This window comes from Methylohalomonas lacus, from assembly GCF_024808875.1.
In the GTDB taxonomy this organism is placed as follows: Bacteria; Pseudomonadota; Gammaproteobacteria; order Methylohalomonadales; family Methylohalomonadaceae; genus Methylohalomonas; species Methylohalomonas lacus.
In genome coordinates this window covers 115,343-172,829 of record NZ_JANUCT010000002.1, presented here as the reverse complement: position 1 = coordinate 172,829, position 57,487 = coordinate 115,343, and the positions used below count along the sequence as shown (strand labels likewise).

Genomic DNA, 57,487 nt, shown 5'->3' with positions numbered 1-57,487 from the left:
GGCCGGCGATCAGGAGGGTTCCGGCACGCAGGAGATTGGCGGACCGAAAGGGCTCGAACCAACGCGCTATGGTGACTGGGAGAAAGCCGGTCGCTGTATCGACTTCTAGTCTATTGGCTGCATGCTTTCTGAGCTGACACCGGTATTGTTCTGCCACCGGTATTTCTAACTTTAAATCAATAAAACAGGTAGCCCGAAGATGTCTGCAAGACAACGGCCACTGTCGCCGCATCTGCAAGTCTACAAACCCCAGCTCACTTCGGTATTGTCGATCACCCATCGTGGTACCGGCCTGTTCCTGAGTCTTGGTGCGCTCGTGCTGTGTTACTGGCTGCTCGCGCTGGCGGCGGGCCCGGACAGCTACGCCAACGCCCAGGCCGTTATCGGCAGCTGGCCGGGTCAGCTGCTGTTATTCGGCTGGGTCGCCGCGCTGTACTATCACCTGGCCAACGGTATCCGGCACCTGTTCTGGGATGCCGGCTATGGGCTGGAACTGAAGACCACTTATGCCTCCGGCTTCGCCGTCGTCGCCGTCAGTATCGTGCTGACCGTGGCGACCTGGATCATCGCGGCATTACGCATGGGAGGTGGAGCATGAGTCTGCGCAGTCCGCTCGGTCGCGCACGCGGCCTGGGGTCGGCGAAGTCCGGCCTGCACCACTGGATCGCCCAGCGCCTGACCGCCATCGCCCTGGTGCCGCTGTCGCTGTGGTTCATCGTCACGCTGGTCTGCCTGATCGGCAGCGATCACGCCACTGCGGTCGAGCGACTGCAGTCACCGCTGACCGCCACCCTGCTGATCCTGTTCATCGCGGCACTGTTTCATCATGCCCAGCTGGGCGTACAGGTCGTGATCGAGGATTACGTGCACGGCCACTGGCAGAAACTCACCTCGCTGGTGGTCGTCAAGTTCATCGCCGTTTTCGCGGCACTGGCGTCGATCATCGCCGTGCTCAAAGTTTCCCTGGGTTTATAACGTTATGTCGAAGGCTTACGAAGTTACCGAACATCAGTACGACGTGGTTGTCGTCGGTGCCGGCGGTGCCGGCCTGCGCGCCACGTTCGGCATGGCCGCCGAAGGCCTGACCACCGCCTGCGTCACCAAGGTGTTTCCGACCCGCAGTCACACCGTTGCCGCCCAGGGCGGCATGTCGGCGGCACTGGCCAACATGGGTGAGGACGACTGGCGCTGGCACATGTACGACACCATCAAGGGTTCCGACTGGCTCGGCGACCAGGATGCGATCGAGTACATGTGCAAGAATGCCATGCAGGCGGTCATCGAGCTGGAACACTACGGCGTGCCGTTCTCACGCACCGACGAGGGCAAGATCTACCAGCGACCGTTCGGTGGCATGACCACCAACTTCGGCGAAGGCACTGCACAACGCACCTGCGCTGCGGCCGATCGCACCGGTCACGCGATCCTGCACACGCTCTATCAGCAGTCATTGAAGAATAATGCCGAATTCTACATCGAGTACCTGGCCCTGGACCTGATCATCGACGATGAAGGCGTCTGTCGCGGCCTCTGGGCCTGGTGCCTGGAAGATGGCAGCCTGCACCGCTTCCGTGCCCATGAAGTCGTGCTCGCAACCGGCGGTTACGGCCGCTCGTACTTTTCCTGCACGTCGGCGCATACCTGCACCGGCGACGGCACCGGCATGGTGCTGCGTGCCGGTCTGCCACTGCAGGACATGGAGTTCATCCAGTTCCACCCGACCGGCATCTACGGCTCCGGCTGTCTCATTACCGAAGGCGTGCGTGGCGAAGGTGGTTACCTGACCAACAGCAACGGCGAACGCTTCATGGAACGCTACGCGCCGACCGCCAAGGATCTCGCCTCGCGCGACGTCGTCAGCCGTTCCATGACCATTGAAATTCGCGAGGGTCGCGGCGTCGGCGCCAACGGCGATCACATCCACCTGCACCTGGAACACTTGGGACCGGGAGTGATCAACGAACGCCTGCCGGGCATCGCCGAGTCAGCCCGAATTTTTGCCGGCGTCGATGTTACCAAGGAACCGATCCCGGTGCTGCCGACGGTGCACTACAACATGGGCGGCGTGCAGACCAACTACCTGGGCCAGGTCGTCACCCTGAAAAACGGCGATCCGGACGCGGTCGTGCCGGGCCTGATGGCGATCGGCGAGGCCGCCTGCGTATCGGTACACGGCGCCAACCGCCTGGGTTCGAACTCGCTGCTGGATCTCATCGTCTTCGGCCGCGCCGCCGCTCAGCACTGCGCCGCCACCATCAAACCGGGGCAGACGCACAAGGCGTTGCCGGACAGCATTGACGACTTCTGCCTGTCGCGCTTCGATCGCATTCTTCACAATGACGGCAGCACGCCGGTGGCGAAGATTCGCGACAACATGCAGCGCACCATGCAGAACGACGCGGCCGTGTTCCGCACCGGCGAAACGCTCGCCGAGGGCATCGAGAAGATGAAGGATGTCCACGCCTCATTCGGCGACGTCAAGGTGAGCGACAAATCGCTCATCTGGAATACCGACCTGGTCGAGGCGCTGGAACTGGACAACCTGCTCGGCAATGCCGTGGTCAGCATTCATTCAGCTGCCAATCGGCTGGAAAGTCGCGGCGCCCACGCCCGCGAGGACTATCCAGATCGCGACGACGAAAACTGGATGAAACACACGCTGGTGTGGCTGAACGAACAGGGCGAGGTCCGTTTCGACTACCGGCCGGTGCATATGTACACGCTGACCGATGAAGCCGAGGTCATACCGCCGAAGAAACGAGTTTATTGACGCGTTCCTCGTGAAGCGTATCTCGTATCTCGCAGTCAGAGCGGGAACCGGATACGCCATCGAGATACGAGATACGAACGACGAGATACGAAACCATGGCTGAATTTACTTTACCGAAAAATTCCAAGATCAAGGCTGGCAAGACGTTCAATGCCGCTGCCGGCGCCAAGCGCATCAAGCGCATCCGGGTCTATCGCTGGAGCCCGGAAGACGACGACAATCCGCGCATCGATACCTACGAGATCGATCTGGATAAATGCGGGCCGATGGTTCTGGACGCGATCATTCACATCAAGAATGAGATCGACTCGACACTGACGTTCCGCCGTTCCTGCCGCGAAGGCATCTGTGGTTCCTGCGCCATGAACATTGGCGGCACCAACACGCTGGCCTGCACCAAGGCAATCGATGATTATGAGGGCGACATCAATATCTACCCGTTGCCGCATATGGATGTCGTCAAGGATCTGGTGCCGGACATGACGCACTTCTATGCCCAGTACGCCTCGGTAAAACCGTGGCTGCAGACACAGACGACACCGCCGCCGGATCGCGAACGACTGCAGTCCAAGGAAGAACGCGCCGAACTCGACGGCCTGTACGAGTGCATCCTCTGCGCCTGCTGCTCGACCTCGTGCCCGAGCTACTGGTGGAACCAGGAGCGCTATCTCGGCCCGGCCATCCTCTTGCAGGCATACCGATTTATCGCCGATTCGCGCGACGAGAATACCGGCGAACGCCTGGATGAACTGGAAGATCCGTTCAAGCTGTACCGCTGTCACACCATCATGAACTGCACCAATAGCTGCCCCAAGGGCCTGAACCCGGCCAAGGCGATCGCCGAGATCAAGAAGAAGATGGTGGAGCGAAGCGTATAGACGTATCTCGTCGCCCGTATCTCGTATCTCGATGGCATATCCCGCCTCGCTCAACGTACGAGATACGAGATACGCTTCACGAAATACAGCCAACGCGGGCATTGAGCTTCCAATCCATCAGGAGTTTGCATGTCCTCGATTTCCGACATAAACCGCCTGCGCTGGCGCTGCCGCCGTGGCATGCGGGAGATGGATATCGTGCTCGGCGGTTTCCTCGAACAGCAGTACGAAACCGCCGATGCCGACGTGCAACAGGCATTCGTGCGCATTCTCGATGAACTCGACCAGGACATCCTCGACTGGATCATGGCGCGGCGGCCGTGTCCGGCCGAGTACCAAACACTTATAGAGCGGCTGCGGATCGTGACTGGTGACTGGTGACTGGTGACTGGTGACTAAAATAGCGTGCTCCAGCGCCATAGTTGTCAAGGCCGGAGCTTGCCATTCACCAATAACCAACCACCTGCAGGAGCCGAGTTCAGTCGGCGAAACAGGCACCGATAGGTTCGCGGATTATAATCCGTTCCCTCGAAGGCGGGTCTTGCCAATCACTAATCACCAATTACCAGTTACCCGCCACCAGAGTGTTACCATTCGTACTCACCAATCAAACCACCACTGCTTCCATTCATGAGTGAAAACCGCGTCTACGAACTGTCATCCCTGCGCCTGCTGCGGCTGACCGGCGCCGATCGACAGGCGTTTCTGCACGGCCAGTTGACCCGTGACATGAACCGGCTCGACCCCGGTCAGGCCGGTCTGGCGGCCTGGTGCAATCCCAAGGGCCGGGTCATCGCCACGTTCGTCGTTGTCTGTGCCGACGACCATATCGATTTACTGGTCGCCGCCGATCTGAAAGACGCGGTCATCAAGCGCCTGCGTATGTTCGTGCTGCGCGCCCAGGTCGACATCGAGGACGTCGAGGCCGCCGCTTTCATGGGCCTGGCCGGTACCCAGGCGCTGGCCGCCGCCGCGTTGTCGGACGCCGACTGGTCTGTGCGGCTGGACGACGCGCGTACCTGTATCCGTCTACCCGGCGACCGTACGCTGGTCTACGGCGATGCGCAGGACCTGCATGCTCTGCGCCCGGAAGACGCCGCAGTGGCCAGGGACGACGACTGGACGCTGCGAAACATCGAAACACGGCAACCGTGGATCGACGCCGCGGTATCGGAACAGTTTCTGCCGCAGATGCTGAACCTGGATTTAAACGGTGGCCTCGACTTCAACAAGGGCTGCTACCCGGGCCAGGAGGTCGTCGCCCGGCTGCACTACCGCGGCGAGGTCAAGCAACGCCTGCACCATGGTAGCAGCGACACGGCCCTGACCGCCGGCGAGGCACTCTACAGCGCCACCGGCGAACGGGCCGGGCATGTCGTCAATGCCGCCGCGAACGGCGACGGCGGTTATCGTTGCCTGGCCGTCACGAATATCGACTCCGGCCGACTACACATCGGCGGCAACGACGGACCGGCCGTGGATATCATGCCATGAGCAGCCAGCGCCGCTTCCCGGCCGAGTGGGAACCGCAGGCCGCCCTGCTTGTTGCCTGGCCGCACGAAACCACCGACTGGCGTGACACACTGACGGCCATCGAACCGGTCTACGTCGATTTCGTGGCCGCCGTGGCCGCCGTGCAACCGGTCTGGATCCTGTGTCAGGACGCCGTGCATCTCATCCATGTCAGCGACCGGCTCGAACAGGCCGGCGTCGACGCGAACAACATCAAGCCGATCATCTGCAGCTTCAATGACACCTGGATCCGCGACTACGGCCCGATTACGATCATCGACGCCGACACGCCACGCCTGCTGGATTTCCGCTTCAACGGCTGGGGCGGCAAGTTCGAGGCCGGCCTCGATGACACGGTCAACGCCCGGCTCGCCGGTACCTGTCAGTTCGGTGGCGCCGTGCCGGTCGCGCTGCCACAGATCCTCGAAGGCGGCAGCCTGGAGACCGACGGTGCCGGCACGCTGCTGACCACCAGCGGCTGCCTGCTCGGCGCCTCGCGCAACGCCGGCATGGATCGCGCCGCCTGGGAAGCACTCTTTGCCGAACAGCTCGGTTGCGATCGCACGCTATGGCTGGAGCACGGCTACCTCGCCGGCGACGATACCGATGGCCACATCGACACACTGGCACGCTTTGCCGACCCGGAGACGATCGTCTACGCTGGCTGCGATAACCCGGACGATCCGAACCACAACAGCCTGCTGTCCATGGCCGCGGAACTGCAGGCCCTGTGCCGGCGTGACGGCAAGCCCTACCGCCTGATCACCCTGCCCGCACCGGCACCACAGCTCGTTGACGGCGCGCCGGTACCGGCGTCGTATGCCAACTTCGTCATCATCAATGAACGCGTGCTGGTCCCGACCTATAATGACCCGGCCGACGAACATGCGCTGGAACAGCTGCAGAAGGCGTTCCCGGAACGCGATATCATCGGCATCGACGCCCGCGCCATGGTCCGCCAGGGCGGCGTCCTGCACTGTGCCAGCATGCAGATACCGCAGGTGGTGACGACCGACAAAACGTCATAATCAAGGGAAGGTTAATATGACGTCCGCAAATGCACGCGAATGAACACAAATATGTCGCGTTAATTGACGGACCGCAGTTCATCAGCATCCAGATTCGCCAAGCAAGAATGCGAGAGAAACGATAAACGTACGCCGTCCAATAGCGTCGCTGAACATCTGTCCGGGTGACGCCTGATGCCGCTAACAAAGCCCAAATACCCACTTCCTATTCTACTTTGCGTTCATTTGCGTTAATTTGCGGACCGCAGTTCTTTCAAACCAATCCCCGATAGGTCTGAATTCTCATGTCCCGCGAACTCACAGTAGCCATTGCCCAGCACGCCGCCGGTGATGACGACAAGCAGAAAAACCTGGCGCGTTCGCTCGCCGGCATCGAACAGGCCGCCGCGGCCGGCGCGCAGCTGGTGCTGTTGCCGGAACTGCACGCCACACCGTATTTCTGCAAGACCGCGGAGACGCGGCTGTTCGATCTGGCCGAACCGATCCCCGGGCCGACAACGGACGCCCTGTGCGCGGCGGCCCGGCAGCACGGCATTGCGATCGTCGGTTCGATCTTCGAACGCCGCAACGCCGGGCTCTATCACAATACCGCGGTCGTGATCGAAAACGACGGCCGGCTGGCCGGCCGTTACCGCAAGATGCACATACCCGATGATCCGGGCTACTACGAGAAATTCTATTTCACCCCCGGCGATCTCGGCTTCGTGCCGATAGCGATCGGTGCGGCGAATCTCGGCGTGCTGGTATGCTGGGACCAGTGGTTCCCGGAAGCCGCCCGGCTTATGGCGCTGGCCGGCGCCGAGCTGTTGATCTATCCCAGCGCCATCGGCTGGGATCCGGACGACGACGCGGCCGAACAGACGCGCCAGCGCGAGGCCTGGCTGACCGTACAACGCGGCCATGCGGTCGCCAACAACCTGCCGGTGATCAGCAGCAACCGGGTCGGCTTCGAGAGTGACCCGAGTAACCAGACCAGCGGCGCGCAATTCTGGGGTTCGAGTTTCATCTGTGGCCCGCAGGGCGAATGGCTGGCGCAGGCCGATACGGCTTCCGAGACCGTGATCACGGCAACGCTGGACCTGCAGCGCACCGAGGACGTGCGCCGCCTGTGGCCGTACCTGCGCGACCGGCGCATCGACGCCTATGGCGATATAACAAAACGCAACATCGACTGAGCCGGTAAACGCCGGCGGGGAAGACAATCATGCAGACTCTGGCCGGACAGTGTTTATGTGGTGAGGTGCAGTTTCAGGCAACGGCGGACAGTCCGGATATCTGGGTCTGCCACTGCCGCATGTGCCGCCAGTGGGTATCCACCGGCTTTATGGCCGTGCATGTCGAGCGCCTCGATATCGACCGTGGTGATCGGCTGCAGTGGTACCCGTCATCCGACTGGGGCGAACGCGGCTTTTGCAGCCACTGCGGCAGCAGCCTGTTCTGGCGAGGCCGCGGCCCGGCCACGGGACACCTGGCGGTCAGTGCCGGTGCCCTGTCCGAGCCGTCGGCACTGCTGCTCAAGGGCCACATCTTCGTCGACGAGAAGCCGGCCTATTACGATTACAGTGACGCCGGCGAGCGTCTTACCGGCGCCGAGGTGATGGCTGATTTTGACTGATCCGCAGCACCCGACGGCCGCTGGCCAGGCGCCTGATTCTGATGCAGAAGCCTTTTGCCCCGCCTGGTGGCTGCCGGGGCCGCATCTGCAGACCCTGTGGCCATTCTTCTTTCACCGGGTATCAGTCGCGGTGGACTGGCAACGCCTGGAACTGCCCGATGGCGATTTTCTCGACCTGGCGTGGCACGGCCCGGCCGACAGTCAACGCCTGTGTCTCTTATTGCACGGGCTGGAGGGCTGCTACCGCTCACATTACCTGCCCGGCCTGATGCAGCGGCTGGCGGCCGCTGGCTGGCGTGTGGTGGTCATGCACTTTCGCGGCTGCAGCGGCCCCGCCAATCGCCTGACACGCAGCTACCACTCGGGTGAAACCGGTGACCTGGCACAGGTCATCAACCACCTGCATGAGCACGAGCAACCCGGGATACTGACGGCTGTCGGCTTTTCACTGGGTGGCAACGTGCTGCTCAAGTACCTCGGCGAACGCGGCGCCGCCAATCGCGCCAGTGGACTCGCCGGCGCCTGCGCGGTGTCGGTGCCGTTCGATCTGGCCGTCGGTGCGGCGCGGCTGAACCGTGGCCTGTCGCGCCTTTACCAGTGGTGGCTGGTAGCTACGCTGCGGCGCAAGATGCGGCAGAAATTTGCCCACCGCGCGGCGCCGTTCGACCTCGGCCAGCTGCATCGCCAACGCAGTTTCCGTGCTTTCGACGGCTACGTCACGGCACCATTGCATGGCTTTCGCGATGCCGACGACTACTACCGGCGCAGCAGCTCGAAAGCCTTTCTGCATAACATACAGACGCCGACGCTGCTGCTGCAGGCCGCCGACGATCCGTTCCTGGGACGTGACGGCCTGCCCGCTGCCGGAGAACTGTCCGCACAGGTACGCTTCGAGCTCAGTAGCCACGGCGGCCATGTCGGCTTCATCGGTGGCCGCTTGCCGTGGCGTCCCGACTACTGGCTGGAGCGGCGCATCCCGCGTTTCCTGGCAACGGTACAGCCACCGGCGACTGTGGCCGTAACCGCCGGATCGATGAGTCACGAGCCGGTGTGACTGGCGTACGGGCGAGACTGTTACCCCGCAGCGGAACATGGGAAAATAGTTCGGTCAGATAATTATTGGCACTGTTCGCGCACGTTCGCGAACAATTATAAAAACCATAGGGGCGCGACGTGATCTCTGCTCGTTCAATCTTCGTACTGTTGCTGCTGGCCTGCACCGGCCTGCTCGGCTTCGGCTACTACCTGCAGTACGTTACCGGGCTGGAACCCTGTCCGCTGTGCATCCTGCAGCGTCTGGCATTCTTTGCGCTACTCGCCGTCAGCCTCGTTGCCGCCATCCATGCGCCGGGCAAGCTGGGTATCCGCATCTATGCCGGTCTCGGTCTGCTGGCAACAGCAATTGGCGGGACGCTGGCCGGACGCCAGATCTGGCTGCAGCATCTGCCGGCCGATCAGGTGCCCGAGTGCGGGCCCGGACTGGAATACATGCTGGACGTGTTTCCAGTGTTCGAGGCACTGCGCATGATCCTGGCCGGATCGGGCGAATGCGCGGAAATAGACTGGACGTTTCTGGGGCTGTCGATCGCCCAGTGGAGTTTTGGCTGGTTTGTTGTGTTGGGACTGGTCTGCCTGTATCTGCTCGTCGCTGCGGGCAGATTCGAACCGCCTTTCAGGCTTTTCAAGTAGCGCCGTCTGCTGATACAAACCGGGGCGGTATCACCGCCCCGGTCGGCATTCGGTCAGTACTTACTGCAGGTCGTCTTTCATCGCCTTGAGCACGGTGGCGCGCACGGTGATGGACTTCGGCTTGGCCTTGATCATCATTTCCTCGCCCGTAAACGGGTTCACGCCCTTGCGCGCCTTGCGGGCCGGCTGCTCCTTGCGCCGCAGCTTAACGCCCATTTCCGGGATCGAGAACTCACCGGAACCACGCTTGACCAGATGCCGCTTGGCCTGGTCCGACAGCGCCGCCAGCACGGACTTGACGTCTTTCTTGGTCATCTCCGTCGCATCAGCAATATCGCTGATGATCTGGGCCTTGGTTTGTTTTTCTTTGATTGCCTTGATAGCCATTAAAATCTTCCTCAATGAAGTGATGTTTCAATACAATTCAGGTACAAAAATCTGCGGCAAAAAGCATAACACGTCTACAGTTTAAGCGGTATTTTGCCTTTATTCACCCATTTGCAGCAATAACCCCCGGCGCCGGGCGGCCTGAAACGTCCGGTAGAAAATCCAACTGCCCAGCAGCAGGTAGAATACATTCAGGCCCACAGCGTTGAGCAACAGCGTCCAGTCGAAAACACCATCAAACAATACCTTGCGCATGCCTTCAAAAACATGGCTGGTAGGCAGCGCCCAGGCCGCCGGTTGCAGCCAGTCGGGCAGAACAGTAACCGGATAGTAGATGGCACTGATCGGCGCCAGCGCGAAAATCGACGCCCAGGCCAGGCTTTCCACGCCCAGACCATAGCGCAGCAACAGTGATGAAATCACTAGGCCCACCGACCAGCCGAACACCAGCAGGCAGGTAAAAAAGGCAATCAGCGGCAGGCCGAGGTCGAAGATCGAGATGTGATACAACGGAATGGCGAGCAGTGCGGCGGTGCCGACGCCGAGCAGCGTGCGCAGCAGACTGATGCTCAGCAGCGCCAGGATCAGCTCCTGCGGGCGCAGCGGGCTGGCAAACAGGTGACCAAGGTTGCGCGCGAACAACTCCTCCATGAACGCCACCGACACACCCAGCTGGGCGCGAAACAGCACATCCCACAGCAGCACCGCCGACAGCAACACGCCGGTCGCCTGCGCCACCCAGTCGCTGTTGGTCATGAAAAATTGCGTGATAAAGCCCCAGATGATCATCTGCACGGTCGGCCAGTAGGCCTGCTCAAGCATGCGCGGCCAGGAGCCGCGCAGCAGGTAGACATAGCGCAGGATGATCGCGTAGATGCGCCCGCAGCTGGCCCGGCAATTGTCGCCAATATGGGCAATGAACTGATCATTCATGCCGGCTTACCTCTTCGCTACGGGCATGGCGACCGGTGTTGCGCACGACATCGAGGAACACCTCCTCGAGGTTGGCGCGGCCGTGGCGCGCGATCAGCGCCGCCGGCGCATCGCGATCGACGATCCGGCCGGCGCGCATGATCAGCACCTGATCGCAGATGCGCTCGACTTCCGCCATGTTGTGCGAAGCAAACAGAATGCTGGCACCGGTGGCGGCCTGATAGTTCTTGAGATAGCGGCGCATGCGATCGGCCGTGTCCGGGTCCAGCGACGCGGTCGGTTCATCCAGTAGCAGCAGATCGGGTTCGTTGACCAGCGCCTTGGCCAGGGCAACCCGGGTTTTCTGACCTGCCGACAGGGTTGCGTAGGCACGCCGCCGGAACGCCTGTAAATCCAGCGATTCAAACAGCTCGGCCAGGCGCTGGCGGCGCTGGCGCACGCCATACAGGCGGGCGTAGACGTCGAGGTTTTCCTCGATCGTCAGCCGCTGCGGCAGATCGACATAGGGCGAGGAAAAATTCATGCGCGGCAGCACGCGGTAGCGGTGGGCGAGAAAATCCTCGCCAAGGATATGCACGCGACCGCTGCTCGGCGTCAGCAGGCCCAGCAGTATGGCAATAGTCGTGGTCTTGCCGGCACCGTTGGCGCCGAGCAGGCCACAGACACTGCCGCGCGGCACCGTGAAATCGATCCCGGCCAGTGCCTCAACGGCACCGTAGTGCTTGCTGAGCTGCTCGACTTTGATCGCGGCTGCCGTCACGAGCTCGGCCGGCGATCAGTTGTCGTGCGACTGCACCGCCGCCACCTGGGCGTCGACAACGGCCAGCGCGGTGGCGTTGACGACGCGGCGCACGGTGGCCGAACCGGTAAGCAGGTGCACGGGATGTGCCAGACCGAGCAGCACCGGACCGATGGTGACCGCTTCGCCCAGTTCCTTGATGAGGTCGTAACCGATCTTGGCGGCATCGATGTTCGGCATGATCAGCAGGTTCGCCTGTCCGTGTAGCGGCGAGTCCGGCTTTACCGTCTGCCGGATCTGATCGTTCAATGCGGCATCGGCGCGGCTCGGGCCATCGACTTCCAGCCCGGCGTCCCGGGCCCGGATCAAGTCCACCGCCTGTCGCAGCCGCGCCGCTACCGGCGTATCCTCAGCGCCGGCATTGCCATGGGCCAGCAGCGCGGCGCGTGGCGTCATGCCAAAACGCCTGACCACATTCGCGGCCAGCAGTGTCATGTCGGCCAACTGCTCGGCGTCGGGTTCCGGTGTGACTGCCGTGTCGCAGATGAAATAAACGCCCTGCTTGAGAATAACGATGTTCATGGCGGCCGCCTGGGCGACGCCGGATGCGAGCCCCAGCTGGTCGACGATATGTTGCAGATGTGTGTGGAAGTAATCCTCGTAGCCGCAGATTATGCCGTCGGCCTGACCCGCGTGAACCATGCGCGCCGCCATCTGGCTGTTGTGATCGGTGGGATCATCCACCGCGACAATATCGATATCCGTATCCGGGCGCAGCCGCAGGCCGAGCTGGTTGATGCGTTCGCTGATGGTAGCCGCGTCCCCGATCAGCACCGGCCGCGCCAGCTGTTCGTCGACCACGCTTTGCACGGCACGCAGGATCAGCGGCTGTTCACCCTCAGCATAGACGATGCGCTTCGGCTGTGACTTGGCACGTTCGAACACCGGCCGCATGATCAGCACCGACTCGAAGACATAGCGCTGCAGTTGCTGGCGATAGGCTTCGACGTCTGTCAGCGGTCGCAGCGCCACACCGCTGTCGCTGGCGGCCATGGCCACCGCCGGCGCCAGCTTGAGTATCAGGCGCGGGTCGAACGGTTTCGGGATCAGGTAATCGCGACCGAACTTGAAATCGATGCCGCCGTAGGCAGCCACCACGGTATCGGGGGCCTCCTCCATGGCCAGTTCGGCCAGCGCATAGACACAGGCGAGCTTCATTTCATCGTTGATGATGGTCGCGCCGACATCCAGGGCGCCACGGAAAATGAACGGGAAACAGAGGACATTATTGACCTGGTTCGGATAGTCCGAGCGGCCGGTCGCCAGGATCGCATCCGGTCGCACCGCCTGCGCTTCCTCCGGCAGGATTTCGGGCAGCGGGTTCGACAATGCCAGGATCAGCGGGTCGCGCGCCATCGACCGCACCATCTCCTGTTTCAGTACGCCGGGACCGGACAGGCCGAGAAAGATATCGGCATCCTGCATGGCTTCGCTGAGTGTCTCGATGCTGCCGGTTTTGGTCGCAAACATTTTCTTGTGCGGTTCCAGGCCGCCGCGCCGGCCCGGATGCAGCAGCCCGTCACGGTCGAACACCCGCATGTTTTCCTTCGGCAGTCCCAGCCCTTCGAGCACTTTCAGACAGGCGATACCGGAGGCGCCGGCACCGGTGCTGACCAGTTTGACATCCTTGATGTCCTTGCCGACGACGCGCAGGCCATTGAGTACCGCCGCCCCGACAATAATCGCCGTACCGTGCTGATCGTCATGAAACACCGGAATGTTCATGCGATTGCGCAACCGGCCCTCGACCATGAAGCATTCCGGCGACTTGATGTCCTCGAGATTGATGCCGCCGAAGCTGGGTTCGAGGCTGGCAATAATATCGACCAGCTTTTCCGGATCGCGCTCGTTGATCTCGATATCGAACACGTCAATGCCGGCAAATTTCTTGAACAGCACCGCCTTGCCTTCCATCACCGGCTTGGCCGCCAGCGGGCCGATGTCACCGAGACCGAGTACCGCGGTGCCATTGGTGACGACGGCGACCAGATTCGAACGCGCGGTCATATCGGCAACACTGGCCGGATCGGCAACGATCGCCTCGCAGGCCGCGGCGACGCCGGGACTGTAGGCCAGCGCCAGATCGCGCTGGTTGGCCAGTGGCTTGGTGGGCGTGACTTCGATCTTGCCGGGGCGTGGATAGCGATGGTAGTCGAGGGCGTTCTTGTCGCTGTCGCGGTTCATCGAATTGACTGTCAGTGTGAGAGATTGTTAACGGTACGTAACCGGCTGCGCGATGATTGCGCCGCTGCCCCGGCCGCTTGCATGTCAGGGCTTAAAACCCGGCGGCAGACCGCCACCGCCGCCGCCGCCCATGCCCTGCAGCATCTTCTGCAGGCCACCCTTGCGTTTCATGCGTTTCATGGTCTTTTGCATCTGTCCGAACTGTTTCAGCAGCTTGTTGACTTCCTGAACCGAGGTTCCGGAGCCCGCGGCGATGCGCTTCTTGCGCGAACCGTTGATGATATCCGGCTTACGGCGCTCCTTTTGCGTCATTGAGTCGATGATCGTGCCGAGCCGGTTGAACATACCATCATTGACCTGATTCAGGGCCCCGGCCGGCAACTGGCCGGTGCCGGGCAACTTATCGAGCAGGCTGCTCATGCCCCCCATGCGGTTCATTTCATTGATCTGATCGCGAAAGTCGTCCAGGTCGAAACCGCCCTTCTTGATCTTTGCGGCCATTTTCTTGGCCTTGTCCTGATCGGTCTTGCGCTCGACCTCCTCGATGAGACTCAGGACGTCGCCCATGCCGAGAATGCGCGAGGCGACGCGTTCCGGATGGAACGCCTCCAGGGCGTCGAATTTCTCGCCGCTGCCGAGGAACTTGATCGGCTTGCCGGTGACATGCCGTACCGACAGCGCCGCACCGCCGCGCGCATCGCCGTCGACCTTGGTCAATATCACCCCGGACAGCGGCAGGGCATTGTTGAAGGCCTCGGCCGACTTGACCGCGTCCTGGCCCATCATGCTGTCGATGACGAACAGCGTCTCCGCCGGGCTCAGGTCACTATTGAGCGCCTGGACCTCGGCCATCATGTCTTCGTCGACATGCAGACGTCCGGCAGTGTCGACGATCAGCGTCTCGACGCCCTGGCGGCGCACCGTCGCCACGGCATCGCGGGCGATATCCAGCGGCTTCTGCGATGAATCACTGGGCAGGTACTCGATACCGGCCTGATCGGCGTAGGCGTGCAACTGGTCAATGGCGGCGGGTCGGTAGACGTCGCAGGACACCACCTTGACGCTGCGCTTGAGATCATCGCGGATGTGCCGCGCCAGCTTGACCGCGGTGGTGGTCTTGCCGGCACCCTGCAGACCGGCGAGCAGGATCACCGCCGGCGGTGCCACATTCAGTGACAGCGGCGTAGCTGACTCGCCCATCAGCCGCACCAGTTCCTCGTGGACGATCTTGATGACGACCTGGCCGGGCGTCAGGCTGGTGGCAACCTCCTGGCCGATAGCGCGCTCGCGCACGTGCTCGATGAAATCCTTGACCACCGGCAGGGCGACGTCGGCCTCGAGCAGCGCCATGCGCACCTCGCGCATGGCCTCGCTGATGTTGTCTTCACTCAGCCGCCCCTGGCCACGCAGGTTTTTCAGCGTGCGGCCAAGGCGCTCGGAAAGATTGTCGAACATGTAGGTGACACCCGGTTCAGTTGGAATTCGGTTGGCTTATCCGGCCGCGTCGCGGTCACGGGGCGGTTCTGGCGGACCATTATAACCGAGCCGACCGTGGCTACGCATGTCGCGGCTTCAACCGACACGACGATTATGCAATGATGCTGTCAATGAACGCCTGTAGTGACCCATCATGAGCCCTGTCATCGGCACCGGCATCGCCAGCCTGCTCTATCTGGCCGCCGCCGGCCGACTGGCCGTGACCCTGTTCAGCCCGAACAGCCGGAACGACCGGCACGCCACCGGCTACCTGGTGGCCGGCGGCTTCGCCCTGCTTTTTCACGCGCTGGTGCTGTACCAGTTCATCCACACCGGCGCCGGGCTCGATCTCGGCTTTTTCAACGCGCTGTCGCTGGTTACCTGGATGATCGTTCTGTTCGTTCTGGTCGGCTCGCTGAACAACCCGTTGCAGAACCTGACCGTGGTGCTCTACCCGCTGGCGACGATCGCCCTGCTGCTGCAGGTACTCGTACCCAGCAGCCGGATATTGCCGGCCACGACGCCGACCGGCCTGGAGGCGCACATCCTGCTGTCGATCTGCGCCTACAGCCTGCTCGGCGTCGCCGCCCTGCAAGCGCTGGTACTGGCCCTGCAGGAGCGCCAGCTGCGACACAAGCATCCAGGCCGCATCATGCGCGCCCTGCCGCCATTGGCCGTCATGGAAAATCTGCTGTTCCAGATCATCACCATCGGCTTCTTCCTGCTCAGCCTGGCACTGGCTACCGGTTTCATGTTTCTCCACGACCCGTTCGCCCAGCACCTGGTGCACAAAACCGTGCTGTCGCTGCTGGCCTGGCTGACCTTCGCCATATTACTGTGGGGTCGCTGGGCGCGTGGCTGGCGCGGCCAGATCGCGATCCGCTGGACGCTGGCCGGTTTTGCCTGCCTGATGCTGGCCTATTTCGGCAGCAAGCTGGCGCTGGAACTGGTCCTCAACCGGGTCTAGATACGTGAATCGTGCAATGTGAACCTTGACGGCACGCGCCATCCCGGACGCCTCGCAGAGACGCCCGAGCAAGGCGCTGCCAAACCCGCACAAGCTTAAACCTGTCGCCTAAATTTTCGGAGTCAATCAAGCGTGGAAGCGATCCCGCTCAGTTACCTTTTCATCGCCCTGGGAGTGCTGGTTCTGCTGTCCGGCTACTTTTCCGGATCGGAAACCAGCATGATGGCGCTGAACCGCTACCGGCTGCGGCACCTCGCCGAAAGCCGCCACCGTGGTGCGATGCGTGCCCAGCAGTTGCTGGAACGACCGGACCGGCTCATCGGCATCATTCTGCTGGGCAACAACCTGGTCAATATCTTCGCCGCCTCGCTGGCGACGGTCATCGGCCTGCGCCTGTTCGGTGAGGCCGGCATTGCCATTGCCTCGCTGGGCCTGACCGTGATCATCCTCATCTTCGGCGAGGTCGCGCCGAAGACCGTCGCTGCCCTGTACCCGGAGCGGTTCGCCTTTCCCAGTTCATTCATTCTCAAACCGTTACTGCGCCTGTTCTATCCGGCCGTCTGGGTACTCAATGCCATTGCCAATGGCCTGTTGCGCATACTCGGTTTCAACATGGAAGAGCAGAGCGACTCACCGTTGTCACGTGAGGAACTGCGCACTGTGGTACGCGAGGCCGGCAACCTGATTCCGAAGCGCCACCAGAAAATGCTGCTCAGCATCCTCGATCTCGAAAACTTTACGGTGAACGACATCATGGTGCCGCGTGCCGAGGTTACCGGTATTGATCTCGAAGACGATATCGACGAGATATACGACATGCTCAATCATTGCCGTCATACCCGTATTCCGGTATTCCGCGGCGATCTCGACAATACTGTCGGCATACTGCATGTACGCCGCCTGTTGCGCAGTCTGATAGAACACGAAGAAGTCACCCGTGAAACCCTTGAGGCAAGCGTCAGTGAACCCTACTTCGTACCCGAGGACACGCCGCTGCATACGCAGATGGTCAACTTCCAGCGTAGCCGTCAGCGCATCGGTCTGGTCGTTGATGAGTACGGTGTCGTTCTCGGACTGGTAACACTGGAAGACATGCTCGAGGAGATCGTCGGCGAGTTCACCACCGACATGCAGAGTTTCAACCGCGATATCCACCCGCAGGATGACGGCAGTTACCTGATCGACGGTACCGCCAGTATCCGCGATATCAACCGCCAGCTACGCTGGCATCTGCCTACCAAGGGTCCGCGCACCCTGAACGGCCTGATTCTTGAGTATCTGGAAAGCATTCCCGAGCCCGGCACCAGCCTAAAAATCGGCGACTACGCATTCGAGATCACGGCAACCACGGAAAGCGCCGTCAAGACAGCCAAGCTGCGCTATTATCCGCAGAAAAAAAGCGGCAACACCTGAGTTGCCGCTCTCAGCCCGACTCTGTTCGGACCCGTTTCGGGCAGGCTAGAAATAGTAGCCCAGGTTGATATTGAAGCGGCTATTGGTTCCATCATCGTCACCGGCAAGACTACCGCCGATAAAAGGCTGATTGCGCGCCATGACGAAATCGAAATAGGCGAACAGACCGCCCGCACTCAACGAGAAACCAGTCACGTTCATCCAGGTATCATCCAGATTCGCTGGCTTGTCAGTGACCAGTGAATAGTCATTATAGAAAGTGACATTCGAGACCGGCCCGAAATTAACCGGCTTGCTGTACGAGACGTTGGCGGTATAGACGCTCGTCTCGGCCGGAATGGTATCAAAGAAGCTGTATGCACCCACGGTCATGACGTCGGCGCCGGAATCGAGATCGTACTCCTGACGTGCCGCCTGCAGCTGCACGTTCCAGCGATCATAGAAACCGTCCAGATGAATCGCGTAGGCATGATTGTCGCCGACCGAATTGGTGCCGTCATGCAGATCCCCATACTGACCGGAGACTCCGATTTCAGTGACATGGTCTTCGGCATGTTCAAACCGGTAGGCAGCACGGGCATTGAAGGTATTCGTTTCGCCAAGCTCCTGGGCACCGATTAAATTACCTTGACCATCAATGGCATTGCCACCACCCACAACGTCGTAGGAATAGCGATCGGCACGATTGTCGACAAAACCGTCGACACCACCCTGTTCGTCATTCTTGTAGAAGGCTGCCTGCAGATTCCACGGACTATCATCGTAGATGAATTTCACACCCATGTCGTAGTCGTCCTCCAGTCCCAGGTAATAGTTGGAACTGAAGAAGTAGTTATGTGAGTTGAATGGCAGAACGCCGAATGGTACCTGGTGGATGCCCACCTGCCCTTGCAGCTTGTCGGTAAAATTGTAACCGACCCAGCCGTGATGAATGACATCCATGTATTGGTAAAAGCGATATTCACCCGACAGCAGCACGTCACCGATAGCCCCGTCTAGGTTGATACGGAAAGTATCAAAGTCGAAGTCACCGCCGCGGTCGCGATTGCCGGCATTGAAGTCCTCGAAACTGAACTGGGTTCGCAGGGCACCGTGCACGCGTATGGTGTTTTCAGCCTTCTGCGCCTCACGCTGGGCATAGACCTGTTGGGCCTTGGTGGTGACCAGATCCTCGACCTCGGAACGGTAAGTGCTGCCAAGCAGAATGCGGGTTTCCAGTGTCGAGGCCAGTTCCTTCATGTCGGTATCAACCACATCCATATCACTATCACTCGCGATAGACTCATCATCGATCCCGCCCGCTCCTTCATCATCCTCGATCTGGATCACGCGCAGCTGCTGCGGCTCGTTGTTTTCATCTGTCGCCGGTCCGGATTCATGCTCGGCAACCTTCTGCTCGGCCTGCTCGAGTTTTTGTTCCAGCTCACCCACGCGTTCTTTGAGGGCACGCAACTCTTCAAGTATCTCGGCGTTGGTTTCGTTCGCTACAGCAGCGATCGGGAACAATAACAACAGACAAAAGTTCCCGAAAAATACACCCAGCCGATGCATTTCAGGTTTTTTGTAAATGATCATGGCTGCACTCCCAATTGATTGCATCAACTCCGTAGCCCTGTACAGCATCCCCAACAACGAAGCATTTTTACTGCAAAAAAACGCAACCTAACAGCAAGCGATCGCCCGTGACAAGCGAGACGACATAATATCGAAGAGAAAGACTAATGAGGGAGTGGCACGCGAATAACGCTGCAGCATGACTGCATTGGAATTGATTGTGTGGTAGCTATTCGGAATGACAAAACCTGTTCAAAACCAGAACACCACCCATATGTAACAGGTTTGCCCCGGTATACTTCAGGTCAGTGACTGTACGACATCCAGCGCTTCACTGAGGCGACTGACACCGGTGATCTGCAAGCCCTCGATCGCCTGCTTCGGCTTGTTGGCCTGTGGCACGATGGCATGCTTGAAGCCGTGCTTGCCGGCTTCGCGCAAACGTTCCGGACCATTCAGCACCGGCCGAATTTCCCCGGCCAAACCAATTTCACCGAAGGCAATCAGCTCCTGCGGCAAAGGCTGATCGCGCAGGCTCGATAGAGCCGCCAGCACGATCGGCAGGTCGGCGGCCGTTTCGGTAACACGTACGCCGCCGACAACATTCACGAACACGTCCTGGTCATAGGTGGCAATACCGCCATGGCGATGCATGACCGCGAGCAGCATGGCCAGCCGGTTCTGTTCCAGGCCGAGAATCACGCGCCGCGGATTACCGCCCTGACTGGCATCGACCAGAGCCTGCACCTCGACCAACAACGGCCGGCTGCCCTCGCGCGTAACCATGACCACACTGCCGGCCACCGGCTGGTCGTGACGCGACAGAAAGATCGCCGACGGATTACCGACTTCCTTCAGGCCCTTGTCGGTCATGCCGAACACGCCCAGTTCGTTGACCGCACCATAGCGGTTCTTGATCGCGCGGATGACGCGATAACGACTGCCGCTGTCGCCCTCGAAGTAGAGTACGCCGTCGACCATGTGCTCAAGCACGCGCGGTCCGGCCAGCGTGCCCTCCTTGGTGACATGACCCACCAGGAAAACAGCAGTGCCGCTTTGCTTGGCATAACGGACGAGCTGTGCGGCGCATTCACGCACCTGGGCGACGGCGCCGGGCGCCGATTGCAATGCCTCGCTGTAGACGGTCTGGATCGAGTCGATCACCAGCACGGCGGGCTTTTCCGCCTGGCTGGTGGCGAGTACGTCTTCCAGCCGATTCTGGGTGGAAATTTTCAGGTCGGCGAGCCGCAGTCCCAGGCGCTTGCCACGCAACGCCACCTGCTGTGCCGATTCTTCCGCGGTCACGTACAGGCAGGGCGTGCCGGTCGCACTCAGGTTGGCTACGGTTTGCAGCAGCAGCGTCGACTTGCCGATGCCGGGGTCGCCGCCGATCAGCACGATCGAACCGCGTACCAGGCCACCGCCGAGCACGCGGTCGAATTCACCGGTACCGGTCGCCAGCCGCACCTCGCCTTCCGTCTCGACGCTGTCCAGCATCTGTACGGCGGCGGCTTCACCAACCAGGTGCATGGGCTGACTGCCGCGGCTGCCGGCGTGCTGGCCAATGGCAATGGCAGCGATTTCCTCCAGCGTGTTCCAGGCGTTGCAGTCCGGGCACTGTCCCGACCACTTGGGAAACTGGGCCCCACAGGCGTTGCACTGATACTGCACCTTCGGCTTTGCCATCGTTTGTTTGCTCCGCGCTAGCCCTGTTCGTGGAAACGCGTGCGCTTGCGATCGCCACACAGCAGTTCGTAGGGAATGGTACCGGCGCAGTCGGCGATCTCCTCGACCGGCAGACCGTCGCCCCAGAGCACGACCGGGTCGCCGACCTGTGCCGTCGGCGCATTGCGCAGATCCACCGCCAGCATGTCCATGGAGGCGACGCCGATCATGGCCGCGCGCTGGCCGTTGACCAGGATCGGCGTGCCGGAGCGGGCGTGGCGTGGATAACCGTCGCCGTAGCCGGCGGCGATAATACCGACCGGCATGTCCTCGGGGCACGTCCAGGTGGCGCCGTAACCGACCGTGTCGCCCTTGTGCAGGCGCTTGACTGAAATCAGCTGCGAGGCGAAGGTCATCACCGGCTGCAGGCCCTCATCGAGACTCGGTCGTTGAACATTCGGTGACACGCCGTAGAGCAACAGGCCGGGCCGCACCCAGTCGCCATGGCTATCCGGCCAGTCGAGAATTGCGGCCGAATTGGCGATACTGCGCTCGGCAACCATGCCGGCGGTGCAATCGGCAAACGTCTGCAGCTGGCGCGTGGTCAGCGCGTCACCGGGCTCATTGGCCGACGCCAGATGGGTCATTAGGCGGATGTCGCGGCTGACCGCCGCATAGCCGAGCAGTTGCTCGCGCGCCGCGGCCACCTCCGCGGGCGGAAAACCCAGACGGTGCATGCCGGTGTCGATCTTCAGCCAGGTGCGCAGCGCGTGATCACGGCCGGCCGCCGCCAGCATGGGAAACTGCTGTGGATGATGGATGACGATTTCCAGGTCGAGTTGCTGGATGGCGGGCAGCTCGTCGGCACTGAACGGCCCCTCCAGCAGGACGATAGGCTGGCGAATGCCGGCGTCACGCAGCTGCCGTGCTTCCTCCAGGCAGGCAACGCCGAACGCGTCCGCCTGCGCCAGTCGCCGGGCAATGCGGCCGATGCCGTGACCGTAGGCGTCGGCCTTGACCACCGCCATAATCTTCTGGCGCGGCGCCAGCTGGCGGACACGCTGGAAATTCGACTCGAGGGCGGCAAGGTTGATAACAACACTGGCCGGTCGGCTCATCCATAATCCCCGGTGGAAAAGCGACTGTCGTCGATATAGTTTTCAAAGCGCGTGTACTGGCCGCGAAAAGCGAGAAAGCATTCGCCGATGGGTCCGTTACGCTGCTTGGAAATGATGATCTCGGCCTTGCCCTTGTCCTGGCTGTCCTCGTTGTAGACCTCGTCGCGATAGATAAAGACGATAACGTCAGCGTCCTGCTCGATGGCACCGGATTCACGCAAATCCGACATGCGCGGCCGCTTGTTGTCGCGCTGTTCCAGCGACCGGTTCAGCTGCGACAGCGCGATGACCGGCACGTTGAGTTCCTTGGCCAGTGACTTCAGGCCGCGCGAAATGGCGGACAGCTCGGTGGCACGGTTCTCACTGTTTTCCGGCATCTGCATGAGCTGCAGGTAGTCGACGATCACCATATCAAGACCATGCTCGCGCTTGATGCGCCGGCAGCGCGAGCGTACCTCGGACGGCGTCAGGCCACCGGCGTCGTCGATGAACATCTTGCGGTTCTGCATCATGGTCAGCGTCGCCGTCAGCCGCGGCCAGTCGTCCTCGCCGATGTTGCCGGTTCGGATCTTCTGCTGATCGATACGCGATAACGAACCGAGCATACGCATGGCCAGCTGTTCACCCGGCATTTCCATGCTGAAAATCGCCACCGACTTCTCGCCCTTGATGGCGACATGCTCGGCGATGTTGATGGCGAAGGCGGTATTGTGGGTGACCACGTAATCGTCGGTGATATACAGATTGTCGGGGTGTGTCACCGAAATGCACTGGGCCGGCGCCTTTCTGACCCATTCAACGGATTTGATGACCGGCATGCGCTGCCGCTTTATCTTCGGAATGACGCGATCCTGCTTAGCCGGCAGGGTGAACAGATCGCGCGGCCTGGAATAATGAATATTGACGACCCAGGCATCACGCCCGGTTCTGCGCTCGCCCTTGTAAGTGTAACGGTTCTGGCGCACCCGTTTGGTTGCCCAGCCACCGAGCGAACGCGCCAGTTCCACGACATCATCCGCGAGCTGCCGGCTCACCGTGGCAAAACGGATACTGCCCCATGCTTCTATCCAGCCGTCGGTATCCAGCAAACCGCGCAATAATGCCAGCCGGGTGCTCTTGTCGGCATTCTTGTAGCATTCGGGTACGAACTTGGATTCAGCCCCGGTTTCCCAGAGCGACAGGGATTTCAGCGCCTCCATCAAGAGGTTGGGTGAAACACCCTGCTGGCCGACCCGGTGTGCGCCGCCGGATTGCACCACGCGATAGTCATAACCGCCCGCTGCCCGTAGCTGATAGCCTGCGCCGAGAGATTCGGCAAAAGTGTCGAGCAATTCCTGGCTCGCACTTGAAAAGCGGACCGCAGAGCCTTTCAAATTACCATCGCCCAGCAACAGGCCGAGCACCCAGGGTTCGACTGGCAGCGACCGACTCGCACCGAAATCACCTGAACAGTGATCGATCCATAGGCGATCCTGGTAGCGCTTGCGCGTCAGAAGTTCACTAATTTTGGCGGTGGAAATGGTGCGCGCTTTATCCCACAAGCGGTGATGAACTTTCCACAGGTGTTCATCACAGACTTCGGTACTGCGGCCGTCTGAAAAAGTGATCCGATAGATATCCCTGGTGCCCTGGGGAAATACGCCTGCGACCCGCGAGGGCCGGCCATCGACGGAGGCAAGCCGATCGCCCATGCGCAGATCACCCATGGTCTTCCAGCCATCCTGTGTACGGATTTTCGCATCCAGCGGCTGGGCCTTGCCCATGGACGGCCTACCGGCGACGATGACCAGGTCGGACTTCTGCAGGCCGGCGGTCATCTCGTCGAAGTCCTTGTAGCCGGTTTCGATGCCGGTGATGTGGCTGTTGCTGCGGTAGAGTTCGTCGACCTTGTCCAGCGCCGCCGTCAGCAGCGTGGTGATCGAGCGGTAGTTGCGCCGGCCGCGGCTTTCCTGCTCGGCAATGCGAAAGACGCTGCTCTCGGCAAAATCCAGCACCTGCTCGCTGGTGCGGCCTTCGGGATTCAGGCCGGCGCCGGCAATGTCGTAGCCGGTGTCGATGACCTGGCGCAGCACCGAGCTCTCGCGCACGATGCCGGCGTAACTCTTGACGTTGGCGGCGCTGGGGATGTTCTCGGCCAGCGCGGCAAGGTAATCGTGGCCGCCGGCCTCGTTCAGCAGGCCGGACTTGTCCAGCCACTCCGACAGGGTGATGACGTCACACGGCCGGCCCTCGTTGATGAGGCTGCCGATGGCGCGAAAGATGAGGCGGTGATCCTTGCGGTAGAAATCCTCCTCACTCAGCTGTTCGGAGATTTCGTCCCAGGCGCGGTTGTCGAGCAGCAGGCCGCCGAGTACCGACTGTTCGGCGGGTACCGAATGCGGCGGCACCTTGAATGACTGGTGTGACCGGTCCTTGGTGATATCCGAGGTGGCGGGACTGGTCATCGGCCCTACTGGTCCTCCAGGTACGAACGGCGTTCGCGCTATTGCGGATGTACAACCGCCGGGCCCGGGCCCGGCGGGTTACAGACAGACGGGATGCCGCTCAGGCGGCGTCCTCGGCGACCACGACAACCGTGATCGTGCATTCGACATCGGCGTGCAGACTGACGTGCAGCTCGTACTCGCCAATAGCCCGAATCGGCTCCGGCATATGCAGCTCGTGCTTCTCCAGCTCGGCACCGGCGGCTTCGGCGGCCTCGACGATGTCGGCGGTAGCCACGGAGCCGTACAGCTTGCCTTCCTCGGCGGCCTTGCGCGGGAGCGTCAGCTTCAGACCGTTGATTTTCCCGGCACGCGCCTGGGCCGCAGCCAGCTGTTCGGCCTGGGCCTTTTCCAGCTCGGCACGGCGGGCCTCGAACTTGGCCACGTTATCGGGCGTGGCCGGCACGGCCTTGCCCTGCGGGATCAGGTAGTTGCGACCGTAGCCCGGCTTGACCTTGACCTGGTCGCCGAGGCTGCCCAGGTTATGAATCTTTTCCTGCAGTATGACTTCCATTACGCCACCTCAATCTCTCAATGTTTCTATGATACTTAATCACGGCGGGCCGCAACAGCGACCAACGCCTCATTCATTCCTGCTGTCGTCATTGCTGTCCCGATCCGTGCCGGCATCCTTCTCCGGCCCGATGCTGCGGCCGCGCCGCAGCCAGGCATCGGCAAACCCGACGCTGGCCAGAAACAGGATGAACTGCGGCAACAGCACCAGCAGCGCATACATGAACCACAGCCAGTGCGTCGCCCAGCCGCGCACTTTCACCAGCAGATGCACCAGCGCCAGACCCTGGAACAGGAACGCGGTCAGCGTGACGAACACCAGATCGCGCAGCCAGCCGGCGAATGCCCCCTCCAGCAGGACGGCGCCGGCGAGTGCCGCCACGGTCACTGTGACCAGCCAGCGCGGCAACACCAGGGCGCGAAATTCGGCACCGAAACCGCCCGGGTTGTAGAGCACCGCCTGCAGCCAGCGCGCGATCAGCACCGCCAGCGTCAGGCTGAACACCAGCCCGGCGGCCACCATGCCGTTGACGTACGGCATAATGCCTTCCAGCACCTGGCCGGTTGACAGCTCCGGCTGATTCTCCAGCAGCTGCTCCAGCTGTGGCTGTAATCGCTCGCGCCACCAGGCGGTCACATCGCCGGCCAGCAGGTGCAGCAGGCCGGCGTAGGCGGCCGCCACGCCGGCGGCGGCAAGAACCAGCGCACTCTGCGACTCGTAGCGGCGCAACTGGTAGGCACAAAACGCCACCGGTAGCCAGATTCCGAGCAGCAAACCCAGCGCCAGCGCGGCGGGCAGGCCGAACAGCAACAACGCCAGCGCCAGAACGACCAGTGACCCGAGCATGACCTGCAAACCGGCCAGCGGGCCGGCGCGCAGGCTGACCAACGCCACCGGTACACCGCTGACAATATAGGCCAGTGGCGGCACCACCAGCGACAGCAGTCCGAACGCCGTGGTCACGGCGATCGCCTGCGGCCTGCCACTCAGTATATAGCCGGCGAGCGCACGCATTGCCGTTCAGGTTCGGCCGCAGTCGCTGCGCCGTAACTCAGTGCGAGTCGCTGTACGGCAGTAACGCCAGGTAGCGTGCGCGCTTGATGGCGGTCGACAACTGACGCTGATACTTGGCCGCCGTACCGGAGATGCGACTGGGCACGATCTTGCCGGTTTCGGTGATGTAGTTCTTCAGCGTATTGATGTCCTTGTAATCAATTTCCTTGACGCCTTCGGCGGTGAAGCGGCAAAAGCGTTTGCGACGGAAATAACGGCTCATGATTTATCCCTCTCTAAGGTGAATACTGTGTGCTGACCGGCTTTCAGACTTCGTCGGTGGTCGTGGCTTCAGCGGCCGGCTCGTCGGCGCCGTCGGCGTCCTCATCGGCTTCAACGGGCGGAACCGACGCGCGGCTGTCGTCATCATCGTCGCGTTCGCGCCGCTCGTCGGACTCTTCCTCGTCCTTGCTCTTCATGAGCGGCGACGGTTCGGTAACGGCCTCGTCCTTCTTGACCACGAGGTTGCGAATAACGGCATCGTTGAAACGGAAGGCACTGGTCAGTTCATCCAGCGATTCGCCGTTGCACTCGACGTTCATCAGCACGTAGTGGGCTTTGTGAACCTTGTTGATGGGATAGGCCAGCTGGCGCCGGCCCCAGTCTTCGAGGCGATGAATCTTGCCCTCTTTGGCCTCGATCATGCTGCGATAGCGCTCGATCATGGCCGGCACTTGTTCGCTCTGGTCCGGATGGACCATGAAGATAATTTCGTAATGACGCATTAGTCGTTCCTCTCGGTTTGACAGCCACCCGCAAGCGGCGGTGTGGCAAGGTACTGGGGAAAACGCACAATTCTAGGGAAATCGGCGGGTTAAAGCAACTTTCGTCGCACGGCAAAGCGGACATCCGGCCCGGGCGGGCCTCCCGCCGGGAACCTTTTGTTCCCCTCTATCGAATAATCCGTGCGCCGGGCTACCCGCCGCGCTGGCGCAATGCCTCGAACAGGCAAATGCCGGTAGCCACCGACACGTTGAGGCTGTCGATGGCGCCGGCCATGGGAATATTGGCGAGATAATCGCAGTGTTCGCGTGTCAGCCGCCGCAGGCCGCGGCCTTCGGCGCCCATGACCAGTGCCAGCGGCCGGTCCAGGTCGATCGCGTGGATGCTGTCGCTGGCCTCGGCGCTCAGCCCAACCAGCCAGACACCGGCGTCTTTCATATCCGCGAGCGTGCGCCCGAGGTTGGTCACCCGCAGTAGCGGCACGATCTCGGCACCGCCGCTGGCGACCTTGCGCACGGTCTGGTTAATCCCCACCGCGCGGTCTTTGGGGATGATCACCGCGGTGGCCCCGGCGGCGGCGGCGCTGCGCAGGCAGGCGCCGAGATTGTGTGGATCCTGTACGCCGTCGAGCACCAGAAACAGTGGCTGCGCGCTGGTGGTCAGCAGTTCATCCAGACCCAGCGGGTCCTGGGCCGGTCGCCGACTGCGCAGCACGATGCCCTGATGCACCGCGTTGCCACTGAGCTTGTCCAGGGTTACGGCGTTGGCGCGATGTACGGCCACGCCGTACTCACGCAGCTGCGCGAGCAGTGATTTCAGCGATTCACTCTGTTGCGACTCCTGTACCCAGGCCTCGAGTATCTGCTCAGGTGCGCGTTCGAGCAGATGGTGCACGGCATGAATGCCATAGACCAGATCATGCTTTGCCATCATTCCCCCAGCTAACGCGACTCAGGCGTCGGCGTCCGGTTTCTTGCCCGTACGCTTGCGTTTGCGCCGCCGACGCTTCTTTTTCTTTTTTTCCGTCTTGTCGTCCTGATTCTGAGCGGGCTTCGCGGCCTTGCCGGCGTCACCTTCCTTCTGCGGGCTGTCGGCCAGTTCCAGATCGATCTTGCGCTCGTCGACGTCCACCCGCATGACCCGGACGCGCACACGATCGGCCAGCCGGTAAGTGCGGCCGCTGCGTTCACCGGTCAACTGATGGGCCACCGGGTCGAAGTGATAATAGTCGTTGCGCAGTGCAGTGACATGCACCAGGCCTTCGGTATAAACATCGGCCATCTCGACGAAGATGCCAAAGTTGGTCACGCCGGTAATGATCGCGTCGAATGCCTCGCCGATGCGATCGCGCATGAATTCACACTTATAGCGCAGGATGGCATCACGCGTGGCCTCGTCGGCACGGCGCTCGGTCATCGAGCAGTGATCGCCGAGCGTCTGCATGTCGTCCCAGCCGTAATCGAAATCGCCGGCCGGCTTGCCGGCGAGCGCATGGCGGATACCGCGGTGAACCAGCAGGTCCGGGTAGCGCCGGATCGGCGATGTAAAATGGGCGTAGACCGGGAAGTTGAGGCCGAAATGACCGAGGTTTTCCGGCGAGTACACCGCCATCGGCATACTGCGCAACAACACGGTCTCGATGGTGTGGGCGTTCTCGCGGCCCTGGATCTGCTCAATCACACGGGCGTAGTCGCTGGCGTCCGGGTTGTCGCCGCCGCCCAGCGTGATGCCCATTTCACCGAGCAGCTTGCGCAGGTCCTCAAGCTTTTCTTCCTTCGGTGTGTCATGCACGCGGTACAGCGTCGGAATCTTCTGTTCCGTCAGAAATTCGCCGGTAGCAACATTCGCCGCCAGCATGAATTCCTCGATAATGCGATGGGCATCGTTGCGCTCGATGACGATGACATCGTCGACATGACCATCCTCGTTGAACACCAGCTTGGTCTCGGTACTGGCAAACTCGAGCAGACCGTGATGCTCGCGGCGAGCATGCATAAGCTGGTAAAGCGCGTACAGGTTTTCCAGGTGTGGGATCACGTCCTGCTTGGCGGGCGGCAGACTGCGCGGTTCACCCGCCAGCACGCTGCCGACCTCGCTGTAGGTCAGCCGTGCCGCCGAACGCATCACCGCCGGGTAGAAGCGCTTGCCCGTAACCTCGCCGCGGCTGTCGACCTGCATCTCGCAGGCCATGCACAGGCGTTCGACCTCGGGCTTGAGCGAGCAGATCTCGTTCGACAGCACCTCCGGCAGCATCGGGATCACCTGGCCCGGGAAATACACCGAGTTGCCGCGCTGACGTGCCTCGTTATCGAGCGCACTGTCCGGCTTGACGTAATGCGAGACATCGGCAATACACACCCACAGCCGCCAACCGTCACCATCGCGTTCACAGTACACCGCGTCGTCGAAGTCGCGTGCATCCTCGCCGTCGATCGTCACCAGCGGCTTGGCGCGCAAATCCTCGCGCCCGGCGTACTCCTGCTCGCTGACCTTGTCCGGTACTTTGGCGGCTTCGCGTTCGACCGCGGCGGGCCACTCGTGCGGCAGGCTGAAAGCATGGATCGCCACTTCAACCGCCATGCCGGGCGCCAGATGGTCGCCCAGTACCTTGACGATTTTACCCAGCGGCTGGCGCTTCTTTTCCGGCTGCGCCGTGATTTCGGCAACGACGAACTGGCCGTGGTCCGCGTCGGCCGTGTGTTCCGGCGGGATGAGAATGTCCTGGTTGATGCGCCGGTTATCGGGCGAGACAAAACCGATACCGTGCTCATGGAAATAGCGGCCTACGATCTTCTGGTTGGCCCGTTCCAGCACTTCGACCAGCGCGCCCAGGCGCCGGCCGCGCCGATCGATGCCGGCGACACTGGCCAGTATCCGGTCGCCGTGCAGCAGCGTGCGCATCTCGCGCGGCGACATGTACAGATCCTCGCCGCCCTGATCCGGCACCAGAAAACCGAAGCCGTCGGGATGGCCGATAATGCGGCCACGGATCAAATCCATCTTGTCGGCCAGACCCACCTGGTCGCGGCGGTTGCGCAGGATGATGCCCTGCGCCACGAGTTCGCCCAGCGTCTGTTCCAGCTGCTGGCGCTGTTTGTCGGAATCCAGTTCCAGGTCCGCAGCCAGGCGGTCGATGGCGCGCGGCTTACCCGCTTCGCGCAAGTAGTCGAGTACCCGCTGCTGACTTTCCAACGACAGCGACCGGGTTTCCCGACGCCCGTCTGAACCCTGTTGTGGCGCTTTCTTTTTCTTACGCGTTGACATTAATCAAGAGCCTATGTAATCTCCGCCGCTTGTTGGACAGGCCGCTTGCCGGCCGATGCCGACAAGCCCGAAATAGCAGTGCGCAGTATGCCTGACTGATGGCAATATGGCATTGATGTTTCGGCAAAGCGGTGCTGTTTTAACCGCTTTTTCCAGATTGGCCGAGGTGGCGGAATTGGTAGACGCGCTAGCTTCAGGTGCTAGTGGGGGAAACCCCGTGGAGGTTCAAGTCCTCTCCTCGGCACCAATTTTTTAAACACGCCCTTTGCAGTTCGCTGGCCTGTTTCTGCCTGTCAGCAGCCTTCAATAGTATTCATCATCACGAGCTGTCCCGACCAGAGTCTGGTTTTGCTCGCCCGCTTGCCGATTCTACTTGCGCCGTCGCACGGCTATTACATGGTCAGCGTTTCTGCGTCGGTCCTGTCAACCGGCAGATATTGCAGACTCACTCGAACGGGTGCCGCTGAATGATGGTCTCGCCACGATCCGGACCGGTGGAGACGATATCGATCGGCGTGCCGACGATCGCTTCGATGCGTTCCAGGTAGGCGCGCGCGTTGGCCGGCAGTTCCTTGTAGCGTTTCACCCCGACGGTGGATTCCTGCCAGCCGGGCATCTCCTCGTAGACCGGTTCACAATCGGCCAGCGCATCGGCGCCGACCGGCGGCGTCTGCCGCTGCTGACCATTGCAATCGTAACCGGTACAGATCTGGATCGACTCCAGGCCATCGAGTACGTCGAGCTTGGTAATACACAGCCCGGAGACGCTGTTGATGTCTACCGAGCGTTTCAGCGACACGGCATCGAACCAGCCACAACGTCGTGCCCGGCCGGTCGTGGCACCGAACTCGTGACCGCGGCGCGCCAGGTGCTCACCCATGTCATCGAACAGTTCGGTCGGGAATGGTCCGGAACCGACGCGTGTGGTGTACGCCTTGGTAATGCCGAGTACGTAATCGAACTCGCGCAGTCCCATGCCGGTACCGGTCGCCGCACCCCCGGCGGTGGTGTTCGACGAGGTCACGTAGGGATAGGTGCCATGATCGATATCCAGCAGCGCACCCTGCGCACCTTCGTACAATACGTTGTCTCCGGACTGGCGCAGGCGATGCAGGATATCGGTAACATCATCGATCATCGGCATGATCTCTTCAGCTTGCTGCAGGCATTCATCAAGAATGGCCTGGAAGTCCAGCGGTTCGCTCTTGTAGTAGTACTGCAGCATGAAATTATGGATATCCAGAACCTCGCCGAGCTGCGCGGCAAAGCGTTCGCGATGCATGAGGTCGCCAACGCGCAGTGCGCGGCGCGCGCTCTTGTCCTCGTAGGCCGGGCCGATACCGCGACCGGTCGTACCGATCGCCGCCTTGCCGCGGGCCTTTTCACGGGCGTGGTCCAGGGCCACGTGATACGGCAATATCAACGGACAGGCTTCGCTGATGCGTAACTGCTGGCGCGCCGGCACGCCGCTGGCTTCCAGCATGCGCAATTCCTCAAGCAGTGCCGACGGACTTAACACGACGCCGTTGCCGATCAGGCACTGCACGCCATCGCGCAGGATGCCGGATGGAATCAGGTGCAGAACTGTTTTCTTGCCATCGATAACCACGGTGTGGCCGGCATTGTGCCCGCCCTGAAAGCGCACAACGGCTGCCGTACGATCGGTCAGCAGATCGACCAGTTTGCCCTTGCCTTCATCCCCCCACTGCGTACCGACGACGACGACATTCTTGCCCATGCTAGTGCCTGTCCAATGACCCGTTATTTATTGACTGGAAAATGAGTATTCAGGCCAACGCCGTCAGGCGCTGACGATTTGCCACTGACCGTCGCGCTCGACGATGCAGCGATCGCAACCGAGTTCGGCCAGCGTGGCCTCGGTGCCCGGCAACTGCACGACGACCCGCTCGCCCTGCGCGCGCAGATCCGCGACCAGCGCCTGCAGCGCGGCATCCGTCGACCAGGGCGCCGCGATGCCGGGTGACAACCGTACCGCCGTGTCGTGCAGGGCCAGTAAACGTTTGAGATCGACACTGAAGCCGGTCGCCGGCCGGGCGCGGCCAAAGGCCTTGCCGATATCATCATAGCGACCACCATAGGCGACGCCGACGCCCTCCCCCTGCAGGTAGGCGGCGAACATCAGGCCGGTATGATAGTGATAACCACGCAATTCGGCCGGATCGACATAGAAATTCACGTCCGGGTAACGGCTGCCGACGATTTCGATCAACCGCTCAAGCTCATCAATGGCCGCCGTCACCGCCGCGCCACCTGCAGCCATCGCCTGACGGGCCTGCTGCAGAACCTCTGCATCGCCGTTCATCTCGATCAACGCGCGCATGGCAATAGCCTGATCGCCGTCGATCTGCCAGCTGGCAATCAATTCATCCAGTTCAGCCGCCGCCTTGCGTTGCAGTACATCGAACAATACAGCCGTTTGATCGTCATCAAGGCCGGCCGCGGCAACGATGGCGCGGACGATACCCATATGACCGAGATCCACGTACACCTGTTGCTGGCCGACCAGCTTCAGGGTCTCCAGCATCAGGCACAGCACTTCGGCGTCGCTCTCGACACCGCTATGACCGTACAGCTCGGCACCGACCTGCAGCGGACAGCGACTGTCACCGGTGCCCATCGGCCGGGTATGCACCACAGTGCCCAGGTAACACAGCCGTGTCGGTATCTCGCGCTTGAGTTTGTGCGCATCGATGCGCGCCACCTGTGGCGTGGTGTCGGCACGCAGTCCCATGAGCCTGCCGGTCAGCTGGTCGGTCAGCTTGAACGTCTGGATATCGAGATCGCTACCGGTGCCGGTCAGCAACGAATCGAGAAACTCGATGAGCGGAGGTATAACCAGTTCATAGCCCCAGGTGGCGTACAGATCGATGACCTCACGGCACAGCTGTTCCAGCGCCGCGGCACGCGGCGGCAGAACCTCGTCAACCCCTTCGGGCAGTAACCAGCGATCGCGCAGGGTCATGGATCAGTGCACCAGATAGAGCAGAGCCGTTCCGAGAATCATACTACCCAGGCCGATGACGCGCAGGGTTGCATCGTCGAGCTGGGATGCCTGAAGCATCGCCCTGCGGAAACCCGCAGGGCTGAGAAAGGGCATGATGCCTTCAATCACACAAACCAGTGCCAGCGCGGTTATGAGTTCTATCCACATGGCGTCATCGTGTGCTCTTGCACTTCAGCATCCACCGTCATGCACACGGCCCGTTTCTGCGACTGGCTGGGCTATTGTGGTTGCGGCGTATTGAAGTAGCGGAACAGTTCACTGTCCGGCTTCAACAACAATATACTGTTCTCACCGTCAAAGCCTTCGCGATAGACGCCCAGGCTACGGTAGAAGTTATAGAACTCGCTGTCGCGATTATAGGCGTTGGCATATATCTCGGCGGCCTGTGCATCACCTTCACCGCGGACGACCTCGGCATCACGATAGGCCCTGGCCAGAATGACCTCACGCTCGCGATCAGCATTGGCCTGAATACGCTCGGCGGCCTCGGCACCGCGGGCACGAAAATCCTTGGCCACGCGTTCACGTTCGGCACGCATACGTTCATAAACCGAGGCACTGACATTCTCGGGCAGATCGATACGCATGGTGCGTACATCAAGCACATCGATACCCAGATCATCAGTCAAAGTATCGAGCCGATCCTGTACCAGATTCATGACCATGCCGCGTTCACTGGCCACAACTTCCTGCACCGTGCGATCGGCGAATTCTTCACGCAGGGCACCGTTGATCTTCTGCGACAGCAACAGCTCGGCACGCATCATGTCACCACGTGTCGAGGTATAGAAGCTGTCCAGGTTCTCAATGCGCCACTTGACGTAGTAGTCGACGATCACGTCCTTTTTTTCGCTGGTCAGGAAACGCTGCGGATCCTGGTCCAGATTAAGAACACGCGTATCGAATTTCTGTACGGTATTGACCATCGGGATCATGAAATGCAGGCCCGGACCAAGGTCCGTACGCTCGATCTCACGGAATTTGAAGACGATCGCCTTTTCCCACTGGTCGACCTTGAAGGCCGAGAAATAGACGATGATCAGTAGCACGATAACCGGCAGGGCCAGTCGCTGGATCCAGGTAGTCATAATCAGCGTGCCTCCCGGCTACGATCGTTGTAACGCGATGACGATCCCTGACGGTTTTGGGATGGTGGCATCGCCGGCAATGATTGCGTCGGCGCCATGGCCCCGGACTCGCCACTGTCACTCTGCTTGTTCTGCTTGCGCGATTCCTGCATCAGCTTGTCGATCGGCAGATAGGTCAGGTTGCTGCCCCCGTCGGTATCCATGAGTATCTTACTGTTGCGATCAAGGACATATTGCATGGTATCGAGATACAGGCGCTGGCGGGTCACCTCCGGCGACTGCTGGTATTCATCCAGCAACAATGTAAAGCGGTCGGCCTGACCCTCGGCGCGGGCAATCACCCGTTCCTTGTAGCCCATCGCCTCTTCCGTCAGGCGTGCGGCCGCACCGCGGGCGCGCGGAATAATCTCGTTACGATAGGCCTCGGCCTTGTTGATCTGGCGCTGCTCGTCCTCACGTGCCTTGATGGCGTCGTCGAAGGCATCTTTCACCGCTTCCGGCGGTTTCACCGTCTGCAGGTCCACACTGGTAATCAGAATGCCGGTGTTGTACTCGTTCAGAACGCTTTGTATGCGTTCTTTCTGTTCACTTTCAATCTGGCTGCGCCCCTCGGTGAGCACGAAGTCGAGCTTGTTGCGGCCTACGATCTCACGGATCGCGCTTTCCACGACCTGGCGCAGCGTCGCATCCGGTGCCGACACTTCAAACAGGTAGTTGGTCGGATCGTCGATGCGCCACTGCACCGCGGCTTCGACACTGATGATGTTCTCATCCTGGGTCAGCATGGAAGCTTCATGGCTGACCGTGTTCGTCTGCCCCGTATTCACCTTCAAGACACGTTCAAACGGCCGCGGCATACGCATGCTCAGGCCCGGCTGCAGGGTTGTCTGGTACTCACCAAAGCGCAACACCACACCGCGCTGTTGCTGGTCGATGACATAGAACATGTCATAGGCCAGCCAGATAACGAGCAGCACGACCAGACCCAGCCACAGCAACGGATTGCCGCTGGCATTATTGCCACCGCCGCCCACCGGCGGACGCTGACCGAACAGCCCGCTCAGGCGCTGCTGTAATTTGCGGACAACCTCGTCCAGATCCGGTGGGCCGTCGCCGTTATTGCGACCGCCGCGATTACCCCAGGGATCCTTCGGACCTTGCCCGCCTGATGGTTCATTCCAACCCATGCGGTTTTGATTCTCCAGTGTGGCTGAATTTGAATTTGGTGCCAGACAAACAGCCTTCGATCTTACGGACTGCGTCGTGCAGCTGCAACTTGCAACCGCGTTTATTGCAGCATGCCCGGATCGATGCCGTCAGTATGCATGAGTTTGTGCAGCTGGCGGCTGTCGAGGTCGACTTTCAGCAACCAGCCGCCGTCGTCGGACGTCTGCTCCTCGCGCACCGCGCCGAGTTCGAACAGTTCGGCCCGCAGTTTACCCGCCGTCGGCGGCAAATGCAGTTCGTGGCGCTCGGCATTGCCGCGCACGTGACGGTCAAGCACCTCGTGCAACAGGCCCATGCCGCTACCATTTTGCGCCGACAGCCAGATGCTGAAGCGCTGATTGCCGGCATCGTAGTCCATGCGCGGCGCCAGGTCTTCCTGATCGATCTTGTTGTAAATGAGGATCTGTGGAATGTGGCCGGCGCCGATTTCACTCAATACGCTGTTGACCTGCTCAATGCGCGCTTCGCGTTCGGCATCGTTGCTGTCGACCACATGCAGCAGCACATCCGACTGTCGCGTTTCCTCCAGCGTGGCGCGGAACGCGGCGATCAGATCGTGCGGGATATGGCGGATGAAGCCGACCGTGTCGCTGAGTACCACGGCCCGGCCGCTGGCCAGCTCGCAGCGGCGAATGGTCGGGTCGAGCGTGGCAAACAGTTTGTTTGCCGCGTAGACACCGGCCCCGGTCAGGTGGTTAAACAGCGTCGACTTGCCGGCGTTGGTATAGCCGATCAGCGACATCACCGGCGTGCTGGATTCACGCCGTTGTTTACCGCTTTGCTCGCGCTGGCCGCGCACCTTGTCGAGACGGCCATGGATCGCCTTGATACGCTGGCCGATCAAGCGGCGGTCGGTCTCGAGCTGCGTTTCGCCCGGTCCGCGCAGCCCGATACCGCCCTTTTGCCGCTCGAGGTGGGTCCAGCCGCGGATCAACCGGGTCGACAGGTGCTGTAACTGTGCCAGCTCGACCTGCAGCTTGCCTTCATAGGTGCGTGCCCGCTGGGCGAAGATATCGAGAATCAGGCCGCTGCGATCCAGCACCCGGCATTGCAGGAACTGTTCGAGATTGCGTTCCTGGGCCGGCGACAGATCGTGGTTGAATATAGCCAAAGGCGCATTGTTGCGCTGCACACAGTCGCGAATTTCCTCGGCCTTGCCGGTGCCGACGAAATAACGCGCGTCAGGGCTGTCGCGACTACCGGTGATGATGTCCATGACATCGACACCGGCCGACTCCGACAGCAGTACGAACTCGTCCAGGGCTTCTTTGAAATCCGGGTCGCGGAAGTTGATGTGAATCAGTACGGCGTGTGATTCCATTCACTTACCATACTGGCTGCAATCGGCCGACGGCGGCACGAACGTTTTCAATCCTCGCCGTTGTCTTCATCGGCACGCGGCAGTTTGACGGCCCGCGCGGGTACGATGGTCGAAATGGCATGCTTGTAAACCAGTTGACTGACCGTGTTTTTAAGCAGAATGACAAACTGATCGAATGACTCCACCTGCCCCTGTAACTTTATGCCGTTGACCAGATAAATCGACACCGGCGTCCGATCCTTGCGCAAAGCATTCAAAAAAGGGTCCTGCAGGGAATGCCCCTTACTCATCGTTGTTCTCCTTGAATTATTGTCGGTGCGGCCCGCGCCGCCCGCCTGAGGGGGTCTTGTTATGCTCGTAGTCTAGCAATTGATACCTCAGATTATATTACAGTCTCATCAGGCCCGCAGTTCCGCCTGCAGATCGTCCTGCAACCGTTCCGCCAGGCCAGCTTCAGTGCTGTCATACCAGCGCGCATCGCGCTCGGCCCGGAACCACGTGAGCTGACGTTTTGCCAATTGACGCGTTGCAGCAACAGCATGCGTTATCATTTCCTGATAATCAAGCTGCCCGGCCAGGTAACGCCACACCTGGCGATAACCTACCATGCGCATCGAGGCCATGCCGTGATGCAGATCACCGCGCCTGTACAGCGCCTCGACCTCGCTCACCAGACCGGCCGCTAGCATGGCCTCGAAGCGGGTTGCCGCGCGCGTGCGTAACACCTGCCGATCGGCCGGTGCCACCACGCGTTTGATAAGCCGATAGGGCGGGGGTTCAGTGGCCGCCGCGGCCCACAATGAACTCAGCGGCTGGCCGCTGAGTTCATAGACTTCCAAGGCCCGCTGCAGGCGTTGCGGATCATTCGGGTGAATACGCCCGGCACTGGCCGGATCGACCTCGGCGAGCCGGGCGTGCAGCGCCTGCCAGCCATGTTCGCGGGCCTCGCGCTGGAGGCGCTGGCGGATGCTGTGGCTGGCGCCGGGCAACGCCGCCAGACCCTCGGCAAATGCACGAAAATACAGCCCGGTACCGCCAACCAGCAGCGGAATGCGGCCGCACGCATGGATGGCATCGACCTCGCGCCGGGCATCTTCCCGGAAACGCGCCGCCGAATAGCTCTCGGCCGGATCGCAGATGTCGATCAGACGGTGCGGCGCCCGCGCCCGGGTCGCCGCGTCGGGCTTGGCCGTGCCAATGTCCATGCTGCGGTAGACCATGGCCGAATCGACGCTGACGATGTCGCACGGCAATGCCTGCACCAGCGCCACGGCCAGCTCGGTCTTGCCGGCTGCGGTCGGCCCCATCAGGCAGACCACCGGCAGCTGCCCGACTGTAGTCATGACTGCCGCATCCAGGCGGCCAGCTGCGCCGCCTCCAGTTCACGCCAGGGCGGCATTGTCTCGAGACCTTGCCCGGCGTGTGCGGCCTGCAGTCGCTGCAGCAGCTGGGCCGGCGGCTCGGCCGTCAGCACCTGCTCGAACTCGGCGCCCGCATGTTGCGCCAGGCAGTCGAACAACGCCGGCTGCCAGTCGCTGCCGGGCAACGCCGCCAGCCGTGCCAGCAGTGCCGATAGCAAGACCGGCGTCGCCACCGGCAACTGCTTCGGCAGCGCCCGCAGCGCGACCCGGTTCGGCGCGGTCAACTCCAGGCGAATCGCCAGCGCCGCCAGCGACGTCTGCCACGCTTCCACCAGCGCGACCTGGTCGCGGTCTAGATCGCGTGTCTGCGGCAGCAGCAACGGCCGCTCATCAAAGTTGTCCGCGCGCCACGCCTGCTGCAGTTCCAGCCTCGTCAGCTGCTCGATGGCCGCGCGGGCATCGACGACCAGCAGGCCCGTCGCCGAGCGGGCCAGCAGGTACTGGCCGATCCGGTCCAGGTAGGCGGCCGTCGACGGCCCGTTGTCGGCGGCCGGTGTGTACGCGGGTGCCGCCGTCTCGGCCAGTTGTGCCGGTTGCGTGGCCGGCGTGCGGCGGTCGGCCGCAGCCGCATCGGGCTGTTCCGCCGGCACGGCATCAGCCAGCGCCTGGCGCAACGCACTGTAGAGAAAGTCATGCACGTCACGGGCGGCGCGGAAACGCACCTCATGCTTGGTGGGGTGGACATTGACGTCAAAATCGCCCGCATCCATCGTCAGGTACAGCAGCAACGGCGCATGGCGCCCGGCGCCCAAATCCTCGCTGTAGGCCAGCCGCAGGGCATGATTCAGGCGGCGGTCGCGGATCAGGCGACCGTTCAGAAACAGATACTGACGATCGGCCTGGCTGCGCGCCGTTGCCGGTTGCCCGGCGATGCCACTCAGCTGCAGGCCGCGATCGGCCACGTCGACGCGGCAGGCACGGGCGGCAAAACCACGACCGAACACGGTCGCCACGCGCTCCAGCAGGTCGGCGCCGGCGCTGATACTGAAAACCGTACGGCCATTGTGGCTGAGCTTCAGGCCGAGATCGCTGCGCGCCAGGCTGAACGCCTTGATCAGTTCGAGAATGTGGAGAAACTCGGTCTGCTCGGCGCGCAGAAACTTGCGCCGTGCCGGCACATTGAAAAACAGATCGCGAACCTCGATGGTCGTGCCGGCCGGATGGGCCGCCGGCGCCGGCGCCGGCAATACGGCACCGGGTTCGGCGCTGATTTCGCAGGCGCGTACACCCGACTGGCCGGATATCAGCCGCAGCCGCGCACAGGCGGCAATGCTGGCGAGCGCCTCGCCGCGAAAACCGAGACTGCGGATCGCCGCGAGATCCGCTACCGCGCGCAATTTGCTGGTGCTGTGCGGGGCCAATGCCAGCGCCAGATCGTCGGCATGAATACCGGCACCATTGTCGCGTACGCGGATCAGGCGCGTGCCGGCGGCCTCGATATCGACCTGGATGCGACTGGCACCGGCGTCGAGACTGTTTTCCAGCAGCTCCTTGACCACCGAGGCGGGACGTTCTATCACCTCGCCGGCCGCGATCTGGCAGGCCAGCTGCTGCGGCAACGTCTGGATACGACTGCTCATTTTGCCTCCCTGCCGAGAGCGAGCACGCGACCACCGAGCTGATGAGGTTCTAAGCTCGGCCGTCCTGGCCTCGCTAACAACCCCCGCCATGACCTTCCCTGGTCGTGGCGTGACGCGCGTCGCCGCGCGTCACCCTCGCCGGCCGCGATCTGGCAGGCCAGCTGCTGCGGTAACGTCTGGATACGACTGCTCATTTTGCCTCCCTGCCGAGAGCGAGCACGCGACCACCGAGCTGATGAGGTTCTAAGCCCCGCCACGACCGTGCGGACCGCGGCAGAAGCGGGAGATAGAAAACGGGCGTGGCGCAGCACCCGGACAGGGACAGAAAACAACGTCGCAACATCGGTCTATGATAAGCCAGCCGCCGGCGCGGGGCACGGAACTAACTGTCGCTGTCGCCCGGGATGACCAGCACCTGGCCGACCTGGATGCGATCGCCTTTCAGGCCGTTGGATTGTTTAAGCTTGTCCTGGCTGACGCTGTATTGCTGGGCGATGGTCGACAGCGTATCGCCGCGGCTTATGGTGTGACGCCGTACCTTCTCGCGGGCGGCCAGCAGCGTACCCTCCGGTGCGTGATCGGCGAAATACTGGCGCAGACCGCGCAGTATGGCATCGGCGAGCCGATTCTGGTGACCGGCATCGCGCAACTTGCGCTCTTCATCCGGGTTGGAAATGAACGCGGTTTCCACCAGTACCGATGGAATATCCGGCGCCTTCAGCACCAGGAAGCCGGCCGACTGCACGTCGCGGCGGTGCAGCTTGCCGGTACTGCCGAGTCCCTGGATCAGACGTTCGGCCACGTCGATACTCGCTTCCAGCGTGCCGGTCTGTGACAGATCGAGCAGTACTTCCTTGAGCACGTCATCCTTGTCATTCAGGCTGATACCGCCGATCTGGTCGGCGGCATTTTCCTGTTTCGCGAGCCAGCGTGCTGCCTCGCTGCTGGCGCCATCCTGTGACAGCACATAAACCGACGAACCATGCACACGCCGATCACGGAAAGCGTCGGCGTGGATGGATATGAACAGATCGGCATGATGCTCGCGTGCAATCTCGATGCGCCGGCGCAGCGGCAGGAAATAATCGCCGTCACGGGTTAGTATCGCGCGCATACCCGCCTCGCGGTTGACCTTGGCGGCCAGACGCTTGGCGATATCCATCACGACCTTTTTCTCATGCGTGCCGAGGGAACCGATGGCACCCGGATCCTCGCCGCCATGGCCGGCATCGATGGCGACGATGACATCGCGCATCGACTCGCTGCGCGCGGCCACCGATTTCGCCGGTGCCTGCGGGCTGCCGACCGTCTTGTTACCGTCGGCGGGAAAGACATCGACCACCAGACGGTGGCCATAGCGCTCGTTGGGCTTGAGCTGAAAGGTCTTGCTGGTAACGTCACGCTTGAGATCCAGTACCACCCGCAGATCGTTGCCATTGCGAATGCCGCTGCGCAGACTTTTCAGATAGCGGTCGTCGGCATCCGGCTGGTCCGGCTGCTCGGCCAGCCGCGCCTGCTCCAGGTCGATGACCAGGCGCTGCGGATCGTCGAGTTCCAGCAATTCGTGCTCAACCGGCGCACTCAGGTCGAAGACGATGCGGGTGTTGTCCGGCGCCGCCCAGACACGCACGCCCTGCACCTCGACCTGGGCACTGGCCTGCAGGCTGGGTACGAGCAATAGTACTAGGCTGGCGATAATGGCGCGCATAACAGTTCCAGTTAGGTAGATCCTTATATTTTATTAGCCTTTATTTGTTAATTTTCAAGTCTAATAAAGATTTTTTCCATACCTTCTTGTTTTAATTATAGTATCAACGCCTGAAAAAAGCCCAGTGGCAATCCGGGCAAAGTCGCCCGGGCAGCGGTTTTTTGCTCAAAATTTGAACGATTTCAACAAACTGACACCGTTATCGGTGCCCGCCGCCAAGTTGACGCGACGACCCTGCGGCGTCACCTCGATGCGGACGTCGATATCCGCGGCCGGCAGCAGGCCGGCAGCCTGCTCGGGCCACTCGATCAGGCACACGCTACCGGCGTCGAGATAGTCGCGAAATCCCAGCATTTCCAGGGCTTCCGGATCCTCCAGCCGGTACAAATCGAAATGATAGAACTGCCGCCCGGCGACCGCGTACGGTTCCACCAGGGTGTAGGTCGGACTCTTGATGGCGCCCGTGACGCCTACGGCACGCAGGAAGCCACGCACCAGCGTGGTCTTGCCGGCGCCCAGCGGCCCGTGCAGCTGGATCATGACGGCCGCCGGACAGGCCGCCGCCAGGGCGCCGCCGCAGGCCTCCATCGCCGCGCTGTCGTCCAGCGAATAATTCATCAGTCCTGGTGCAGATCCGGGTTGGCCAGGCGGCGCAGCGGCCGGAAAAGATCGCTCGCCAGCAGGCCGCGTTCACCGCCACCGGCGGCCGCCGTGTCCGCTGCCGCGGCGTGCAGACAAACACCGAGCGCGCCGGTCTCCGCCAGCGTCAGCGTATGCGGATAGAACTGTGCCAGCAGGCCGGCGAGCACGCCGCTGAGTACATCGCCCATACCACCACTGGCCATGCCCGGATTGCCGTCACTGCACAATACCGGGCTGGCATCCCCGGCGCCGATCAGCGTACCGCTGCCTTTGAGGACCGCCGCGCCGCCGTAGCGCGCGGTCAGTTGCGCCAGCGCCGCCAGCCGATCCGCCTGCACCGAGGCAGTGTCCGTATCCAGCAGCCGTGCCGCCTCACCGGGGTGGGGTGTCAGCAGCCAGTTGTCGCGCCGCAGTGGCTCACCGGCGAGCAGGTTCAGGGCGTCGGCGTCCACCACCAGCGGTAACGGGCTGTCCAGCACTGCGCCCAGCAGCCCCAGCGCCCAGTCACTGCGTCCCAGGCCGGGACCCACCGCGACAACGCTGGCACGCGCCAGTAACGGGCCCAGTGCAGACGGCTCATCGACCGCGTGCACCATCAGTTCCGGGCGCTGCTGGACGATGACCGCGGCATGCTGCGGCCGCGTCGCCACCGATACCAGCCCGGCGCCGCTGCGCGCGGCCGCTTCGGCGGCCATGCGCGCGGCACCGGCGTAGCCGGCCTCGCCGCCGATCACCAGCACGTGACCGAAGTGACCCTTGTGGGCATTTGCCCGGCGCGGCGCCAGGATCGGTGCCAGGCTGGCGTAGTCGCGACGCCAGGCCGCCACGTCGACACCCTGATAAACCGCCGCCGGCACACCAAGATCGGCAAAGTGCAGACGCCCGCAAATAGCCCGGCCCGCGCCGGTCAGCAAACCGACCTTCATGCCGATGAAGGTCACCGTCAGCGCCGCATCCACGGCCCGGCCCAGTATGCGGCCGCTGTCGGCGTGCAGACCGCTGGGGATATCGACTGCCAGCACCGGCGCGGCAGCGGCGTTGACCGCGGCTATCCAGTCGCCCAGTTCGCCGCGCACCTCGCGATCCAGACCGGTACCGAGCAGAGCGTCTACGATCACATCGGCCGCCGCCAGCTCGGCCGTGCTGAACGGCCGCACCGGTACGCCGGCGGCCATGGCCGCATTCCAGGCCTGACGCGCGGCGCCGTGCAGATCTGTCGCGGCCGCCTTGCTGATCAGGCGCACATCGAGCCCGTCAGCCTGCGCCAGCCGTGCGATCACGAAACCGTCGCCGCCGTTATTGCCGCCGCCGCACAGGACGGTGATGCAGCGTGCCTCCGGCCAGGCCTGGCGCAACTGCGTGTAGGCGGCCGCGCCGGCACGTTCCATCAGCTCACTGCCGGGAATGCCGTGGTCTTCAATCGCGCGGCGATCCAGCTCGCGAACCGCGGCGGCGGTATAGAGCCGCTCGGGCAGTTCGGTGTCGTAATCGATCGTCGCGTGCATGTTGGGGCGGTCCTGTTCTAGCTGAAGAAGTGCTCGCGGTAGAATCTGAGCTCGTTGATCGAATCGCGTACGTCATCCAGCGCCAGGTGCGAGGAATCCTTGTCAAACTGCGGTCGCTGCGGCGCCCAGCGCCGGTAAAGCTCCTTGACCGTGCTGACATCGAGATTGCGGTAATGAAAGTAGGCCTCGAGCCCCGGCATCAGGCGATGCATGAAACGTCGATCCTGGCAAATGCTGTTGCCGCACATGGGCGAGGTATTGGCCGGCACATGGGTACTGACGAATTCCAGGGTCAGGCGTTCAGCCTCCGCCGTAGTATAGCGGCTGGCACGGACACGCTCGGTGAGGCCGGATTTCCCGTGCTGATTCGTATTCCACTCATCCATGCCCGCCAGTACGCTATCGGGTTGGTGAATGGCAATAGCCGGCCCCTCCGCCAGTATCTCGAGTTCACTGCTGGTCACTATCGTGGCGATCTCGATAATCGCGTCGTTGATCGTATCGAGGCCGGTCATTTCCAGATCGATCCAGATCAGGTTGCCGCTGTCCTGTGCCATGGCCGTATTCTGCTCCCTGTGACTGTATCTAATGCATGTTAAATTATTGCCGCAACGCTGTCGTGTCCGCCACACCCCTCTCACTCATGGGGTAAACCGTCCCCGGCATCCGACAGAAAATGGAACGCGAACACGCGCTTACTGTCCGAAGTAGATAACTCCCTGATCATGCCGGAAAGCGTGGCGCCGTGATCCGGTATCTGTCGATCACAGTCAGCGCTATCGATATCGCCGGCTATTTCGGGATAACTGTCTTAAAGCTGAAAGGAGGCTAAAATGGCAACAAGTGAAAGTTCAAACAAGGAACAACAGGATCTGCAGGAGCAGCTGAACGCCCTGCGCAATGATTTCTCCGAAATCACCCAGACGGTACGCGAGATATCAGCCAACCGGGCCCACCAGGGCCAGGAGAAGCTGCGCGAAACGGCCGACCGGACCCGCGCCCAGGTCCGTGAGTCCCTGCACAGCGTCCAGGGTGAAATCGAGCAGCGGCCCTATGCCAGCATGGCGGCAGCATTCGGCGTCGGCCTGCTGCTCGGCAAGCTGCTCGACCGCTGAAGCGGTTTTTAGTGAAAAACTAATGCCCGCATAAGGGAATTCAATAGCAACACAGGGAGGTGTTCATTTAGTATGGGAAGCATGAATTGGCGCGATAAAATCCAGATACGCACACTGGCCTACACCAGCATCGCCGTCCTGTCTGTCTGTGCCATCGTTTTTTTCGGTATTGCCGGCTATTTCGTGCTGGCCGAGTACTATTCGCCTGCAGTCGCCGCGGTACTGACCGCATCAGGCTTCCTGCTGGTAGCCCTGATCGTTTTTATCGCTGCACGGCTTATAACCCGTAAACGCAATAAAAGCCACAACCGCAGGCCGCAACCGGCAGACGATCTGGAAGTGGCGCTGGCCGCGAGCATAGAACCGGTCATCGGCGACTGGATCCGGCGCAACCCCGGCAGTGCCACGGCGGTCGGGCTGCTGCTCGGTGTCGCCGCTGGCTACAGCGATTCCATGCGCCGCGTATTACAGGATACCTACAAGCGCTATACGGACGATCACGGCCAGGATGGCGACTGAGCCGGTATTTTCACTTTCAAGCCATAGCCAATCACCATGACTTTCAATACCTGGACCTGGATCTTCCTGCTTGCCCTGGCCGGCAGTGTCGTTATTCATTTTCTGCTGAGCCGGCGCCATATCCGCCACGTCAGCGTTCACCGCAGCCAAGTGCCGGAAGATTTTGCCGACCGGGTCTCGCTGGCCGATCACCAGAAGGCAGCCGACTACTCGCTGGCGAAAGTACGTCTGCGGCTGGTTGACTATGTCATTTCCGTAGTGCTGTTGCTGATCTGGACACTGGGCGGCGGGCTCGACTTGCTCGACAGTGTCTGGCGCAGCAGCGGGCTGGACGGCCTGTGGCTGGGCGTTGGCTTCATGCTCAGCGCGTTCGCCATCTCGTCGCTGCTGGATCTGCCATCCGATATTTACCGCACGTTCGTCATGGAGGAGCGTTTCGGTTTCAACAAGATGACGCCGGCCACTTTCGTTTCGGATATTGCCAAGAACAGCCTGGTCTTTCTGGTGATCGGAATACCGCTGCTGGCACTGGTCCTGTGGATCATGCAAAGCACCGGCAGCTGGTGGTGGTTGTACGTGTGGTTGACCTGGCTGGGTTTCAGTGTGCTGATGATGTGGGCCTATCCGGCGTTCATCGCGCCGCTGTTCAACAAATTCCGGCCGCTGGAGGACGCGGCACTGCGCGATCGCATTCTGCGCCTGCTTGAACGCAACGGTTTCGAGAGCAACGGCATTTTCGTCATGGACGGTTCGGCGCGCTCGACCCACGGCAATGCCTATTTCACCGGCCTCGGTTCCAACAAGCGCATCGTCTTTTTCGACACCCTGCTCAACGAGCTCACTCACGAGGAGATCGAGGCCGTCCTGGCCCACGAACTCGGTCATTTCAAATGCCAGCATATCGTCAAGCGCATGAGCATTCTGGCCGCCATCAGCCTCGCCGGCCTGGCGCTGCTCGGCTGGGTCATCAATACGGACTGGTTCTACAGCGGCCTCGGCATCGAGCAGCCATCGACCTATATGGCGCTGACCCTGTTCATGATGATTTCACCGGTCTTCATGTTTTACCTGCAGCCGGTGTTTTCCCATATCTCGCGCCAGCACGAATTCGAGGCGGATGATTTCGCCGCCGGCCAGGCCCATACGCGCAACCTGATTAACGCACTGGTCAAGCTGTTCAAGGGTAATGCCAATACCCTGACACCGGATCCGTTGTATTCGGCGTTCCATGATTCACATCCGCCGGCACCGATCCGGATTGCACACCTGGAATCCAAACCGGCCTGAGGCCATGTCTTACTGACACCGGTAATAAAGCGTGTCAGACACGGACGCTCTTTCAGCCAGTAACCAGCGTGGGTCACGATACCTGATCGAATAACGATGACAGCGTCCCAGATCACCATCATCGTTATTCTGTCAGCCACCATTGTCCTGTTTCTCTGGGGACGCTGGCGCCACGATATCATCGCCGGCGGTGCGCTGCTGGCCTGTGTCCTCAGCGGACTGGTCCCGGCTGCCGGCGCATTCACCGGTTTCAGTCACCCGGCGGTTATCACTGTCGCCTGCGTCCTGATCATGAGCCACGCCCTGCAGACCTCGGGCGTAGTGGATCTGCTGACCCGCAAACTCCCGGCGGACATGGGACCGTTCATGGCGGTCGCCCTGCTGACAATACTCGCCGGTGTACTGTCGAGTTTCATGAATAACGTCGGCGCCCTGGCCCTGTTGATGCCGCTGGCCCTGCAGACCGCCCAGCGCCAGAAACTGGCGGCCGGTACCATGCTCATGCCGGTGGCCTTCGGCTCTATTCTCGGCGGCATGACCACCCTCATCGGTACGCCGCCCAACCTGATCGTTGCCGGCTTCCGCGCCGATGCCGGTCAACCCGCCTTCGGCATGTTCGATTTCACCCCGGTCGGTATCGTCGTCGCCGTCAGCGGCATCGCCCTTATTGTCCTAGGCGGCTGGCGACTGGTGCCGGCCCGCGAGCGCACGGACACGGACAGCTTCAAGACCGACACCTACCTCACCGAGGCGCGCATTCCCGAGGACAGCAAGGCCGATGGTCTGAGCCTTTATGAAATCGAGGCCGCCCTCGACGAGGCCGATGCCCAGGTGATCGGCCTGGTACGCGGCGATATGCGACTACCGGCCGCCAACCCGAGCCGCAAGGCGCAAAGCGGCGACATTCTGATCATCGAGGCGGAACCGGAAGCGTTGACAGCCGCCCTGTCCAGTCTCGACCTGAAACTGGTCGGCGAAGATGAAAACAGAGACAAGGATGGAAATGACAAGAAGGATGAGGCTGATAAAAAACCGGCGATCGAGTCCGACGAGATCAAGCTGGCCGAACTCGCAGTACTGCCGGATTCCAGGCTGGCCGGCCGTTCCATTACCGACATCCAGCTACGCAGCCGGTTTGGTATCAACCTGCTGGCGGTATCACGCCAGGGCCAGCGTTCCATGTCCAGGCTGCATTCGATGAGCCTCAGGCCCGGCGATGTATTGCTGATGCAGGGCGCGCCGGAAACACTGATGGAATTCGCCGAACATTTTGGCTGTGTACCCTTGGCCGAAAGAAATCTGCGTCTGCCCGACAAGCGCCGGGCAATCACCAGCACGGTCATCATGGCTGCCGCGGTTGCTGCCGCTGCCACGGGTCTACTGCCCACGGCAATCGCCTTTGCGCTTGCCGTGCTTGTGGCAGTCATCAGCCAGGCCCTGCCCGCCCGGAATCTTTATGAAGCCATAGACTGGCCGGTCATCGTACTACTGGCAGCACTGCTTCCGGTTGCCGGTGCCGTTACCAGCACCGGTACCGCCGATCTGCTGGCGCGACTGGTGGTCGACGCCACGGGCACTAACAGTATCATGGTGACACTGGCGGTACTGATGGTCATCACGATGATCCTGTCTGACTTCATGAACAATGCCGCCACCGCCGCTGTCATGTGTCCAATCGCCATCAGTATCGCGAGCGGCCTGAACAGCAGCATGGATCCGTTCCTGATGGCGGTAGCGGTCGGCGCTTCATGTGCCTTCCTGACGCCAATCGGCCACCAGAATAATACGCTGATCCTCGGACCGGGCGGCTTCCGCTTCGGCGATTACTGGCGCCTGGGATTGCCGCTGGAAATCATGATCGTCATTATCGCGACGCCGCTGATACTCTGGATCTGGCCGGTCTAGTCACCATGCGGCTGCGGCTGTTCACTCCTTTGTCTCCGAACTCGCAGCATCCGCCTCGGTAAGCTTGTCCTCCAGTGGATGTTCATGCCCGCCGGTCTGGCTTTCCAGCGCCGCACGCAGCAACCGGTCAGTGTGCAGGTAACGCCGCCAGCCTATGGCCATGGTGACAACTGCGGCGGCGAGAAAGGCCCAGCCAATAACATTCAGCAGGAAAGAATCGAAGAACTTCAGGCAGGAGCCACCGATAATGACCTGCGCCAGGGCGGTACGCCCGTAGGCCAGCAGGGTACGTTCGTTGGAAAGAATGGTCCGATCGATGGCCAGGTAATCGTTCAGGCTCAGCGAGTGGTTCCTGAACCTGGCGTAAGGGTTGTGACTTTTTTTTAGCATAAGCTTTCAGCTTGGGCCATGGGGTAATATTGCATCATTGTAATGAACAGCAAAACACATCGGTTAGTAGAGAAAAAGTTGCTGCTCACCCTGTATAACACTCCGCGACGACCAGCGGATCACCCTCACGCACTTTCTGATACTTATGCCAGAACGACTGGTCGATCCGCTTGAGCGAAGCCCTGACGTTATCGCGTCGATAGCGATCGCGGTGTGAGGGACCACCGTTGTATATAGCGTAGGTCGCGCGCACGAGGTTATCCATGCCGCCTTCATGCTCATGTTCCTTATGGGCGATGGCGTAATCGACCAGGTAGTGATGCACGATCTCCGCACCGGCCATGGCGTTATAACCGACGTCATGCTGCAAAGCGTCGAGTTCATAGAAGCCGCGCCAGACATGCTGGTTGACCTGCATGATACCGACGGCACCGGCGTTTGAACGGATCGGTCTGACTTCACCCGCCTGCTTTACATACTGGCGCCAGCAGCTCTCCTGCCAGGCGATAGCCAGAACCAGTGGCCGGAAAAGGGTTTTGTAGCGCTGTGCCAGTTCGTGCCGGTTCAGGGTCGCACCGACGACCCGATCCAGCAGTTCCTGCACCAGCGGCAGGTATTCATCGAGTACCTGCAATGTGGGTGCCCAACCGTTGAGACGTTCCACCAGTTCCACATAATGGCTGTCCTGCAGTACCAGCATGGGACGCACCGCCAACATGTAGCCGCCCAGTCCACTCACGGCCCGCGCTTCTGGGTCATCGGCGCGCGACTCTGGTGGCGGTAAAGCGGACGGCAGGCGTGGCAAAGGCGGGCCAAAACCGAAGATCGTACGCAACTGCGGATCGACGTCCGTACTGTATTGCAACAGTTCAGCGCCGACGTCGGGATTGGCCAGTCGTGCCAGACGGCGCAGGGCATCGGCGTTGAGGGTCAAACCGGTCTGACCCTCGATCGACTCTATGGTGGCCAGCATGTCAGCGGCTGCCATGAAAGTCAGGTAGTGCATTGCCGATTCTGCCGGCAACTGCGCGCTCAGATCCTGTAGCACGGGTTCCAGTCGTTGCCAGGTTTTTACGAACAGATCGGTCAGCGAGCGCGTATCCGCGTTGGGCCGGGTCAGGACCGGCAACAGGTCACGCCGTGCTTCAATCAACACCGCCAGCAGTTCGGCGCGTGTCTGCGCCGAGACGGCCGTCTGCCCGGCCTGGCGAATGAAATGGGTCAGGAAGGCATCCCACTGGCGCCAGCTCTGTTGCCAGCGTTCCAGTTCTGCTGGTGTCAGTACCGGCTCATCGGCCGGCATCGGCACATCGACAAAACCCGGCGGCAAATCCATCTGCAGGGTCAGCGTCAGACGTTCGGCATCGACTGTGGCAGACTGCAATGAAATGCCTTCGAGTATGCGCTGTATCGGTGCCGGTTGCTGCGGATAGACCTGCGGCAGCAGTTGGCGGAGTTCGCCGAGCAACGGGTTGAGGTCTACCTGCAGGCGCTCGAAACGCGTCTGCACGTGCTTCTTGACCCATTTCCAGACTGTGCCGACGACACCGGCCGTTTCGCCATCGGCGGCAAATACGCGTGAGTCGGTAACCCGGAACTGCACGGTGCCGGGCTCGATACCCAGCGCCGGCTGCTGATCCACCTCGACGTAACCCTGCCAGTTCACCACCGACAAACAGCGGCCGGCGATCGCCGTACCGACCTGGGCACTGGCACGCGCCCGGGTGGTGATATGACCGTCCGCGAGACGCGGTTCCGGCTCGGCCAGATCCAGGTAGTTACAGGCCTGGCCGTCCTCCCAGACCCGCAGGCTCGTATCGGCACCGGCAAACACCTGGCGGGCCAGCAACTGTTCGATAAAGGCCGGGCGCAGATTCAGCGGGAATTCCAGGCTGCGTGACTGCGCGGCCAGCGGCGGGGACAGACACCACGACAACAACAAAAGACTGATCAGTCTGATCATAAATCCTCATGTTACTGCCTGACAGTCAACCGGACTGTGTCGGAAACAACAGTTTAGACGATTATATTTCAGCAATATGGTTTTCCACGCGACAGCGGAACAGCTCGCGTTCGTAGGCAATGTTCGCCATAACCGCGGACAGCAGAAGCTTGGTGCGCTTTTCCAGCACACCGTTGTGACGGTAGTCCGCCGGCGCGATGAAATCCGCGCGGCGTGCCTGCAGCAGTTCCCGGCAAACATGCAAGGCACGCTGCGAGTCCGGCTTGTAAACGGCAATGGCGTTGCCGCCGTTCTGCCGCGTCACCGTCATGCTCGGCACGTCCGTATGACCGTCGCCGATATAGATGATGTTACTGAACGGAATCGGCCGCTGGTACTCGGGCATGTGCTCGTTGATGCTTTCGGTCTGGCGTTCACGACCCTTGTTGATACGGAACAGGTACTGGGTCTTCGTGGTATCGGTGATCAACACCTTGGGGAAGGTGGCAACGCCGTGATGATCGTAATGATACTCCGAGGCATAGATCTGTTCGAAGTGGCGGCGAATCGACGTACCCTCGAGAATTTCCCTGAGGCCCGCGGAAATCAGGTAATGGCGGAGCCTGACCTGGCCACGGCCGGCCTTGCGCACGAAACTGTTGAGCCGCTGGAACCAGGTTTCGACGCCGGCAAAATACTCGATCGAGCGTGCCATCTCGGCAAAATCCTTGCGGCCAATATGAATGCGCTTGCGTTCCGCCTCTTCGAGCAGGTGGCGCATGTAAACCAGCATGCCCTCCGCCTGATCGGCTTCCTTTTCCCGGTCCACCGTTTGCCAGAACTGTTTCGCCGGCACGCCTATCTTCGGCAGCACGGTGTATTCCTGCATCGGTTGCGGCGACAGGGTGCCATCGAAATCGTAAACGATGGCGATGGTGTGACGGTTGAAATCCTTCTGCGCGCTCATGTGAAGTCACGACGACCGTTGAGAGCGTGAGTCAGTGTGCTGCTGTCGATATACTCCAGCTCGCCGCCGTACGGCACACCGTAGGCGATGCGGGTGGTACGGATATCACGGGCGCGCACCATTTCACTGATGAAATGCGCCGTGGTCTCGCCCTCGACCGTCAGGTTGGTGGCCAGAATGACTTCCTCGACCTCGCCACTGTCGAGCAGGGTCGCCAGCTGATCCAGGCCCAGTTCCTCCGGACCGATACCGTCCAGCGGCGACAGGTGCCCCATGAGCACGAAAAACCGGCCCTTGTAGCCGGCCTCGTTCATGGCGTAGACATCCGCCGGTGTTTCCACGACACACAGCAGCGTAGGATCGCGGCGCTCCTGGCTGCAGAAATCGCAGATCGTTTTCTCGGTGAGCATGCGACACTGCTGGCAATGGCCGATTTGATCCATTGCGGCAGTTAACCGACCGGCGAGATGGCGGGCACCTTCGCGATCGCGTTCCAGCAGATGGTAGGCAATACGCCGCGCGGACTTCTTGCCGATACCGGGCATACAGCGCAGCGCGTCGACCAGGTCCTCGATAAGGTTATTTGACTGGTTCATGCATGCAGGCGACAGACGGACTGGCCGATCAAGGTAACAGCCAATCGAAAGACTCGATCAAAAAGTTCGGGCATAGTATCGCTAACCGGTGACCACGCGTGTTGTCAGACGGATGGTCCTGGGGACGTCGGCGAACTGACTAGAACGGCATCTTGAAGCCGTCGGGCAACCCCATACCGGCAGTCAGCTCGGACATCTTTTCCTGGCTGGCGGTCTCGACGCGCCGGTTGGCATCGTTCATGGCGGCTGCCAGGAGATCCTCAAGCATGTCCTTGTCGTCGGTCATCAGGCTGGGATCGATCTCGACCCGTTTGACGTCATGCTTGCCGGTCATGGTGACCTTGACCATGCCGGCACCGGCCTCGCCGGTCACCTCGACATTGACCAGTTCTTCCTGCGCCTTCTGCATCTGCTCCTGCATCTGCTGCGCCTGCTTCATCATGTTTCCAATTCCGCCTTTCATCGCATTACCTTCCGTTACTTGATAAAGGGATTATTCGGGCTGGATCGACTGCGGGTCGATCTCGGCATTAAAGGTTTCCATCATCGACTGCACCAGCGGGTCCTGTTCCACCGCCCGAACCGCCTCACGCTGGCGTTCATCAGCCTCGCGCAAACGCACATCCGCCGGTGATTCACGCTCGGTCTTTTCGACCGTGATGACCAGTTTCAGGTCCGGATCCAGATAGTCGCGCAACGCCTGTTGCAGCCTTTCCTGTTGCACGCTGGCGAGCAGCGGCTCGTGTTCCGGCGGCATGATCAATTCCAGCTTCTGGCCGCTGTGCTGTTTCAGCACGCAGTGACTGGCCAGCTGGCGCACCAGGCCGGACAGCTGCATGGCATCGATTGCCTGGCCCCAGTCGTCCGGCTGCAGCGTACCCGCTACAGTCGCCGGTCGCGGCTCGGCCACGGCATCATCCGTGGGCGCGCTCGCCGTATTGTCTGCACCCGCCGGTTTTGCCAGCGCCGCCGACGCTTGCGCCCCGACCGCCGCCGCGGGCGCAGCAGCGCTGGTGGTGGCCTGGCTCACTGCCCGGGTCTGACCGCCACCCGCCGTGCCATCGCTTGCGACGGCGACGGCCGGGCGAAACGCCAGCATACGCACCAGGGTCATCTCGAAGCCGACCTGCGGATCCGGCGTCATCGCCAGATCGCGACGGCCCTGCAACGCGATCTGGTAGTAAAGCTGCACGTCCTCGGGACTCATCTCCTGCGCCAGCGCCTGTAGCCGCTCGCTGTCGACACCGCTTTCCGGATCGCTGCCGGCCACCTGAATGACGGCGATGCGGTACAGGCAATTGCTGATTTCCGCCAACGCGGCGGCGTAGTCGTGCTGGTGTTCGGCTAGGCGCGCGGCGCAGCGCATCAGCCCGGCGGCGTCGGCCTGCGCCAGCTGTTCGAGAATCTCCAGCAGCGCGCCGGCGTCAAGCGTGCCAAGCATCTCCCGCACCGGCGCCTCGGCGAGACTGCCGTTGCCGTAGGCAATCGCCTGGTCGAGCAGACTCAGGCCATCGCGCAGGCTGCCCTCGGCCGACTGCGCAATCAGCCGGCAGGCGGCGGGCTCGTAGCTGAGTGTCTCGGCGTCGAGGATCTTCGTCAGCTGGGACTCGATCTGCGCCGGCGCCAGGTGCTTGAGGTTGAACTGGATGCAGCGTGACAGGATCGTGATCGGAATGCGCTTCGGTTCGGTGGTCGCCAGCAGGAATTTCACATGCGGCGGCGGTTCCTCCAGCGTCTTTAAAAGCGCATTGAAACTGTGCCCGGAAAACATGTGCACCTCGTCGATCAGGTACACCTTGAAGCGGCCGACGCTGGGCGCGTACTGGACGTTGTCCATGAGATCGCGGGTTTCGTCGACCTTGGCACGAGAAGCAGCGTCGACCTCGATCAGATCGACAAAACGACCCTCATCAACACTGCGGCAGGTATCGCACTCACCGCAGGGCGTCGAGCTCACGCCCTGCTCGCAATTCAGGCACTTGGCCAGAATGCGCGCCAGCGTGGTCTTGCCGGTGCCGCGTGTGCCAGTAAACAGGTAGGCGTGGTGCAGGCGGTCACTATCGAGCGCATTCGCCAGCGCCCTGAGCACGTGCTCCTGGCCGACCACGTCTTCAAAACGATGCGGCCGCCATTTGCGGGCCAGAACCTGGTAACTCATGCGTCGCCTCGCGGGACAGGAAACAGCGTCATCGTCATCATCATGCTGAGGCCATCATGCCAGAGACCACGGGTCGAGAGAATCCGGCCGGCAACCGCCACGGAAATATTTAAGGGTGGCGGCCCATACCCGCCCCACACCGGCACCCATTGCAACCGCTACCGCTGCTCCCTTCCGGGCCTGACGGGGTTTACGGCGCAACGCCACCGGGCGGACCGGCACAGGCCACCATTGATCAAAACGGCGTGTAGTTTACCGCAGGCATGGCACTGGCGCACGACGCGCCCGCCGCTTTATTGACAACAAAGCGGCGCGACGCGCGACCTGCAGCAGAAGAGGTTACAGCGTGATCAGGCCTGTGCCTGGCCCGGTTCTTCCTGCTCGCCCGGCATACCCTGCTCGATTTCCTCGGCGGAGGCTTCGCGGACTTTCTCGACGGTCACATCGAAATGCAGCACCTGGCCGGCGAGCGGATGGTTACCATCGATGGTCACGGTGTCGTCGTGCACTTCACTGACGGTGACGCGCTGGGTCTGGCCTTCCGGACCCTGGACACCGAACTGCATGCCCGGCTCGACCTTGTCGACGCCCTGGAATGCCTCGCGCGGCACGCTCTGTACCAGCTCGGGATTGACTTCACCGAAACCTTCCTCCGGCTGTACCGTGACCTGGACCTGTTCGCCCTCGGCCTTGCCGGTCAGCGCCTGTTCCAGGCCCGGAATGATGTTGTTGGCACCGTGCAGATAGACGAGCGGCTCCTGGCCGACCGAGGAATCGAGCTGCTGGCCTTCCTCGTCGGAGAGCGTGTAATGGATGGAAACTGCACAATTTTCATTGACTTGCATTCAATACTCCTTGGCCCGGCAAACAGCCGGGATTCTATTATGGCGATAAAATGATCCTGTCACCCTATCAAAGGCAGCGCAACGGTTCCAACGCCGCAATGTTGCGGTGCCGTACTCAGTCGCTGTGTTCCTCTTCGAGTACGTGACGGTACTCGCGGATCCGCTGAACATAACGGACCGGCTCGGTGCCACGGGCATAGCCGTATTTCAGGTCGGCGTAATAGCGCTTGTCCGCCAGCAACGGCAAGACCTGCTTGATATCGCGCCAGGTGTGCGGGCTGAGCCCCTGACGCCGCGCCAGTGTCTGGGCATCGTGCAGGTGAGCGCGGCCGACATTGTAGGCGGCCAGAGCCAGCCAGGTGCGATCCGGTTCGCTGACCTCGTCGACAAAGCGCTGTTTCATGCGGGCCAGATACTTGGCGCCGCCGAAAATGCTCTGTCGCGGATCGAGGCGATTATCCACGCCCATGGCCTTGGCCGTATTCTGGGTCAGCATCATGATACCGCGTACACCGGTGGGGCTCCTGGCCAGCGCATTCCAGTGTGATTCCTGGTAGCCCTGCGCGGCCAATAGCGTGAACGGCAGATCATGTTCCTGCGCGGCCTTGCGGAAATAGCCACGATACTTTGGAAAGCGCTTGTCGATACGGCGGATGTAGGCGCGTATGTCGACGTAGTCAAACACCTCGAAAAAACCGTAATGACGCTCCTGCCAGGCATCCAGCCGACCGGCATCCTTATACGTCTGCAACCAGTCACCGATTGCCGCTTCCAGATCTCCCGCGGCCTGCGGCATCAGCCAGGCGAGTGACTCCTCGCGGCGCAGGTTCAGCGGCGCGATCAATTCCGGATAATAGCGGCGGTTGATGTCGACAATATTCGAGTCGGCCACCGTGCAATCAAACTCGCCCTGCCAGACCTGGTGCATCAGCTGCTCGGTGTTGGTCGTGTCGTCGGACTCGCTCCAGGCCAGTTCCGGAAACCGTTTCGCCTTGAGCTGTTGCAGGGTCTCGCTGTAACTGCTGTCGGCAATGACGCGAATATCAAGACCGACCAGGTCCCCGAGTTCCTCGGGCTGCACACGGTCACGCCGGCATACCACCTGCTGGGTCACGTCCTGATAGCTGGGTCCAAAACGGAAACGCTGCTGGCGTTCGGGCGTAACCGTCAAGCCGGCGGCGGCCAGGTCCGCCTCACCGCGTGCCAGCGCATCCAGTATCTCACTGACGCTGTCCACCAGCTGATAGTCGATCTCAACACCGAGCTCATCGGCGAATGCCTGCACCAGATCGTGTTCCGGTCCGGCCGGCATGCCATCCTGATCGATATACCAGGTCGTTGGCGCATTGCGCGTCAGTACCTTTAAAGTGCCGGAGTCGCGAATCTCATCCAGATCCCGGACCATGGTTTCCGGTCCGTCATCGGATTCACCGTTCTGGTGCCTATTGCCTGCGTCACCGGCGTCACTACAGGCAGTCGCCATAATAGTGGTAACGATCAGTAACAGCAGCCAGTTGCGGCATGCCTGTCGCTTGCTGCGAAAAATGCGCATACGCCTCCCCCATAGCTATGCCGACGCCGAACGTCGAAAGACACTGGCCTGATAATCGTCATCGGGACAAAACATGATGACATTTGGATGAATGGCATCATTCAAACAGTCTTCGAGCAACGACAGCAAGCCGGAATTTTGCGTTACATTGATATGTTGCAGATGATTCGCCTTGCCCCAGGCTTCATAAAGACACCAGGCACGGTAAAAGTTTTCCGCTGACTGCAACCGTTCGGCAATCCTTTTTGGAAAGATGCGCCGGGCAATAGCCGGCCAGTCGCGTTCAGTCCTGCACAATTCCACGTCGATACCGATCGCGCCCGTCTCGTCGAGGGCCACGGCAACCATATCGTGACTGTGAGTAATACTGGCGTACAGCAAATACCTGCCCGCACTGTCAGCCAGCGCCGGACAACCGTCCGCGCTTTTGACTATGGCCACGTCAGTCTCCATCGCGTACAGACGCTGGTAAAGATACCGCAATAAACCGCGTGCCAGCAGTGATGCCTGGCGGCGATCGGCATGATGATAGTGTGCGACGGCATTGGAATCCGCCGCCGTGGTCAGCGCTTCAACACCTGTACATGCTTGGGCATCACGCCTGCCGAGCCAGGCATAGCCATACCCTGGCCCGGCGCATACGTTCAATGACGGAAAATGCATAGCGCA

Annotated in this window: 55 protein-coding genes, 1 tRNA gene and 1 other RNA gene (1 of these 57 only partly in view); 19 read left to right on the top strand and 38 right to left on the bottom strand. The window is 61.4% G+C overall.

Translation table 11 applies throughout. The features are described from left to right. The 12 genes from J2T55_RS02105 to J2T55_RS02050 form a co-directional block, all read left to right on the top strand. A protein-coding gene (locus J2T55_RS02105) for a DUF1674 domain-containing protein (RefSeq protein ID WP_259053942.1) crosses the window boundary here: on the top strand, positions 1-109 show its 3' portion. 86 nt of this gene lie to the left of the window's left edge; the window shows 109 of its 195 coding nt (coding positions 87-195); its start codon lies beyond the left edge, outside the window; its stop codon occupies positions 107-109. A 90-nt stretch (positions 110-199) separates the two neighbouring features. Then, positions 200-598: a succinate dehydrogenase, cytochrome b556 subunit gene (gene sdhC, locus J2T55_RS02100; RefSeq protein WP_259053941.1), complete on the top strand. Its 399-nt coding sequence runs from the start codon at positions 200-202 to the stop codon at positions 596-598. Continuing rightward, a complete protein-coding gene (gene sdhD, locus J2T55_RS02095) occupies positions 595-975 on the top strand; it encodes a succinate dehydrogenase, hydrophobic membrane anchor protein (RefSeq protein WP_259053940.1) in 381 nt (126 codons plus the stop codon). Before sdhC ends, sdhD begins: the two co-directional genes overlap by 4 nt. Before the next feature lie 4 nt (positions 976-979). Continuing rightward, positions 980-2,770 carry a succinate dehydrogenase flavoprotein subunit gene (gene sdhA, locus J2T55_RS02090; RefSeq protein ID WP_259053939.1) on the top strand — a complete coding sequence of 597 codons (1,791 nt, stop codon included), beginning with the start codon at positions 980-982 and terminating at the stop codon, positions 2,768-2,770. A 95-nt stretch (positions 2,771-2,865) separates the two neighbouring features. Next, positions 2,866-3,648 carry a succinate dehydrogenase iron-sulfur subunit gene (locus J2T55_RS02085; RefSeq protein ID WP_259053938.1) on the top strand — a complete coding sequence of 261 codons (783 nt, stop codon included), beginning with the start codon at positions 2,866-2,868 and terminating at the stop codon, positions 3,646-3,648. Positions 3,649-3,777: 129 nt separating this feature from the next. Further along, a complete protein-coding gene (locus J2T55_RS02080) occupies positions 3,778-4,029 on the top strand; it encodes an FAD assembly factor SdhE (protein WP_259053937.1) in 252 nt (83 codons plus the stop codon). A 249-nt stretch (positions 4,030-4,278) separates the two neighbouring features. Next, positions 4,279-5,142 carry a CAF17-like 4Fe-4S cluster assembly/insertion protein YgfZ gene (gene ygfZ, locus J2T55_RS02075; protein WP_259053936.1) on the top strand — a complete coding sequence of 288 codons (864 nt, stop codon included), beginning with the start codon at positions 4,279-4,281 and terminating at the stop codon, positions 5,140-5,142. Beyond that, the gene (locus tag J2T55_RS02070; protein WP_259053935.1) at positions 5,139-6,188 is read left to right on the top strand and encodes an agmatine deiminase family protein; all 1,050 of its coding nucleotides are present in this window, start codon (positions 5,139-5,141) and stop codon (positions 6,186-6,188) included. Before ygfZ ends, J2T55_RS02070 begins: the two co-directional genes overlap by 4 nt. A gap of 284 nt (positions 6,189-6,472) precedes the next feature. After that, positions 6,473-7,363 carry a carbon-nitrogen hydrolase gene (locus tag J2T55_RS02065; protein ID WP_259053934.1) on the top strand — a complete coding sequence of 297 codons (891 nt, stop codon included), beginning with the start codon at positions 6,473-6,475 and terminating at the stop codon, positions 7,361-7,363. 29 nt (positions 7,364-7,392) lie between these two features. Continuing rightward, positions 7,393-7,803: a GFA family protein gene (locus J2T55_RS02060; RefSeq protein ID WP_259053933.1), complete on the top strand. Its 411-nt coding sequence runs from the start codon at positions 7,393-7,395 to the stop codon at positions 7,801-7,803. Beyond that, entirely contained in the window at positions 7,796-8,857 is a 1,062-nt protein-coding gene (locus tag J2T55_RS02055; protein WP_259053932.1) for a hydrolase, read from the top strand. Before J2T55_RS02060 ends, J2T55_RS02055 begins: the two co-directional genes overlap by 8 nt. A gap of 119 nt (positions 8,858-8,976) precedes the next feature. Beyond that, positions 8,977-9,492, top strand: coding sequence for a disulfide bond formation protein B (locus J2T55_RS02050; RefSeq protein WP_310521961.1), 516 nt, complete (start codon positions 8,977-8,979; stop codon positions 9,490-9,492). 60 nt (positions 9,493-9,552) lie between these two features. Here the strand turns inward: J2T55_RS02050 and J2T55_RS02045 are convergent, their stop codons facing one another. From J2T55_RS02045 to ffh, 5 genes are all read right to left on the bottom strand, one after another. Next, entirely contained in the window at positions 9,553-9,879 is a 327-nt protein-coding gene (locus tag J2T55_RS02045; RefSeq protein ID WP_259053931.1) for an HU family DNA-binding protein, read from the bottom strand. Positions 9,880-9,978: 99 nt separating this feature from the next. Further along, positions 9,979-10,812 (bottom strand): ABC transporter permease, encoded by an 834-nt coding sequence (locus J2T55_RS02040; protein WP_259053930.1) that lies wholly within the window; start codon positions 10,810-10,812, stop codon positions 9,979-9,981. After that, positions 10,805-11,572 (bottom strand): ABC transporter ATP-binding protein, encoded by a 768-nt coding sequence (locus J2T55_RS02035; RefSeq protein ID WP_259053928.1) that lies wholly within the window; start codon positions 11,570-11,572, stop codon positions 10,805-10,807. The genes J2T55_RS02040 and J2T55_RS02035 overlap by 8 nt, the downstream gene beginning before the upstream one ends. A 15-nt stretch (positions 11,573-11,587) precedes the next feature. Beyond that, positions 11,588-13,795, bottom strand: coding sequence for an NADP-dependent malic enzyme (locus J2T55_RS02030; RefSeq protein ID WP_259053927.1), 2,208 nt, complete (start codon positions 13,793-13,795; stop codon positions 11,588-11,590). Between the two features lie 84 nt (positions 13,796-13,879). Continuing rightward, positions 13,880-15,250 (bottom strand): signal recognition particle protein, encoded by a 1,371-nt coding sequence (gene ffh, locus J2T55_RS02025; protein ID WP_259053926.1) that lies wholly within the window; start codon positions 15,248-15,250, stop codon positions 13,880-13,882. A 175-nt stretch (positions 15,251-15,425) separates the two neighbouring features. Here ffh and J2T55_RS02020 point away from each other — a divergent pair, with 175 nt between their 5' ends. Next, complete coding sequence (locus tag J2T55_RS02020) at positions 15,426-16,238, top strand: cytochrome C assembly family protein (protein ID WP_259053925.1); 813 nt, start codon at positions 15,426-15,428, stop codon at positions 16,236-16,238. A gap of 132 nt (positions 16,239-16,370) precedes the next feature. Then, a complete protein-coding gene (locus J2T55_RS02015; RefSeq protein ID WP_259053924.1) occupies positions 16,371-17,651 on the top strand; it encodes an HlyC/CorC family transporter in 1,281 nt (426 codons plus the stop codon). 45 nt (positions 17,652-17,696) lie between these two features. Here J2T55_RS02015 and J2T55_RS02010 read toward each other — a convergent pair whose 3' ends face one another. From J2T55_RS02010 to rnr, 10 genes are all read right to left on the bottom strand, one after another. Continuing rightward, positions 17,697-19,226, bottom strand: coding sequence for a carbohydrate porin (locus J2T55_RS02010; protein WP_259053923.1), 1,530 nt, complete (start codon positions 19,224-19,226; stop codon positions 17,697-17,699). 279 nt (positions 19,227-19,505) lie between these two features. Beyond that, a complete protein-coding gene (radA, locus tag J2T55_RS02005; protein WP_259053922.1) occupies positions 19,506-20,891 on the bottom strand; it encodes a DNA repair protein RadA in 1,386 nt (461 codons plus the stop codon). Between the two features lie 17 nt (positions 20,892-20,908). Next, entirely contained in the window at positions 20,909-21,988 is a 1,080-nt protein-coding gene (gene alr / locus J2T55_RS02000; RefSeq protein WP_259053921.1) for an alanine racemase, read from the bottom strand. Next, complete coding sequence (gene dnaB, locus J2T55_RS01995; RefSeq protein WP_259053920.1) at positions 21,985-24,432, bottom strand: replicative DNA helicase; 2,448 nt, start codon at positions 24,430-24,432, stop codon at positions 21,985-21,987. Before dnaB ends, alr begins: the two co-directional genes overlap by 4 nt. Positions 24,433-24,532: 100 nt before the next feature. After that, positions 24,533-24,985, bottom strand: a complete 453-nt coding sequence (gene rplI / locus J2T55_RS01990; protein ID WP_259053919.1) for a 50S ribosomal protein L9 — start codon at positions 24,983-24,985, stop codon at positions 24,533-24,535. Between the two features lie 69 nt (positions 24,986-25,054). Then, on the bottom strand, positions 25,055-25,999 hold the full coding sequence (locus J2T55_RS01985; RefSeq protein ID WP_259053918.1) for a YybS family protein: 945 nt from the start codon (positions 25,997-25,999) through the stop codon (positions 25,055-25,057). A gap of 37 nt (positions 26,000-26,036) precedes the next feature. Next, a complete protein-coding gene (rpsR, locus tag J2T55_RS01980) occupies positions 26,037-26,261 on the bottom strand; it encodes a 30S ribosomal protein S18 (RefSeq protein WP_259053917.1) in 225 nt (74 codons plus the stop codon). A 43-nt stretch (positions 26,262-26,304) separates the two neighbouring features. After that, the gene (gene rpsF / locus J2T55_RS01975; RefSeq protein ID WP_259053916.1) at positions 26,305-26,763 is read right to left on the bottom strand and encodes a 30S ribosomal protein S6; all 459 of its coding nucleotides are present in this window, start codon (positions 26,761-26,763) and stop codon (positions 26,305-26,307) included. Positions 26,764-26,953: 190 nt separating this feature from the next. Then, positions 26,954-27,691: a 23S rRNA (guanosine(2251)-2'-O)-methyltransferase RlmB gene (rlmB, locus tag J2T55_RS01970; RefSeq protein WP_259053984.1), complete on the bottom strand. Its 738-nt coding sequence runs from the start codon at positions 27,689-27,691 to the stop codon at positions 26,954-26,956. Between the two features lie 21 nt (positions 27,692-27,712). Next, on the bottom strand, positions 27,713-30,025 hold the full coding sequence (gene rnr / locus J2T55_RS01965; RefSeq protein WP_259053914.1) for a ribonuclease R: 2,313 nt from the start codon (positions 30,023-30,025) through the stop codon (positions 27,713-27,715). 160 nt (positions 30,026-30,185) lie between these two features. Here rnr and J2T55_RS01960 point away from each other — a divergent pair. Continuing rightward, a tRNA-Leu gene (locus tag J2T55_RS01960) sits at positions 30,186-30,272 on the top strand. Between the two features lie 198 nt (positions 30,273-30,470). Here the strand turns inward: J2T55_RS01960 and J2T55_RS01955 are convergent. The 13 genes from J2T55_RS01955 to orn all read right to left on the bottom strand — a co-directional run bounded on the left by J2T55_RS01955 (position 30,471) and on the right by orn (position 44,099). Beyond that, a complete protein-coding gene (locus J2T55_RS01955) occupies positions 30,471-31,763 on the bottom strand; it encodes an adenylosuccinate synthase (RefSeq protein WP_259053912.1) in 1,293 nt (430 codons plus the stop codon). A 63-nt stretch (positions 31,764-31,826) separates the two neighbouring features. Next, positions 31,827-33,008: an ATP phosphoribosyltransferase regulatory subunit gene (locus J2T55_RS01950; protein WP_259053911.1), complete on the bottom strand. Its 1,182-nt coding sequence runs from the start codon at positions 33,006-33,008 to the stop codon at positions 31,827-31,829. Positions 33,009-33,011: 3 nt separating this feature from the next. After that, positions 33,012-33,197: a DUF2065 domain-containing protein gene (locus J2T55_RS01945; RefSeq protein WP_259053910.1), complete on the bottom strand. Its 186-nt coding sequence runs from the start codon at positions 33,195-33,197 to the stop codon at positions 33,012-33,014. A gap of 71 nt (positions 33,198-33,268) precedes the next feature. Continuing rightward, complete coding sequence (gene hflC, locus J2T55_RS01940; protein ID WP_259053909.1) at positions 33,269-34,138, bottom strand: protease modulator HflC; 870 nt, start codon at positions 34,136-34,138, stop codon at positions 33,269-33,271. Between the two features lie 2 nt (positions 34,139-34,140). Then, positions 34,141-35,325 (bottom strand): FtsH protease activity modulator HflK, encoded by a 1,185-nt coding sequence (gene hflK / locus J2T55_RS01935; RefSeq protein ID WP_259053908.1) that lies wholly within the window; start codon positions 35,323-35,325, stop codon positions 34,141-34,143. Between the two features lie 101 nt (positions 35,326-35,426). Beyond that, complete coding sequence (gene hflX, locus J2T55_RS01930) at positions 35,427-36,686, bottom strand: ribosome rescue GTPase HflX (protein WP_259053907.1); 1,260 nt, start codon at positions 36,684-36,686, stop codon at positions 35,427-35,429. A 47-nt stretch (positions 36,687-36,733) separates the two neighbouring features. Then, positions 36,734-36,976, bottom strand: coding sequence for an RNA chaperone Hfq (hfq, locus tag J2T55_RS01925; protein ID WP_259053906.1), 243 nt, complete (start codon positions 36,974-36,976; stop codon positions 36,734-36,736). 108 nt (positions 36,977-37,084) lie between these two features. Continuing rightward, positions 37,085-38,029 (bottom strand): tRNA (adenosine(37)-N6)-dimethylallyltransferase MiaA, encoded by a 945-nt coding sequence (gene miaA, locus J2T55_RS01920; RefSeq protein WP_259053905.1) that lies wholly within the window; start codon positions 38,027-38,029, stop codon positions 37,085-37,087. Beyond that, on the bottom strand, positions 38,026-39,687 hold the full coding sequence (gene mutL, locus J2T55_RS01915; protein ID WP_259053904.1) for a DNA mismatch repair endonuclease MutL: 1,662 nt from the start codon (positions 39,685-39,687) through the stop codon (positions 38,026-38,028). Before mutL ends, miaA begins: the two co-directional genes overlap by 4 nt. A 382-nt stretch (positions 39,688-40,069) precedes the next feature. Beyond that, complete coding sequence (locus tag J2T55_RS01910; RefSeq protein ID WP_259053903.1) at positions 40,070-41,395, bottom strand: N-acetylmuramoyl-L-alanine amidase; 1,326 nt, start codon at positions 41,393-41,395, stop codon at positions 40,070-40,072. Positions 41,396-41,560: 165 nt separating this feature from the next. Next, positions 41,561-42,013: a tRNA (adenosine(37)-N6)-threonylcarbamoyltransferase complex ATPase subunit type 1 TsaE gene (gene tsaE, locus J2T55_RS01905; RefSeq protein ID WP_259053902.1), complete on the bottom strand. Its 453-nt coding sequence runs from the start codon at positions 42,011-42,013 to the stop codon at positions 41,561-41,563. After that, positions 42,013-43,542, bottom strand: coding sequence for an NAD(P)H-hydrate dehydratase (locus J2T55_RS01900; protein ID WP_259053899.1), 1,530 nt, complete (start codon positions 43,540-43,542; stop codon positions 42,013-42,015). Before J2T55_RS01900 ends, tsaE begins: the two co-directional genes overlap by 1 nt. A 17-nt stretch (positions 43,543-43,559) precedes the next feature. Further along, the gene (gene orn / locus J2T55_RS01895; RefSeq protein WP_259053898.1) at positions 43,560-44,099 is read right to left on the bottom strand and encodes an oligoribonuclease; all 540 of its coding nucleotides are present in this window, start codon (positions 44,097-44,099) and stop codon (positions 43,560-43,562) included. Between the two features lie 276 nt (positions 44,100-44,375). Between orn and J2T55_RS01890 the strand changes: the two genes are divergently transcribed. The 4 genes from J2T55_RS01890 (at position 44,376) to J2T55_RS01875 (ending at position 48,368) form a co-directional block, all read left to right on the top strand. After that, positions 44,376-44,657, top strand: coding sequence for a hypothetical protein (locus tag J2T55_RS01890; RefSeq protein ID WP_259053897.1), 282 nt, complete (start codon positions 44,376-44,378; stop codon positions 44,655-44,657). Between the two features lie 72 nt (positions 44,658-44,729). Then, entirely contained in the window at positions 44,730-45,176 is a 447-nt protein-coding gene (locus tag J2T55_RS01885) for a hypothetical protein (RefSeq protein ID WP_259053896.1), read from the top strand. Positions 45,177-45,212: 36 nt separating this feature from the next. Beyond that, the gene (locus J2T55_RS01880) at positions 45,213-46,463 is read left to right on the top strand and encodes a M48 family metallopeptidase (protein WP_259053895.1); all 1,251 of its coding nucleotides are present in this window, start codon (positions 45,213-45,215) and stop codon (positions 46,461-46,463) included. A gap of 96 nt (positions 46,464-46,559) precedes the next feature. After that, positions 46,560-48,368, top strand: a complete 1,809-nt coding sequence (locus tag J2T55_RS01875) for an SLC13 family permease (protein ID WP_259053894.1) — start codon at positions 46,560-46,562, stop codon at positions 48,366-48,368. 21 nt (positions 48,369-48,389) lie between these two features. Here the strand turns inward: J2T55_RS01875 and J2T55_RS01870 are convergent, their stop codons facing one another. From J2T55_RS01870 to J2T55_RS01825, 10 genes are all read right to left on the bottom strand, one after another. Beyond that, positions 48,390-48,758: a DUF202 domain-containing protein gene (locus J2T55_RS01870; RefSeq protein WP_259053893.1), complete on the bottom strand. Its 369-nt coding sequence runs from the start codon at positions 48,756-48,758 to the stop codon at positions 48,390-48,392. Positions 48,759-48,843: 85 nt separating this feature from the next. Beyond that, positions 48,844-50,721: a lytic transglycosylase domain-containing protein gene (locus J2T55_RS01865; protein ID WP_259053892.1), complete on the bottom strand. Its 1,878-nt coding sequence runs from the start codon at positions 50,719-50,721 to the stop codon at positions 48,844-48,846. Positions 50,722-50,782: 61 nt separating this feature from the next. After that, on the bottom strand, positions 50,783-51,667 hold the full coding sequence (locus J2T55_RS01860; RefSeq protein ID WP_259053889.1) for an HAD family hydrolase: 885 nt from the start codon (positions 51,665-51,667) through the stop codon (positions 50,783-50,785). Continuing rightward, positions 51,664-52,263, bottom strand: coding sequence for a recombination mediator RecR (gene recR, locus J2T55_RS01855; protein WP_259053887.1), 600 nt, complete (start codon positions 52,261-52,263; stop codon positions 51,664-51,666). Before recR ends, J2T55_RS01860 begins: the two co-directional genes overlap by 4 nt. Positions 52,264-52,402: 139 nt before the next feature. Beyond that, positions 52,403-52,726: a YbaB/EbfC family nucleoid-associated protein gene (locus tag J2T55_RS01850; RefSeq protein WP_259053886.1), complete on the bottom strand. Its 324-nt coding sequence runs from the start codon at positions 52,724-52,726 to the stop codon at positions 52,403-52,405. A gap of 30 nt (positions 52,727-52,756) precedes the next feature. Beyond that, on the bottom strand, positions 52,757-54,421 hold the full coding sequence (gene dnaX, locus J2T55_RS01845) for a DNA polymerase III subunit gamma/tau (RefSeq protein ID WP_259053885.1): 1,665 nt from the start codon (positions 54,419-54,421) through the stop codon (positions 52,757-52,759). A 123-nt stretch (positions 54,422-54,544) separates the two neighbouring features. Further along, positions 54,545-54,638: signal recognition particle sRNA small type (ffs, locus tag J2T55_RS01840), an RNA gene on the bottom strand. 133 nt (positions 54,639-54,771) lie between these two features. Then, positions 54,772-55,266 carry an FKBP-type peptidyl-prolyl cis-trans isomerase gene (locus tag J2T55_RS01835; protein ID WP_259053884.1) on the bottom strand — a complete coding sequence of 165 codons (495 nt, stop codon included), beginning with the start codon at positions 55,264-55,266 and terminating at the stop codon, positions 54,772-54,774. A 115-nt stretch (positions 55,267-55,381) separates the two neighbouring features. After that, the gene (gene mltF / locus J2T55_RS01830) at positions 55,382-56,818 is read right to left on the bottom strand and encodes a membrane-bound lytic murein transglycosylase MltF (protein WP_259053883.1); all 1,437 of its coding nucleotides are present in this window, start codon (positions 56,816-56,818) and stop codon (positions 55,382-55,384) included. Positions 56,819-56,833: 15 nt separating this feature from the next. Continuing rightward, a complete protein-coding gene (locus J2T55_RS01825; protein WP_259053882.1) occupies positions 56,834-57,481 on the bottom strand; it encodes a 4'-phosphopantetheinyl transferase family protein in 648 nt (215 codons plus the stop codon). Between the last annotated feature and the right edge of the window lie 6 nt (positions 57,482-57,487).

Bases quoted from the DNA above. Each gene is read 5' to 3' on its own strand.
- mltF (WP_259053883.1), bottom strand. From the start codon at position 56,818: ATGCGCATTTTTCGCAGCAAGCGACAGGCATGCCGCAACTGGCTGCTG.
- J2T55_RS02070 (WP_259053935.1), top strand. From the start codon at position 5,139: ATGAGCAGCCAGCGCCGCTTCCCGGCCGAGTGGGAACCGCAGGCCGCC.
- dnaX (WP_259053885.1), bottom strand. From the start codon at position 54,421: ATGAGTTACCAGGTTCTGGCCCGCAAATGGCGGCCGCATCGTTTTGAA.
- J2T55_RS01850 (WP_259053886.1), bottom strand. From the start codon at position 52,726: ATGAAAGGCGGAATTGGAAACATGATGAAGCAGGCGCAGCAGATGCAG.
- dnaB (WP_259053920.1), bottom strand. From the start codon at position 24,432: ATGACCAGTCCCGCCACCTCGGATATCACCAAGGACCGGTCACACCAG.
- J2T55_RS01910 (WP_259053903.1), bottom strand. From the start codon at position 41,395: ATGCGCGCCATTATCGCCAGCCTAGTACTATTGCTCGTACCCAGCCTG.
- rlmB (WP_259053984.1), bottom strand. From the start codon at position 27,691: ATGGCAAAGCATGATCTGGTCTATGGCATTCATGCCGTGCACCATCTG.
- J2T55_RS02060 (WP_259053933.1), top strand. From the start codon at position 7,393: ATGCAGACTCTGGCCGGACAGTGTTTATGTGGTGAGGTGCAGTTTCAG.
- ffh (WP_259053926.1), bottom strand. From the start codon at position 15,250: ATGTTCGACAATCTTTCCGAGCGCCTTGGCCGCACGCTGAAAAACCTG.
- J2T55_RS01870 (WP_259053893.1), bottom strand. From the start codon at position 48,758: ATGCTAAAAAAAAGTCACAACCCTTACGCCAGGTTCAGGAACCACTCG.
- hflX (WP_259053907.1), bottom strand. From the start codon at position 36,686: ATGGAATCACACGCCGTACTGATTCACATCAACTTCCGCGACCCGGAT.
- rplI (WP_259053919.1), bottom strand. From the start codon at position 24,985: ATGGAAGTCATACTGCAGGAAAAGATTCATAACCTGGGCAGCCTCGGC.
- J2T55_RS01955 (WP_259053912.1), bottom strand. From the start codon at position 31,763: ATGGGCAAGAATGTCGTCGTCGTCGGTACGCAGTGGGGGGATGAAGGC.
- J2T55_RS01890 (WP_259053897.1), top strand. From the start codon at position 44,376: ATGGCAACAAGTGAAAGTTCAAACAAGGAACAACAGGATCTGCAGGAG.
- rnr (WP_259053914.1), bottom strand. From the start codon at position 30,025: ATGTCAACGCGTAAGAAAAAGAAAGCGCCACAACAGGGTTCAGACGGG.
- rpsF (WP_259053916.1), bottom strand. From the start codon at position 26,763: ATGCGTCATTACGAAATTATCTTCATGGTCCATCCGGACCAGAGCGAA.
- alr (WP_259053921.1), bottom strand. From the start codon at position 21,988: ATGAGCCGACCGGCCAGTGTTGTTATCAACCTTGCCGCCCTCGAGTCG.
- J2T55_RS02030 (WP_259053927.1), bottom strand. From the start codon at position 13,795: ATGAACCGCGACAGCGACAAGAACGCCCTCGACTACCATCGCTATCCA.
- ygfZ (WP_259053936.1), top strand. From the start codon at position 4,279: ATGAGTGAAAACCGCGTCTACGAACTGTCATCCCTGCGCCTGCTGCGG.
- J2T55_RS01880 (WP_259053895.1), top strand. From the start codon at position 45,213: ATGACTTTCAATACCTGGACCTGGATCTTCCTGCTTGCCCTGGCCGGC.
- sdhC (WP_259053941.1), top strand. From the start codon at position 200: ATGTCTGCAAGACAACGGCCACTGTCGCCGCATCTGCAAGTCTACAAA.
- hflK (WP_259053908.1), bottom strand. From the start codon at position 35,325: ATGGGTTGGAATGAACCATCAGGCGGGCAAGGTCCGAAGGATCCCTGG.
- sdhD (WP_259053940.1), top strand. From the start codon at position 595: ATGAGTCTGCGCAGTCCGCTCGGTCGCGCACGCGGCCTGGGGTCGGCG.
- J2T55_RS01945 (WP_259053910.1), bottom strand. From the start codon at position 33,197: ATGTGGATAGAACTCATAACCGCGCTGGCACTGGTTTGTGTGATTGAA.
- orn (WP_259053898.1), bottom strand. From the start codon at position 44,099: ATGGCACAGGACAGCGGCAACCTGATCTGGATCGATCTGGAAATGACC.
- rpsR (WP_259053917.1), bottom strand. From the start codon at position 26,261: ATGAGCCGTTATTTCCGTCGCAAACGCTTTTGCCGCTTCACCGCCGAA.
- hflC (WP_259053909.1), bottom strand. From the start codon at position 34,138: ATGACTACCTGGATCCAGCGACTGGCCCTGCCGGTTATCGTGCTACTG.
- J2T55_RS02040 (WP_259053930.1), bottom strand. From the start codon at position 10,812: ATGAATGATCAGTTCATTGCCCATATTGGCGACAATTGCCGGGCCAGC.
- J2T55_RS02080 (WP_259053937.1), top strand. From the start codon at position 3,778: ATGTCCTCGATTTCCGACATAAACCGCCTGCGCTGGCGCTGCCGCCGT.
- mutL (WP_259053904.1), bottom strand. From the start codon at position 39,687: ATGAGCAGTCGTATCCAGACGTTGCCGCAGCAGCTGGCCTGCCAGATC.
- J2T55_RS01985 (WP_259053918.1), bottom strand. From the start codon at position 25,999: ATGCGTGCGCTCGCCGGCTATATACTGAGTGGCAGGCCGCAGGCGATC.
- J2T55_RS01825 (WP_259053882.1), bottom strand. From the start codon at position 57,481: ATGCATTTTCCGTCATTGAACGTATGCGCCGGGCCAGGGTATGGCTAT.
- J2T55_RS02065 (WP_259053934.1), top strand. From the start codon at position 6,473: ATGTCCCGCGAACTCACAGTAGCCATTGCCCAGCACGCCGCCGGTGAT.
- J2T55_RS02010 (WP_259053923.1), bottom strand. From the start codon at position 19,226: ATGATCATTTACAAAAAACCTGAAATGCATCGGCTGGGTGTATTTTTC.
- J2T55_RS01900 (WP_259053899.1), bottom strand. From the start codon at position 43,542: ATGCACGCGACGATCGATTACGACACCGAACTGCCCGAGCGGCTCTAT.
- J2T55_RS02020 (WP_259053925.1), top strand. From the start codon at position 15,426: ATGAGCCCTGTCATCGGCACCGGCATCGCCAGCCTGCTCTATCTGGCC.
- J2T55_RS01865 (WP_259053892.1), bottom strand. From the start codon at position 50,721: ATGATCAGACTGATCAGTCTTTTGTTGTTGTCGTGGTGTCTGTCCCCG.
- tsaE (WP_259053902.1), bottom strand. From the start codon at position 42,013: ATGAATTATTCGCTGGACGACAGCGCGGCGATGGAGGCCTGCGGCGGC.
- sdhA (WP_259053939.1), top strand. From the start codon at position 980: ATGTCGAAGGCTTACGAAGTTACCGAACATCAGTACGACGTGGTTGTC.
- J2T55_RS01885 (WP_259053896.1), top strand. From the start codon at position 44,730: ATGGGAAGCATGAATTGGCGCGATAAAATCCAGATACGCACACTGGCC.
- J2T55_RS02085 (WP_259053938.1), top strand. From the start codon at position 2,866: ATGGCTGAATTTACTTTACCGAAAAATTCCAAGATCAAGGCTGGCAAG.
- J2T55_RS01835 (WP_259053884.1), bottom strand. From the start codon at position 55,266: ATGCAAGTCAATGAAAATTGTGCAGTTTCCATCCATTACACGCTCTCC.
- J2T55_RS01860 (WP_259053889.1), bottom strand. From the start codon at position 51,667: ATGAGCGCGCAGAAGGATTTCAACCGTCACACCATCGCCATCGTTTAC.
- J2T55_RS01875 (WP_259053894.1), top strand. From the start codon at position 46,560: ATGACAGCGTCCCAGATCACCATCATCGTTATTCTGTCAGCCACCATT.
- radA (WP_259053922.1), bottom strand. From the start codon at position 20,891: ATGGCAAAGCCGAAGGTGCAGTATCAGTGCAACGCCTGTGGGGCCCAG.
- miaA (WP_259053905.1), bottom strand. From the start codon at position 38,029: ATGACTACAGTCGGGCAGCTGCCGGTGGTCTGCCTGATGGGGCCGACC.
- J2T55_RS02045 (WP_259053931.1), bottom strand. From the start codon at position 9,879: ATGGCTATCAAGGCAATCAAAGAAAAACAAACCAAGGCCCAGATCATC.
- J2T55_RS01950 (WP_259053911.1), bottom strand. From the start codon at position 33,008: ATGACCCTGCGCGATCGCTGGTTACTGCCCGAAGGGGTTGACGAGGTT.
- recR (WP_259053887.1), bottom strand. From the start codon at position 52,263: ATGAACCAGTCAAATAACCTTATCGAGGACCTGGTCGACGCGCTGCGC.
- hfq (WP_259053906.1), bottom strand. From the start codon at position 36,976: ATGAGTAAGGGGCATTCCCTGCAGGACCCTTTTTTGAATGCTTTGCGC.